The organism is Micromonospora sp. WMMD1128 (assembly GCF_027497235.1).
Classification (GTDB): domain Bacteria; phylum Actinomycetota; class Actinomycetes; order Mycobacteriales; family Micromonosporaceae; genus Micromonospora.
The window spans coordinates 2,614,007-2,670,201 of the sequence record NZ_CP114902.1; the positions used below are offsets into that span (position 1 = coordinate 2,614,007).

Sequence of the window (56,195 nt, forward strand, 5' to 3'; positions counted from 1 at the left end):
CCGACCGAAGCTACGCCGACCGGCTCGCCCTCGCCCTGGACCTGCTGGCCGACCCGGCGTTCGACGCGCTGCTCACCGGCCGGTCCCGCTTCACCGACCTGCCCGACGTGCTGGACCGGCTCGCCTCGGGCGAGCTGCCGGCGCTCTGCCATCTCATCACCTACGGCGAGGAGTGATCGTGTTCAGCGTGACCGTCCGGGACCACATGATGGTGGCCCACAGTTTCCGCGGCGAGGTCTTCGGCCCGGCCCAGAAGCTGCACGGCGCCACCTTCGTCGTCGACGCCACGTTCCGCCGGCCGGAGTTGGACGCCGACGGGGTCGTGGTCGACATCGGGCTGGCCACCGAGCAGCTCAAGGCGGTGCTCGGCGAGCTGACCTACCGAAACCTGGACGACGAGCCGGCCTTCGCCGGGGTGAACACCACCACCGAGGTGCTGGCCCGCACCGTCGCCGACCGGCTCGCCGACGCGACGCACGCCGGCCGGCTGGGGGAGGGGGCGCGGGGCCTGGCCGGGATCACCGTCACCCTGCACGAGTCGCACGTCGCGTGGGCGAGCTACGAGCGGTCGCTGTGACCGGATGACCGCCGTCCACGTGGTGCTGCCGGGCGACATCGACGACCCGGCGAACCCCAGCGGCGGCAACGCGTACGACCGGCACGTCTGCCGGGGGCTGGCCGCGCTCGGCTGGACGGTGCGCGAGCACCAGGTGCCGGGCGGCTGGCCGCACCCGGGCGAGCCGGAACGGGCCGCGCTGGCCGGGCTGCTCGGCGCGTTGCCCGACGGCGCGACGGTCCTGCTCGACGGCCTGGTCGCCTCGACCGTGCCGGACGTGCTCGCCCCGCACGCCGCCCGGCTGCGCCTGGCGGTGCTCGTGCACCTGCCGATCGAGGACGAGGCCGAGCGGCGGGCTCTCGCGGCGGCGACCGCGGTGGTCACCACGAGCGAGTGGACCCGCCGCCGGCTGCTGGCGCGCTATCCGCTCGCCCCCGACCGGGTGAGTGTCGCCCCGCCCGGGGTCGACCCGGCGCCGCTCGCCTCCGGCACGCCCGGCGGCGGCCGGTTGCTCTGCGTCGCGGCGGTCACCCCGATCAAGGGGCACGACCTGCTGGCCGCCGCGCTCGCCGAGATCGCCGACCTGGACTGGACCTGCGACTGGATCGGCCCGCTCGACCGGGACCCGGCGTTCGTGCACCGGCTGCGCCGGCGGCTCACCGCCACCGGACTGACCGGCCGGGTCCGGTTGGCCGGCCCGCGCGCCGGAGCGGACCTGGCCGACGCGTACGCCGCCGCCGATCTGCTGGTCCTGCCGTCCCGGCGGGAGACCTACGGCATGGTGGTGACCGAGGCCCTGGCCCGGGGCGTACCGGTGCTGGCAAGCGAGACCGGCGGCCTGCCGGCCACCCTCGGGCGCGCCCCCGGCGGCGACCGGCCCGGCCTGCTGGTGCCGCCGGACGACGCGGGCGCCGCCGCCGGCGCGCTGCGCCGTTGGCTCACCGACCCCGGCCTGCGGGACCGGCTGCGTCGCGCGGCCCGGCAGCGGCGGGACACCCTCACCGGCTGGCCGGTCACCGTGGACCGGCTGGCGACGGCGCTGAAGGAGGCGACCGCATGACCACCTCGCTCCCACCCGACTTCGCGGACTGGTTGCGGCTGCGTGAGCCGGCCGACGCCGACGCCCGTTCGGTCGAGCTGGTCGACGCGGTCCGCGACCGGCTGCCCGCCGACCGGCCGCTCGTCGTGCACGACCTGGGCAGCGGCACCGGTTCGATGGCCCGCTGGCTGGCTCCCCGGCTGCCCGGCCCGCAGCACTGGGTGCTGCACGAGCGCGACCGGGACCTGCTGGCGCTCGCCGGCGGCGGGCTCACCGCGGCCGACGGCGCCCCGGTCACGGTGACCACCCGGGGCTCGGACATCACCCGGCTGACCGCCGCCGACCTGGCCGACGCCCACCTGGTGACCGCGTCGGCGCTGCTGGACATGCTCACCGCCGACGAGGTCGACCGGATGGTGACGGCCTGCGCCGGCCACCCGACCCTGTTCGCGCTCAGCGTGTCCGGCCGGGCCGAGTTCACCCCGGCCGACCCGCTCGACGCCGACCTGGCCGACGCGTTCAACGCCCACCAGCGGCGCACCGTCGACGGGCGGGTCCTGCTCGGGCCGGACGCGGTGGACGCCACCGTGGCCGCGTTCGGCCGCCACGGCGTCGGGGTGGCGGTGCGGTCCACCCCGTGGCGGCTCGGCCCGGAGCGGGCCGCGCTGACCGCCGAGTGGCTGTCCGGCTGGGTCGACGCGGCCGTCGAGGAACGCCCGCATCTGGCCGGCCCCGCCGCGACGTATAGGAAGTGGCGGCTCGCCGAGGCCGCCGCCGGCCGGGTCGAGGTGGTGCTGCACCATGCCGACCTGCTCGCCGGGTGAACCGTACGGCCCGCCGACACGTGACATCCGGTGGGAACGAGGGAGGACCGTTTGTCACATGTCGCCATCGCCGCGCCCGTACCGGCCCGGCTCCGCCGGCTCCGGGCGCGACCGGCCTGGATGCGCACCGCCCGGGTACGCGGGGCCTGGGTCCGTCCGGCCGCCGGGCTGGCCGTGCTCGTCGCGCTCGTCGGGTACGTGGGCACCGGCCCGTTCCTGGCCGGGCTGCGGCTGATCGACGCCCCGGCGCTCGCCGCCGCGCTCGCCATCGGTGTGGTCACCACCGTGTGCTGCGCCTGGCGCTGGTCGCTGGTCGCCGGCGGGCTGGGCGTACGGCTGCCGATGCGGGCCGCCGTCGCGCACTGCTACCGGGCGATCTTCCTCAACTCCACCCTGCCCGGCGGTGTGCTCGGCGACGTGCACCGGGCGGTGCGGCACGGCCGGGACGCCGGTGACGTGGCCCGGGGAGTGCGGGCCGTGGTGTGGGAGCGCACCGCGGGACAGGTGGTGCAGGTGGTCATCGCGGTGACCGTGCTTGCCGCGTTCCCGTCGCCGGTCCGCCCCTACCTGCCGGTGCTGGCGGTTGTCCTGGCGGTGGTCGCCGTGGCGCTGGTGCTGGCCGCCCGCGCGGTGCCCCGGTCGGGGGCGTCCCGGTCCGCCCGGGCGGCCCGTACCGCGCTCGCCGACGTCCGCTCCGGGCTGCTGGCCCGGCGTACCTGGGCCGGTGTGGTGATCGCCTCGACCGTGGTGTTCGCCGGTCACCTGGCGACCTTCCTGGTGGCGGCCCGCACCGCCGGCGTCGACGCGCCGCTGTCCCGCCTGCTGCCGCTGACCCTGCTCGCCCTGCTGGCCATGGCGGTGCCGCTGAACGTGGGCGGTTTCGGGCCGCGGGAGGGCGTGGCCGCCTGGGCGTTCGCCGCGGCCGGCCTGACCGCCGCGCAGGGCGTCGCCACCGGCACCGTCTACGGCGCGCTGGTCCTGGTGGCCAGCCTGCCCGGCGCCGTGGTGCTGCTGGCCCGTCGGCGGCCGACCCGGGAGCCCGGCAACTGTCGGTGATCCCGCATACGGTGAGGGTGCGAGGTGTGCGTCGTCGGGCCCGCCCGGCGACCGAACGGAGGAGAACCATGGACGAGCCCCTGCCCAGCGCGACGATCCGGACCCGGGTCACGGTCCCGCTACGGTTCCCCGACGGCTATGTGACCACCGCGCGGGTGCACACCTTCCACGGTCTGGTGGACGGCCGGGAGCATCTGGCGTTCGGGCTGGGTGAGCCCGGTGGGTCCGCCCCGCCGCTGGTCCGCCCGCACAGCGAGTGCCTCACCGGTGACGTGTTCGGCAGCCAGCGCTGCGACTGCGGCCCGCAGTTGCGCGAGGCGGTCGAGCGGATCGCCGAGGCCGGCGGCTACCTGCTCTACCTGCGCCAGGAGGGGCGGGGGATCGGCCTGTACGCCAAGCTCGACGCGTACGCCCTCCAGGACGACGGCCTCGACACGTACGAGGCGAACCTGGCCCTGGGCCGGGGCGCGGACGAGCGGGACTACACCGTGGCCGCGCAGATGCTCGCCGCGCTGGGTGTGGACCGGGTGGCCCTGCTCAGCAACAACCCGGACAAGGCCGACCAGATCGAGCGGCTGGGCATCACCGTGGCCGACCGGGTCGCCACCGGCGTGCACCTGTCCCCGGCCAACGCCGGCTATCTGGCCGCCAAGGTCACCCGCGCCGACCATGCCCTCGACCTGCCGTTCGTGCCGTGACCACCCGCCCGTACGTGCTGCTCAGCTGCGCAATGTCGATCGACGGTTACATCGACGACGCGACCACCGAGCGGTTGCTGCTGTCCAACGACGACGACCTGGACCGGGTCGACGCGACGCGGGCCGCGTGCGACGCGATCATGGTGGGCGCGGCCACGGTCCGCCGCGACGATCCCCGGCTGCTGGTGCGCAGCGAGCGGCGGCGGGCCGAGCGGGTGGCCCGGGGCCTGCCGCCGTCGCCGGTGAAGGTGACGGTCACCGGCAGCGGTGACCTCGACCCGGGGGCCCGGTTCTTCACCACCGGCGACGGGCTCAAGCTCGTCTACTGCCCGAGCGGGGTGGTGGAGAAGGCCCGGGAGCAGGTGGGTGCCGTGGCCACCGTGGTCGACGCCGGTGCGCCGGCCACCCCGGACGCGGTGGTCGCCGACCTGGCCGGGCGGGGGATCGGCAGGTTGATGGTCGAGGGCGGCGGCATGATGCACCGCCAGTTCCTCACCGCCGGCCTCGCCGACGAGCTGCACCTGGTGGTCGCGCCGTTCTTCGTGGGGGACGGCCGGGCGCCCAGGTTCGTCGGGGAGGGCCACTTCCCGTGGCACCCGGGCCGCCGTGCCCGGGTGATCGAGGTACGCCAGATCGGCGACGTGGTGCTCACCCGCTACGCCTTGTCCGACCGCTGCCCGGCCTGACCAAAGGCCGCCTCCGGTTCGCTCTTGTGCAAGCTCACGGTCGAAGTTAGTTTGTTGACCATCCATACGAACATTCCACCGTGCATCCCTCCCGAAGGGGGACCGATGAGCGAGCACCACCCCGATCCGGGCTCCTCCCGTCGCCGCTTCCTCGGCCTGGTCGGCCTCGGCGTGGCCGCCACCACCACCGGCCCGCTGCTCGCCGGCTGCTCCGAGAAACCCGCCGGCTCCGGCGGCGCCCAGCAGCTCGACGCCGTCTCCGGCCTGCTGCCGACGCACAAGGACCTGACCGGCGCCATCAAACCCGACATCGTCGGCACCCGCCCGGTGGCCGACGGCTACACCAGCTATCCGGCCACCCTCGTCGACGCGATCACCGACAAGCCCGGCACCAGCGGCAAGCAGGTCACCGCGATGACGCCCGCGTGGGGGCCGGCGCCGACCGGCATCGCGCAGAGCGCCTACCTCCAGGCCGTCAACGCCGAGCTGGGCACGCCCGTCAACTTCACCATCCAGGACGGCATCACCTACGCCGACAAGCTCAACGCGATGCTCAGCGCCCGGGACGTGCCGGAGCTGCTCTGCGTGCCGAACTGGGAGGTGGAGAAGATCCCGCGCTTCGCCGAGGCGATCAAGGCGCTCTTCGAGGATCTCACCGACCACCTCAAGGGCGACGCCGTGTCCGCGTACCCGATGCTGGCGAGCTTCCCGACCGGGGCCTGGCGCCAGGCGGTGTGGAACGAGCGACTGGTGTCCGTGCCCAATCCCACCGACTCGCCGTTCCCGTGGGCGCTGTTCGCCCGCAAGGATGTGCTCGACGCGCGCGGCCTGTCGATACCGACAAACCTCGACGACCTGCTCACCATCGCCAAGCAGGTCACCGACCCGGCCCGCAAGGTGTGGGCGTTCGACGACGTCTTCGCCATGATCCAGATGTTCCACCGGGTGCCCGGCGCCAACCAGGGATGGCGGCTGCGCTCCGACGGGACGCCGGAGTTCAAGTACGAGACCCCGGAGTTCCGCCAGGCGCTTGAGGTGATGGCCAAGATCTACAAGGACGGCCTGGTCCACCCGGACATCGTGGCCAGCCGGGGCGCCGACGCCAAGCAGTTGTTCGCCAAGAACGGCGCGATCGTGTTCAAGCAGGACGGCATGGGCATGTGGCAGGGCGCCCAGGCCGAGCACCAGAAGACCAACCCGAAGTTGAACATCCAGCCGGTGCCGATCTTCTCCGCCACCGGCGGCGACCCGCTGGTCTGGGGCGAGGACAAGCCGATCTCGTACACCTTCGTCAAGAAGGGCCTCGGCAAGGACCGGGTCCAAGAGCTGCTGCGGATCATCAACTGGTGCTCCGCGCCGCTCGGCAGCCAGGAGGCCCAGCTCCGCGACTACGGCGTCGAGGGCAAGCACCACACCACGTCGCCGAACGGGCCGGTGAAGACCGACCTGGCGTTCAAGGAGATCGCGAATCAATACTTCTTCATCAGCGGTCGCAACCCCACCATCGGGCCGTACCCGGAAACCCCCCGCTACGTGCCGGACGTGCTGAACTACTCCAACCAGATGGTCAAGTTCCTGGAGAAGAACCCCTGGGCCGGGGTCAAGCTGGAGATGCCGGCCGCCTTCAAGGCCAACCAGGTGCCCACCGAGGACAAGTTCACCGACGTCCTGCGCGGCCGGCGCCCGCTCAGCGACGCGGACGCCATCGTCGCGGAGTGGAAGTCGAACGGCGGGGAGGAAGCCCGCAAGCTGCTCGCCGACTCGCTGCCCAAGGCGGCCAAGTGAGCGAGCCGGCCGTCGTGGTCGGGCCCGAGCGGGCCCGACCCGACGAGCCGGCCCCACCGGTACGCGCGCCCCGCCGTCGTCGGGTGCCGCTGGGCACCCGGCTGCGGCGCGACTGGCAACTGCTGGCCATGGTGGCGCCCGGCTTCGGGATCCTGCTGGTCTTCAGCTACCTGCCGATCGCCGGCAACGTCATCGCGTTCCAGGACTACAACCCCTACCTCGGCGACAACCCCTGGCAGGCGTTCACGCACAGCAACTGGATCGGGTTCGGCCAGTTCCAGCTCCTCTTCGACGACCCGGCGTTCTGGGACGCGTTCCGCAACACGCTCGCCATCACCGCGTTCCAACTCGTGTTCTTCTTCCCGCTGCCGATCCTGCTCGCGGTCATGCTGCACAACCTGCTCTCCAGCCGGCTGCGCGGCTTCGTCCAGACCGTCGTCTACCTGCCGCACTTCTTCAGCTGGGTGCTTGTGGTCACCTTCTTCGTCGCCATGCTCGGCGGCGCCGGGCTGCTGGCGCAGACCATGCGCGAAGCCGGCATGCAGCCGTGGCACGTGATGACCAACCCGGACACGTTCATCGTCCTGGTCACCGCGGAGGCGGTGTGGAAGGACGTCGGCTGGGGCACCATCGTCTTCCTGGCCGCGCTGTCCACCATCGACCAGAACCTCTACGAGGCAGCCGCCGCGGACGGCGCTGGGCGGTGGCGGCGGCTGTGGCACATCACGCTGCCCGGCCTGCGTCCGGTGATCGTCCTGCTGCTCATCCTGCGCCTGGGCGACGCGCTCTCGGTCGGCTTCGAGCAGTTCCTGCTGCAACGCGACGCGGTCGGCCGGCAGGCCGCCGAGGTGCTCGACACCTTCGTCTACCACTTCTCCATCGCCACCGGAAACTACGGCTACGGCGCGGCGGCCGGGCTGTTCAAAGCCGTCATCGGCCTCGTGCTGATCCTGGCCGCCAACCGGGTGGCGCACATGCTCGGCGAGCGAGGGGTCTACTCGAAGTCATGACCGTGCTCACCCGCCGGCCGTCCGGCGCCCGCGCCCGCCGCCCGATCTGGGAGGAGCCCCCGACCCCGGTCGGTCAGGGGCTCAAGGCCCTCGTGCTCACGCTGCTGGTGCTCGGGGTGCTCTTCCCGCTCTGGGTGGTGCTGGTGACAAGCCTCTCCTCCCGGCAGACCATCGCCGACGCCGGCGGCCTGGTGATCGTGCCGAAGGGCATCGACACCTCGGCCTACCAGACCATCCTCGCCGGCGGCGCGGTCACCCGGGCACTGTGGGTCAGCACGCTCGTCACCGTCTGCGGCACCGCGATCGCGCTCACCGTCACCGTGCTGGCCGCGTACGGGCTGTCCCGGCCGGGGTCGCTCGGGCACCGCTGGCTGCTCGCCTACTTCCTCCTCCCGTTCCTGGTCTACCCCCCGCTGGTGCCCCGCTATCTGGTGGTCACCGGGCTGGGGCTCAAGGACACCATCTGGGCGCTGGTCCTCCCGCCGGCGATCAGCGTGTTCAACCTCGTCGTGGTGCGCGGCTTCTTCCAGGGCATCCCGCAGGAGTTGCTGGACAGCGCCCGCATCGACGGGGCCAGCGACTTCCGTACCCTGGCCCGGATCGTGCTGCCGCTGTCCCGCGCGGTCATCGCCGTGGTCGGCCTCTTCTACGCGGTCAGCTACTGGAACGTCTGGTTCGACGCGTTGCTGTTCATCGACCGCAACGACATGTACCCGATCCAGCGGGTGCTCCAGAGCTACCTGCTGGCCGGGCAGGCGCCGCACACCGCGGGCGGCACCACCGGGGTGAACATGCCGCCGACCGAGGCGGTCAAGATGGCGGTGGTGGTGCTGACCGTCGCGCCGATCGTCGCGGTCTACCCGTTCGTCCAGCGGCACTTCATCAAGGGCGTGCTGATCGGCGCGGTCAAGGGCTGAGCCGCCCGCGCACCGGGCGGTCGGCCTCCCGGGGGCCCGGCCGGTAGGTTGCACGCATGTTCGCGATCGCGCTCACCGACGACGCCGAGCTGCGGCCACTCCAGCCGTGGCACGCCGACGAGTTCCTCGCCAACCTGGACCGCTGCCGGGAGCACATCGCCCCCTGGGTCGGCGCGTCCTTCGTGGCCACCGACGCCGACTCGGCCCGCCGGGTGCTCCAGAACTACGCCGACCGCTGGGCCCGCGACGACGGCGGCATCTGGGGCATCTGGCAGCGCGGCACGCTCGTCGGGGGAGTGCTGCTGGTGTCGCTGAGCACCGCGCGCGGGGTCTGCGAGGCCGGCTGCTGGCTGGAGGCGGAGGCCGAGGGGCAGGGCCTGGTCACCCGCGCCGCCCGGGTGGTCATCGACTGGGCGGTCGTCGAGCGCGGCATCCACCGCGTCGAGTGGGTGACCCGGGCCGGCAACGAACGCAGCATCGCGGTCGCCCGGCGGCTCGGCATGCGCCGCGACGGCGTGCTCCGGGGTGCCGCGCCGACGCCTGAGGGCCGGGCCGACATGGAGGTCTGGTCGGTGCTGGCGCCGGAGTGGACGGCCTGAGGCGAATTCTTGTCACACCCGGACGTCAACATGTGTCCATGGCTGTTCCCGCACTGGCCGACCGGTCCCCGCAGCCGCGCGCCCTGCCGCTGCGCGAGGTCCGCACCCGGCTCACCCAGCTCGTCTCCCTGGCCGAGCTGACCGACACCGTCACCCTCGTCACCCGCGACGGCGACCCCCGCCCGATCGCCGCGATCGTGCCCGCCCCGGCCGCCCGCACCAGCGCCCAGGCCCGGGCCGACACCGATCGGGTCGCCGCGGTCAGCGCCGATCGGGTCGCCGCGGTCAGCGCCGGCTGGGCCCGTCGCCTGGAGGAGCTGCACCGGCAGTCCAGCCGGCGGCACGCCGCCGAGCTGCGGGCGCTCACCGACGCGCTCGCCGAGGCGTGGGCCGAGCTGGAGCGACGCGCGCCGGCCGGCGATCCGGCGCTCAACCGGCTCCGCGCCGCCCACGCCGACCTGCTGCGCCCCTGACCCGGCCGTCCCCGGCCGCTTTCGGCCGGAGACGGCGGACGCGGGGTCAGCTCCGGCCGCGCTCGGCGCGGTAGCGGCGGATCAGCTCGGCGGTGGAGGTGTCCACCTCGGCGAGGTCCGGGTCGGTCCCGGTGAGCTTCGGCGCGAGCTGGTTGGCCATCACCTTGCCCAACTCCACGCCCCACTGGTCGAACGCGTTGATGTCCCAGACCGCGGCCTCGGTGAACACGATGTGCTCGTAGAGCGCGATGAGCTGCCCCAGCGTCGCCGGGGTGAGCTTCGGCGCCAGGATCGAGGTGGTCGGGTGGTTGCCCGCCATCACCCGGTGCGGCACCACGTCGGCCGCGGTGCCCTCGGCCTCCACCTGCTCCCGGGTCCGCCCGAAGGCCAACGCGGCGGTCTGGGCGAAGAAGTTCGACATGAACAGGTCGTGCATGTCGCCCAGGTCGTGGTTGGGGTGGCTGAACGCGATGAAGTCCGCCGGGATCAGCCGGGTGCCCTGGTGGATGAGCTGATAGAAGGCGTGCTGACCGTTGGTGCCGGGCTCACCCCAGAAGATCTCCCCGGTCGGGCACGTCACGGGTGAGCCGTCGACCCGCGCCGACTTGCCGTTGCTCTCCATCGTCAACTGCTGGAGGTACGCCGGGAACCGGTGCAGATACTGCGCGTACGGCAGCACGGCGTGGGTCTCCGCGCCGAGGAAATCCGTGTACCAGACGTTGAGCAGGCCGAGCAGCGCCGGCACGTTGCGCTCGACCGGGCTGGCGCGGAAGTGCTCGTCGACGGCGTGGTAGCCGGCGAGCATCTCGCGGAACCGGTCCGGGCCGACCGCCAGCATCACCGACAGCCCGACCGCCGACGGCAGCGAGTAACGCCCGCCCACCCAGTCCCAGAAGCCGAACATGTTCTCCGGGTCGATGCCGAAGTCGCGGACCCGCTGCTCGTTGGTGCTGACCGCGACGAAGTGCCGGGCGACGGCGTCGTCGTCGGCGTCCAGCCCGGCGAGCAGCCAGCGCCGCGCCTGGTCGGCGTTGGCGAGCGTCTCCTGCGTGGAGAAGGTCTTCGAGACCACCACGAACAGGGTGCTCGCCGGGTCCAGGTCGGCGGTCTTGTCGTGGATGTCGGTCGGGTCGATGTTGGACACGAACCGGCAGCTGATCCCGGCGTCCCGGTATGCCTTCAACGCCTCGTACGCCATCACCGGGCCGAGGTCGGAACCGCCGATGCCGATGTTGACCACGGTGGTGATCCGCTCGCCGGTGTGACCGCGCCACGCGCCGGAGCGGACCCGCTCGGCGAAGGCCGACATCCGGTCCAGCACGGCGTGCACGTCGGCGACGACGTCCTGGCCGTCCACGGTGAGCGAGGCGTCCCGGGGCAGGCGCAGCGCGGTGTGCAGCACGGCCCGGTCCTCGGTGACGTTGATGTGCCGGCCGGCGAACATCGCCGCGATCTTCCCGGTCAGGCCGACCCGCTCGGCGAGCGCGACGAGCAGCGCGACCGTCTCGTCGGTGACCAGATTCTTGCTGTAGTCCACGTGCAGGTCGGCGACCTCGCCGGTGAGCCGTTCGCCCCGCTGCCCGTCGGCGGCGAAGAGCTCACGCAGGTGGGTGCCGCGCATCGCCTCGGCGTGCTTGCGCAGCGCCTGCCATTCGTCGGTGGTGGTGACGTCCACAGCCATCGGGTCGATCTTCTCCTTCACGACGGGCGGTCGGCGGGCATCCGCCCACGACCCCACAAGCCTGCCACCCGGCGCCGGCCGCCGCGACGCGACCCGCGTCGCGGCGGCCGGCACGACACGGGCTTCGGACACCCGTTCGACACGCCGACTACTGGCTGACAGTCCAAGATTGCCGACAGTAAGATCCTGCTGCTCGACCACTCGCGGGAGGTGCCATGGCCGGGGTCGCCCACCCTCGTCCCCCGTCCGACCCGGCTGATCCGGTCGATCCGTCCGACCCGGCTGATCCGGGCGAGCCGGTCGGCGGGTCGGCGCTGCCGGAACTCGTCGATCCGCACTGGATGCACCGGGCCACCGAGCTGGCCCACACCGGCTTCTGGTCGGTGGCGCGGCGGTTGCCCGCGCTGGTGCGCGAGGCGACCAGCCTGGCCTGGTCGACCAGCCGGCGGGACACGGCGGCGTCGCTCGGCCTCAACATCGCCGCCGGGGTGCTCACCACGCTCGGCCTGCTCGCCACCACCGGCGTACTCCAGCAGCTCTTCGCGGCCGGACCGACCCCGGCGCGGATCCGGGCGGCGCTGCCCGCCCTGGCGGTGGCCGCGGCGGCCGTGACCGGGCGCGGCGCGCTCACCGTCGCGGCCGGGTGGGCGCAGGCCCGACTCATCCCGCAGATCAACTTCGCGGTGGAGCGGCGGCTGTTCGAGACCACCTCCGAGGTCGAGCTGGCGGCCTTCGACGACGCCGGCTTCGCCGAGGAGATGGACCGCGCCCGCGACCGCGGGCTGGTCGAGGCCGGGGCCCTGGTCAACGACACGGTCAACCTGGTCACCGGCGTGGTGGGCGTGGTCGCCACCGCCACCGCGGTGACCATCATCCACCCGTTGCTGCTGCCCTGCCTGCTGGTCGCCGCCGCGCCGGAGGCGGTGACGGCGGTGCGGATGGCCCGCCGCCAGCACGTCGACTGGCTGGCCCGGATCACCCGACGCCGCCGCAAGTGGATGCTCGGCGACCTGATGGCCAACCGGCACACCGCGGCCGAGATCCGCGCCTACCAGATGCGCGACTTCCTGCTCTCGGAATACCGCCTGATGACGCGCCTGGAGACGCGGGCCGAGCTGCGCCTGGCCCGCGCGCAGACGATCACCCGGGGGATCGGGCTGTCCGTCACCGGGATCGCCACGTTCGGGCTCTACCTGGTGCTCGGCGCGCTGCTGACCGGCGGCGTGGTCGCCCTCGCCGCCGCGGCCACCGCGCTGCTCGCCCTACAGTCCGCGCGCGGCAACCTGCGCACCGCGATCTTCGCCACCAACTCGCTCTACGAGGACGCCCTCTACTACCAGGACTACCGCGACTTCCTCGACCGGGCCGGGCGGCGGATCCCGTCCGGCGGCGACCGGCCGGTCGACGGGTTCGACCGGATGGACCTCGACCGGGTCAGCCTGCGCTACCCGGACACCGACGGCGCCGCCGTCGACGAGGTCAGCCTCAGCTTCCGGCGCGGCGAGGTGGTCGCGCTCGTGGGCGAGAACGGCTCCGGCAAGACCACGCTCGCGAAGCTGATCGCCGGCCTCTACCGGCCCACCGGCGGCACGATCCGGTGGGACGGGGTGGACGCCGCCGAGCTGGACCCGCGCCAGATCGCCGCCCAGGTCGCGGTGATGAGCCAGGACTGGTGGAAGTTCCCGTTCACCGCCCGGCAGAACATCCGCGTCGGCCGCCACGACCGGGCCGGCCGGCCCGGCCCCAGCGTGGAGGCCGCCGCCCGGGACGCCGCCGCGCACGACATGATCAGCGAGCTGCCGTTCGGGTACGACACGTTGCTGGACCGGCAGTTCAAGGACGGCCAGGACCTGTCCGGCGGGCAGTGGCAGCGGCTGGTGGCCGCCCGCGGCCTCTACCGCGACGCCCGGCTGCTGATCTGCGACGAGCCCTCCGCGGCACTTGACGCGCGCGCCGAGCACGCCCTCTTCCAGCACCTGCGCCGGCACCCGGACCGCGCCGTCGTGCTGATCACCCACCGGCTGGCCAACGTGCGGCACGCCGACCGGATCTTCGTGCTCGACCACGGCCGGCTGGTGCAGTCCGGGGACCACGACACGCTGATGACCCAGGACGGTCCCTACCGGGAGCTGTTCGAGTTGCAGGCGGCCGGCTACCTGGCCGGCGCCGGAGAGCCGGCCGCCGACCGTTGACCTCCAGCGCACTCGAACCCCTACCGTGACCGGACCGGCCGCCGCCCGGTCAGCGCGGCGTCACCCCTGGAGTTCCCATGCGCTACCGCGTCCTCGGCGGCACCGGCATCGAGGTCAGCGTCCACTGTCTCGGCACCATGATGTTCGGCGCGGTCGGCAACCCCGACCACGACGACTGCGTGCGGATCACGCACGCGGCGCTTGATCGCGGCGTCAACATGGTGGACACCGCCGACATGTACTCGGCGGGGGAGTCCGAGGTGATCGTCGGCAAGGCGCTGCGCGGCCGGCGTGACGACGTGGTGCTCGCCACCAAGGTGCACTTCCCGATGGGCGAGGGCCCCAACCGGGGCGGCAACTCGCGGCGCTGGATCGTCCACGAGGTCGAGCAGAGCCTGCGCCGGCTGGGCACCGACTGGATCGACCTCTACCAGGTCCACCGGCCCGACCACACCACCGACGTCGAGGAGACGCTCGGCGTGCTCACCGACCTGGTTCGCGCCGGCAAGATCCGCGCCTTCGGCTGCTCGACCTATCCGGCCGACGAGATCGTGGAGGCGCAGCACGTCGCCGAGCGGCGGGCGCTCGGCCGGTTCCGCACCGAGCAGCCGCCGTACTCCATCCTGGCGCGCGGGATCGAGACGTCGGTGCTGCCGGTCTGCCACCGTTACCGGATGGGCGTGCTGGTCTGGAGCCCGCTGGCCTCCGGCTTCCTGTCCGGGCGCTACCGGCGCGACCGGCCGGTCGACCTCACCACCGGTCGACCGGCGCTCACCCCGGCCCGGTTCGACCCCGCGCTGCCGGGCAACGCCGCCAAGTACGCCGCCGTCGAGCAACTGGCGGCGCTCGCCGACGAGGTCGGCTGCACGCTGCCGGAACTGGCCGTGGCGTTCACCGCGGCGCACCCGGCGGTCACCTCCACCATCATCGGACCCCGCACCATGGACCAGCTCGACGCGCTGCTCGCCGGCGCGACGCTGACGCTCGACGACGCGGTGCTCGACCGGATCGACGAGATCGTGCCGCCCGGCACGAACCTCTACCAGCCCGACGGAGCGTGGGCCCCGCCGTCGCTCACCGATCCCGCCCTGCGCCGCCGTCCGCGGTCCGAACGCGCCGCCGCCTGACGGCGCTCGCGTGCGGGAAAACGGGCAACCGGCCGCACGGTGGCCTGCTCTCCGGCCGGGTCTCGTGCGAGGAAGCGCGGGCGGTGATCGTTTGGCCATGATCAACACCAGTTCGGTGAAGTGGGGGCATCGCCGGTGGTCGGATACCGCCACATCACCGAACTGGCGTCCGGCCTACCGACGTCTCCCGAGCACCGCGGGCATCAAGACGGCCAAACGGGTGCAAGCTGGGTCTGTTTACCGGTCAGATCTACGCCAATCCTGTTGGGCGGAACGAGGATCGTGGAGTGTGAGAGCGCGCCGAGCTGTCCGGGCACCGCGGAACCAACCGCCGCCGGTGCCGCCCGTTGCACTCGCCGCCTGTCGTGGAACCCGGTCGACGCCGGCCGGCTGAGCGCCCAGACTGTCCGGATGGAACACCGTGACCTGGTGCGGGTGAGCAAGCGGATGTCGCTGGCGCTGCGCCACCGCCCCGACCGGTTCGGGCTGACGCTCGACCGGGCCGGCTGGGCGCCGGTCGCCGACCTGCTCGCCGCGCTGCGGATCAGCCGCACCGACCTGGACGCCGTGGTCGCCGGCAACGACAAGCAGCGGTTCGCCGTCGAGCCCGGCCCGGACGGGATCGACCGGGTCCGCGCCAACCAGGGGCATTCCGTTCCGGTCGACCTCGGTCTGACCCCGGCCGTGCCGCCGAGCCGGCTCTTCCACGGCACCGGAGAGGCTGTGCTGACCGCCATCCGGGCACAGGGGCTGCGCCGGGGCCGTCGACACCACGTACACCTGTCGCCGGATGTGGCGACGGCCCGGCGGGTCGGCGCGCGGCGCGCGGGCGCGGTGGTGGTGTTGTCGGTCGACGCCGCCGCGATGGCCGAGCACGGCCACCTGTTCTACCGGTCCGCGAACGGGGTGTGGCTGACCGACACCGTCCCGCCGGCCTACCTGGCGGTCAGCACATCGTGATGGGGTGGGCTGCCTCGCCCCCGGTGCTTCCCGGTGCGGCCGGAGGACACCGGCGTGGCGAGTGTTTTGAGCGGCGCCGGGTTCGAGGGCATCCCGGCCGGGGCCGGCGTGGGTCGGGTCAGGCCGGGCGCTGGCCGGCCAGGAAGTCGGCGAGCACCCGGGTGTGTGTGGAGAACGCCAGCTCGACCGGCTCGGTGAGCACCACCCACTCGGTCGCCTCGTCGGTCGGCGCGGACGGCGGCAGGTCACCCACCGGCCGCTCGGGCAGCACACCGAAGAGCATCATCGTGCCGCCGGCTGGCGCGCCGTACACCGCGAACAGCCGCGCCTCGCCGGCCTCGGCCCGCAGCCCGGTCTCCTCGCGCAGCTCGCGGACCAGCGCCTCGGACCACTCCTCGCCGTACTCGACGAAACCGCCGGGCAGCGCCAGCTCACCCCGTGCCGGCTCGATGTCGCGGCGCACGGCCACCACGCCGAGCCCCGTGGGTGTGCGGACCGGCAGCACCGCCACCGCGACCGGCAGCGGGTTGCGCCACACCGTCTCCCCGCAGGCCGGGCAGACACGCGGCCACCCGGCGTCCGCCGGATAGGCCGCGCCGCAGAACGAGCAGTGCGAGTGCGCCGTCACGCCGCAGCACGTTACCCGCCCCGCCGGGCCAGCGTGGCGCGCGCCTCCATCAGGGCGAAGCCGAGCAGGTTCGCGCCCCGCCAGGTCGCCGGGTCGGTGGCGCGGGGGTCACCGGCGGCCAGGCCGATGCCCCAGACCCGGTCCGTCGGGCTCGCCTCCACCAGCACCCGCTCCCCGGTGCCGAGCAGGAACCGCCGCAACGGCTCGTGCTGGCCGAACTTGGCGACGCTGCCGGCCACCACGATCTCCCAGCGGCGAGCCGTCCAGACGGCCTCGTCGAAGCCGCGCACCTGGCGGCCGAACGCCTTGGCCCGGTGCGGATGCGTGGCGGCGAGCACCTCTTCGGCGATCGCGTGGTCGCCGAAGAGGGTGGCCTTGTGCCACATCATCCAGTGCTCGGCGGTGGCGAAGTGCCGACCGTCCACGGTGAACGCCGCCGGCCACCACTGGCTCAGGCAGCCGGCGCCGACGCCGCCGTCGCGCTGCGGCCGGTGCCCCCAGAAGTGCAGGAACGTGACCGGCGCGCCGGAGTCGAGCGCGACGGTCAGCTCGGCGACGGATCGAATCAGCACACCGGCATTCTGCCCACCCCCACCGACATCCCCGCCACGCCTGGCGGCGTGGTGTTAAGCGGGGCCCCTTCCTCTACCGAATGCGTTAAGAAGGGGCCCCGCCTTACACCTCAGCGCCGGTGTAGAAGGCGGTGACCCGCTCGGCGGCGGCGCGCGCCTCGTCGACCGGGGTGCCGGCGTCCACGCTGGCTGCCGTCCACCGGTCACTGGATTCCGTGACGAATCGGCGGCCCTCGTCGGAGCCCATCCACTCGGCCGCCGCGGCCGGGTCCACGCCGGTGCCGGCCGCGACGTGTGCGGCGCCGACGTGCGAGGCGAGGCCGAGGAGCGCGAGGTCCCAGCCGATGCCGACCGCGCCCGGACCGTACTCGGCCCACCGGTTGTCGTCGACGTGCGCGACGTGTTCCAGCTCGAACCGGGTGCGGTCGGGGCCGGCGTCGCTCAGGCGCACCTCGATCCAGCTGATCTCGCCGCCGAACTCCCAGGTGGCGGCGAAACCGTGCGGCGGGTCGCAGCGTTCGACCGTGCCCTCGGCGTTGCCCTCCAGCCGGTACCGGCCGCCGACGCTCAGGTCGCCGGAGACCGGCAGGAACCAGCGTGGGATCCGCGCCGGATCGGTGCAGGCGTCGAAGACGTCGGCCACTGGCGCGTCATACGTCTGACTGATGGTCAGCACCCGCGCCTGGCCGGCGGGGAGGGTACGGTCGCCGATCCGGCGTTCGACGGCGCTGATCTGCCCGGTCACGTCGATCATGGGTTGGTCTTCCTCTCGTCGGTGTCGTCCTCGCGCAGTCGCCGTTCGCGGCGGCCCCGGGCCAGCTCGGTGGCGAGCGCGGCCAGCGGCGGGGCCCAGAAGCGACGGAACCCGGCCAGCCAGGCGTCGATCTCGCGCAGCGGGCCGGGGTCGACCGCGTAGAGCCGGCGGGTGCCCTCGGCGCGCACGGTGGTGAAGCCGTGCTCGCGCAGCACCTTGAGGTGCTGGGAGACGGCCGGCTGACTGATGCCGAACTCGCGCCGCACGGTGTCGCCGAGCGCGCCGGCCGACTGCTCGCCGTCGGCGAGCAGCTCCAGGATCCGGCGGCGGACCGGATCGCCGAGGACGTCGAAAGCGTGCACGACCTGTTTCTATCAGACTCGGCTTATATAAGCGAGCGCTATAATCTCATCGAACTCTCATCGAACTGTGCTCTGCTGGCCCTGATGCGTACGACGGTCCTGGTGGTTGACGACGAGCCGAACATCGTCGACATGGTGGCGACGGTGCTGCGGTTCCACGACTTCGAGGTGGTCACCGCCGGCACCGCGCGCGAGGCGGAGCGGCTGTCCGGCGAGAAGCCGCCGCACCTCGTGGTGCTGGACGTGCTGCTGCCCGACGGAGACGGGTTCGCGCTCTGCCGCCGCCTGCGCGCCGCGGGGCACCGGTTCGGCATCGTCTTCCTCACCGCGCGGGACGCGCCCCGAGACAAGATCGCCGGGCTCACCTGGGGCGGCGACGACTACGTGACCAAGCCGTTCTCGGTCGACGAGCTGGTCGCCCGGGTGCGGGCCGTGCTGCGCCGGATCGGCCCGGACGCCGACACCGGCGCCGGCCTGCTCCGCTACGCCGACGTGGAGCTGGACGAGGAGACCTGCCAGGCCCGCCGCGCCGGGCAGCTGCTCGCGCTCTCGCCCACGGAGTTCAAACTGCTGCGCTACCTGATGCTCAACCCCGGCCGGGTGCTCAGCCGCACCCAGATCCTCGAGGCGGTGTGGAGCTACGACTTCGGCGGCGCGTCGAACGTGGTCGACACCTACATCGGCTACCTGCGCCGCAAGCTCGACCCGCTCGGGCCACCCCTGATCGTCACCCAACGCGGGTTCGGATACGCGCTCCGGGCCGGCGGATGACCCGGCTCCCGCTGCGGCGCAGCCTGCTCACCGGCATGGTGGCGCTGACCGCCGTGGCGCTGCTGGTGGCCGGCGTGGTCAGCGTCACGGCGCTGCGGTCGTACCTGCTGGACCGGACCGACGACCAGCTCCGCGCCGGCGCGACGCTCGCCACCCAACGGGTCGGGGTGTTGCAGCGCGAGCCCGGCGGGGTGGCCCGCGCGATCGTCGCGCCGTCGGACTACCTGGTGGAGATCCGACACCCGGACGGCACGCTGACCCGGCTCGGCGGGTCACCGCCGGCCGTACCGTTGCTCGACCGGGCCCCCGCGCCGCCCGCCGGCGGCGCTCCGGGCCCGGCCACCACGCTCGGCGACGGGGACTGGCGGGCGGTCACCGTGCGGGCCGGCGCGACGGTCGTGCTCATCGCGCTTCCACTGGCACCGGTACGCGAGACGGTGCGCCGCCTGGTCCTGGTGCAGGTGGCCGGCGGCGTGACCGTGCTGGTGCTGCTCGCCGCGTTCGCCCGGGTGCTGCTGGTGCGCGGGCTGCGCCCGCTGGACCGGATCACCGACACGGCGACCGCGATCGCCGGAGGCGACCTGGACCGCCGGGTGCCGGTCGAGGGCGGTGACCGGACCGAGGTGGGACGGTTGACCCGCGCGGTCGACGGCATGCTCGCCCGGCTCCAGTCGGCGATCACCGCCCGGGTCCGGTCCGAGGAACGGCTGCGCACCTTCGTGGCCGACGCCTCGCACGAGCTGCGTACGCCGCTGACCTCCATCCGCGGCTACCTCCACCTGCTGCGCCGGGACATGGTCGAGCCCGCGCGCCGGCCGGAGGTGCTGCGCCGGGGCGACGAGGAGGCGACCCGGATGAGCCGGATCCTCGACGACCTGCTCTACCTGGCCCGCCTGGACGCCGAGCCCCGGCTCGACCGCAGCGACGTCGACCTGGCCGAGGTGGCCCGGGAGTCGGTGGCCGACGCGCTCGCCGTGCAGCCGGGCCGCCCGTTGCGGGTCGACGCACCCGACGCGGCCCCGGTACGCGGCGACGCCGACGCGCTGCGTCAGGTGCTGGCGAACCTGCTCGCCAACGTCCGCGCGCACACCCCGGCGGGCACCCCGACCGTCGTCGAGGTGCGCCGTCGCGGCGACCGGGTCGAGATGACGGTCCGCGACACCGGCCCCGGGATGCCGCCCGAGTTGGCCGCTCGGGCGTTCGACAGGTTCAGCCACGGCGGCGCCGGCGGCAGCGGGCTCGGGCTGGCCATCGTCGCCGAGATCGTCGCCGCGCACGGCGGCGAGCTGGGCCTGGACACCGTCGAGGGGACCGGCACGGCGGTCCGGGTCCGCCTGCCCGGGGCCGACTCTTGACGTTCTCTCATCCGGCTCCGGTCGGACGCCCAGCCGGCGCTGGTGTGCTCGGGACATGCGGAAATTCACCCGCCGCCGGCTGCTGGCCGGAACGGCGGTCCTGTTCCTCGTCGTGGCGGCGGTGGTCGCCGACCGGGTGGCGGCCCGGCTCGTCGCCGGGCGGCTCGCCGACCGGCTCGCCTGTGCGGCCGGGGTGCCCCGGCCCTCGGTGGAGCTGTCCGGTTTCCCGGTGCTGCCGCAGGTGCTCGGCGGCCGGCTGGACCGGCTCCGGGTCGGCGTGACCGACGCCCGGGCCGGTGGGCTGCGGGTCGCCCGTGCCGACGCCGACCTGCGGAACGTCCGGTCCGGTGACGGGCCGGCGCGGATCGGCGCCGCGGCGGTGGAGGTGCTCGTCGGCTACGCGGCGCTGCCCACCGAGGCGGCGGGACGGACGTTGCGTTACCGCTACGCCGACGGGCTGCTCGGCGTCGAGACGCAGATGTCGACAGTGCCGGTCACGTTGCTGGTCCGACCGACGTTGACCGGTGGGCGGCTCACCTTCACCCCGAGCGAGGTGGAGGTGTTCGGGATCCGACGTCCGGCCGGCAAACTGCTCGACCGGCTCGGCGGGGGCCCCGACCTGGGGCGCGACCTGCCGGCCCTGCCAACCGGCCTGTCCTACCGGTCGGTGACGGCGACCGCCGACGGGCTTCTCGTCCGGGTCGATGGACACGATCTCACCCTGCCGGCGGCCGGTGGCCGCACCGGCGCACGCTGCGGAGGAGCATGATGCGGGTCGACGACGGAAACCTGGTGCACCGCGCCCTGGGCGGGCTGGGCCGGTTCTGTGCCCGCCGCCCCCGCACGGTGCTGGCGGGATGGCTGCTCCTCGCGGTCGCGCTCGTCGGCGCCGCGGCGGTGCTCGGCCGGCCGGTCGACAACGACGTGGCGCTGCCCGGCAGCGACGCCCAGCAGGCCCGGGACCTGCTCGGCCGGGCCGGGTCGGGCGACGGCACGGACGGCCAGCTCGTGCTGTACGCCGACGGCGGCCGGCTCGACGACCCGGCCCGGCAGGACGCGCTCGCGCGGGCAATCCGGGAGATCGCCGGGGTGCCCCACGTGACAGACGTGGACGGGGTGGACGCCGCCGCGGGCACGCTCAGCCCCGACGGGCGCACCGGCTGGCTGACCGTACGGCTCGACGTGTCGCCGCGGCAGGTGGACAAGGCGCTCGCGCGCGCGGTCACGGACGCGGCGGCGCCCGCCGGGGCGGCCGGCATCGAGGTCACCCCCGGTGGGGTGCTCGCCTCGGCGGCCGAACGCGGCGGCTCCCGGGACAGCGAGCTGCTCGGCCTGGCGGTCGCCGCGCTGGTGCTGCTGCTCGCCTTCGGTGGCCTGGTCGCCGCGGCGGTGCCACTTGTCACCGCGCTCGTCACGCTCGCGTGCGCGGTCAGCGCGGTGGGGTTGGCCGGGCACCTGGCGGCGGTGCCGTCGGTGGCCGGGACGCTCGCCACCATGGTCGGTCTCGGCGTCGGCATCGACTACGCGCTGTTCCTGGTCACCCGGCACCGCCGGTTGCTGGCCGAGGGGGTGCCGGTGCCCGAGGCGGTGGCCCGCAGCGTCGCCGGCTCGGGCAGCGCGGTCGTGTTCGCCGGCGGGACCGTGGTGGTCGCCCTCGGTGGGCTGGCCGTGGCCGGCGTACCGATCCTGGGCACGCTCGGCTGGACCACCGGCCTGGTGGTGGTCGTCGCGGTGGCCGGCGCGGTGACCCTGTTGCCGTCGTTGCTGACCCTGCTCGGGCACCGGCTCGACCGGCTGCGGATCCGCCGCCGACGCCCGGCCCCGGCATCACCCGCCGCGCCCGGCCCCGCCACGGCGAGCGGCAGCGGTGTCGCTACGGCGAGCGGCGGCGGTGCCGCCACGGCGAGCGGCAGCGGGACCGGGGAGCGGCGGCTGACCGGCTGGGCCCGGCAGGCGGACCGGGTCACCCGCCGGCCGTGGCGCTGGGCGATCCTCGCGCTGCTGCTGCTCGGCGTGCTCGCCGCGCCCGCCCTCGACCTGCGGCTGGGTCAGGTCGACCCGGGGGACAGCCCGGTCGGCACGGCCGGCCGGACCAGCTACGACCGCCTCGCGGCCGGGTTCGGGCCGGGCGTGAACGGACCGCTGACCGTGGTCGCCGAACTGGAGCCGCCGGCCGCATCGGGCGCCGACGCCCGGGTGGGCGAGCTGTCCGCCCGGGTGGCCGGCACGGCCGGCGTCGCCCGGGTCGCCCCGGTCCGGCTCGCCGACGGCGGGCGGGTCGCGGTGCTCACCGCGTACCCCCGGACCGCGCCGGGCGACCCGGCGACCGCCGGGCTGGTGCGGACGCTGCGGACCGTCGGCCCGCCCGGGGTGGCCGTGCACGTGGGTGGCGCGACCGCCACCCGGGTCGACCTCGCCGACCGGGTGGGGGAGCGGATGCCCTGGGTCATCGCGGTGGTGGTCGGGTTGGCCACGGTGCTGCTGTACGCGGCGTTCCGGGCGCCGGTCGTCGCGGTCAAGGCGGCGGTGATGAATCTGGTGTCGATCGGGGCCGCGTACGGCGTGCTGACCGCGGTCTTCGCCTGGGGCTGGGGCGCCGGGCTGACCGGACTGTCCGGCCCGGTGCCGGTGGAGAGCTACCTGCCGATGATGTTGTTCGCGTTGCTCTTCGGGCTCTCCATGGACTACGAGGTGTTCCTGTTGACGGCCGTACAGGAGTCCTGGCGGGCCACCGGCGACAACCGGGTGGCGGTCCGTGAGGGGCTGGCCGGCACCGGCCAGGTGATCACCTCGGCCGCGCTCATCATGGTGACCGTCTTCGCCGGCTTCGTGCTCCAGGATGATCCGGTGATCAAGATGTTCGGCCTCGGCATGGCGGTCGCGGTCGCGGTCGACGCCACAGTGGTCCGCGGGCTGCTGGTGCCGGCCACCATGGCACTGCTCGGCCGGGCGAACTGGTGGCGGCCCGCCCGACGGCGCCGGGCGGCCGAGCGGACGCCGCCGGTGCCGGTCGGCTGACGGCGCGTACGCGGGACGCTGGGTGCGCCGGTTCCGTGGTGTTAAGCGGGGCCCCTTCCTCTACCGAATGCGTTAAGCGGGGGCCCCGCCTTACACCTCAACCGAGGCGGGTGGCGACCGTCCGGCGAAGCTCGGGCAGCCGGTCGTGCAGCAGGCCCGGGCACTGCGTCGAGGCGAAGTCGCGATGGCCGTAGATCTCGGTGGGCGCGATGCCGTACTGCTGGCAGGTGAACGCGCAGAACCAGACCAGGCTGTCCCAGAGCGCCTGCGGCGGCTGCACGTCGACGTAGATGCCGTCGTTCTCGATGCCGATGGCCTGGCTGTTCTGCCCGACGCAGTGCGCGCCCTGCACCATCGACTGCCCGTGCAGCAGCCCGTAGAGGCTGCCGTGCCGGCCTTCGGTCAGGTGGCCGCCCCGGCTGTTGGTGAAGTGCTGGCCGGAGTCGAGCCACCCGTTGGAGTCCATGTGCAGGTCCTGGATGTCGCGGGAGTTCCGGTACGCCTGGGCGAGGCTGTAGTCGGGCGTGTTGGGGAACGCCGTGTGGTGAATGATGATCTTGTTGGGGCGGCTGGACACCACGCTCACCGGCGACGACGGCGGGCGGGCGCCCCAGGTCGCGCAGTTGGCGATGGTCGGCTGGTCGACCCGGGCCGCGGCGGCCCGCGCCGCGCCGCCGGCCTGGGTGAGCGCGCCGGCGCCGAGCAGGACCGCGCCGCGCAGCACGGCCCGCCGGGGGAGTGGAACGGACATCGGGGCCTCCTCGTGGGTACGGACACGACGGCGGGACGGGCGGTCACGGCCCGCCCCGCCGGGGTGGGTCAGCAGGCGCCGTTGCAGGCCAGCACCCGGAGCCGGTCCAGGCTGCCGTTCCAGACGTTCTGGTCGCCGGGGAAGGTGCCGGCGGAGGACCACTGCCAGAAGGAGTACGTGCCCCAGCCGGCCGGCAGCGTGCCGACGCCGCTGGCGTAGCGGGCGATCCACAGCGGATTGTTCGCCGCGAACTGCGACGTGTTGCCGGTGCAGGTGCTCCACCAGTCGGTGGTGGTGTAGATGGTGGCCCACCGGCCGGTGCGGGCGTGGTACTGGTTGACGAACGAGGCGATCCAGCTCCGCATGGACGCCTGGCTGAGCCCGTAGCAGGTGGCGCCGTACGGGTTGTACTCGATGTCCAGCGCGCCGGGCAGCGTCCTGCCGTCCTTGGACCAGCCGCCGCCGTGGTCGACGAAGTAGTTGGCCTGGGTGGCGCCGGTGGTGGTGTCGGGGCGGGCGAAGTGGTAGGCCCCGCGGATCATCCCGACGTTGTAGGAGCCGTTGTACTGCTGGGCGAAGTACGGGTTGGTGTAGTAGGTGCCCTCGGTCGCCTTGACGTACGCGAACCGGGCGCCGTTGGCCCACGCGGCGGACCAGTTCACGTTGCCCTGGTAGCTGGAGACGTCCATGCCTGGTAGTCCGGCCGGCGCGGCGTGGGCGGGGGCCGCGCCGGTGAGGGCCGCCGCGGCGGCGGTGACGGTGGCGAGCACGGCGGCGCCGGTGGTGCGCAACGCCGATCGCAGGAGACGGTGCATCTTTCCTCCCGGGGGGTTGCCGCCTGCTGGCGGCGGGAGTATGACGAAAGGATCTGTCGACATTAGGACACAGGACGGAGAAACTTTTCAATAGACGTATCGAAGATTCTCTCTGAATTTCGGGGCTCAGCCGAGTGCGGCGAGCACCTCGGCGGCGGCGCGCTCGCCGGCCGTCACCGCGCCCTCCAGATAGCCGCTCCACCGGGTCGCGGTCTCCGTCCCGGCCCAGTGCACCCGGCCCACCGGCGCCCGCAGCTCCGGCCCGAAGTCGCGCCACGAGCCGGGCGTCAGGACGCCGCCGAAGCAGCCCCGGGTCCACGGATCGGCCGACCAGTCGTACTCGATCAGGTTCTCGGGGTCGGCGGCGGCCGGGCCGAGGAGCGCGCCGAGCGCGTCCCGCAGCGCGGACCGGCGCGCGGCGTCCGGCAGCCGGCGCAACGCCCGGGCCTGCGCGCCGTAGCTGAACGCGGTGAGCACCCCGCCGGGCAGTCCGGGCAGCGAGTTGTCCACCGTCTCGGTGAGCGGCCCGGTGTCCGTGGTGGCCACCCCGGAGCGGCCGGCGGCGCGCCAGAACGGCTCCAGGTAGAGCGCGTGCACCTTCAGCGCGGCGCCCATCGGCATCCGCTGGGTCAGGCCGTCGCGCAGCGCCGGCAGCGGCGGGTCGTACCGGATCCGGCCGGCCAGGGCCGGCGCCAGCGCGACCACCACCGCGTCGCCCCGGTGCGTCTCGTCGCCGGCCCGGACCCGCACGCCGTCGCGGTCCTGCGCCACGGCGTCGACCGGGGCGTCGAGGCGTAGCCGCGCGGGCGGCAGCGCGTCGGCCATCCGCTGCGCCAGCGCGGCCGGTCCGCCGACGATCCGGTCCTGCTGGGCGCCGCCGGCCATGCCGAGCAGCGCGTCGGCGCCGCCGCCGCTGCGCAGGTAGAACAGCAGATGCAGCAGCGACACCTCGGCCGGCGAGACGGCCAGCAGCCCACCGGCGAGCAGGCGCCCGGCGTAGCGGGCGGTGACCGGGTCGGGCGCGGTGGCGGCGAGCCAGCCGCCGAGCGTGGTCCCGTCCCACTCCGCCGCCCCGGCGGCCCGCCACGGCGCGGCCGGGTCGAGCCCGGCCGCCAGCTCGTCGAGCGTGCCGAGCAGCCCGGCCAGGCCGGCCGGCGGCGCGGTGACCCGCCGCCCGTCCAGGAGCAGCGTCGGCGCGCCGTGCGCCGCCGATGGAAAGGTCGCCAGGCCGTACGCGGCGACGAGCGCGTACATCCGGTCCTGGGTGGGGCCGATCCACTGCGCGCCGAGGTCGAGCCAGCCGCCGTCGGGCAGCGGGCGGCTCAGCGTCCGGCCGCCCACCCGGTCCCGGGCCTCCACGAGCAGCACGTCGACGTCGGCGGCGTGCAGCGCGAGCGCGCAGGCGAGCCCGGAGAACCCCGCCCCCACCACGATCACCCGGCCACCGCGCACGGCCCGGCATACCCCGATCCCCACCGAAATCCCGTACGCCCGGCGTGTCGAAACCGGCGTCCGCCGTTCGTGTGAAGGTGGAGGGCGGCGCCGGGGGCGCCGGCGGCGACGAGGAGGAACCCGTGAAGCAGTACCTGATCAGCATGTACCAGCCCACCGGCGTGGACCGGCCGGACCCGGAGTTCCTGGCCGGGGTGATGCGCGAGGTCGAGGCCATCGGGCGGGACCTGCGGGAGGCCGGCTGCTGGGTGTTCGGCGACGGGCTGCACGCGCCGGACACCGCCACCGTGCTGCGCCCGGCCGGCGACGAGGTGCTCGTCACCGACGGGCCGTTCGTCGAGGGCAAGGAATACCTGGGCGGCGTCACCGTCATCCGCGCCCCGGACCTGGACGCGGCGCTGGACTGGGGCCGCCGGTACGCCCGCGCCACCACGTTGCCGATCGAGGTGCGCCCGTTTCAGGGCGAGGGATGACCGAGGTCGAACGGGTCTTCCGGGCCGAGTACGGCCGGGTGGTCGCCACCCTGGTCCGCCTCCTCGGCGACATCGACCTCGCCGAGGAGGCGGTCCAGGAGGCGTTCGCGGTCGCGGCGCGGCGGTGGGCCGTCGACGGTCCACCGCCCAGCCCGGCCGGCTGGATCGTCACCACCGCGCGGAACCGGGCGATCGACCGGCTGCGCCGCGAGTCCACCCGGGCCGCGCGGCACGCCGAGGCCGCCCGGCTGTACGCCGCCGACCCACCCGCCGAGGAGGGACCCGTGCCCGACGAGCGGCTGCGCCTGATCTTCACCTGCTGCCACCCGGCGCTCGGGGCCAACGCCCGGGTGGCGTTGACGCTGCGGCTGCTCGGCGGCCTGAGCACCGCCGAGATCGCCCGGGCCTTCCTGGTGCCGGAGCGGACCATGGCGCAGCGCCTGGTCCGGGCCAAGGCGAAGATCCGGGACGCCGGGATCCCGTACCGGGTGCCCCGCGACGCCGACCTGCCGGACCGGCTGCGCGGGGTGCTGGCCGTGGTGTATCTGATCTTCAACGAGGGGCACACGGCGAGCGCGGGGGAGCGGTTGGGTCGGGTCGAGCTGGGCGCCGAGGCGATCCGGCTGGGTCGGCTGCTGGTGGCGTTGATGCCGGACGAGCCGGAGGCGCTCGGGCTGCTCGCGCTGATGCTGCTCACCGAGTCGCGACGGGCCGCCCGGACCGGGCCGGACCAGGTGGCGGTGTCGCTGTCCGAGCAGGACCGCGGCCGGTGGGACCGGGCGCTCGTCGTCGAGGGGCAGGACCTCGTGCGGCGCTGCCTGCGGCGCAACCGGCCCGGCCCGTACCAGATCCAGGCCGCGATCAACGCGGTGCACGTCGACGCGGCCACCGCCGTCGCCACCGACTGGGCCCAGATCCTCGCCCTCTACGACCAACTGCTGGTCTGCGCGCCGGGCCCGGTGGTGGCGTTGAACCGGGCGGTCGCGCTGGCCGAGGTACGCGGACCGGCCGCCGCGCTGGTCGAGGTGGACCGGCTGGACCTGCGCGGATACCACCCGTGGCACGCGGTCCGGGCCGACCTGCTGCGCCGCCTGGACCGGCCGGTCGAGGCGCGGGCGGCGTACGACGCGGCGATCGCCGGCACCGGCAACGAGGCGGAGCGGGAGTTCCTGCGCCGCCGGCGCGACCGATCGAGGGAGACCACGTGAACACACCGGAACTGCTCGTCGACGGCCTGGCGTTCGGGGAGTCGCCCCGCTGGCTCGACGGCCGGCTCTGGCTGGCCGACTGGGGCGCCGGTGAGGTGCTGGCCGTGGACGCCGAGGGGCGGACCGAGGTGGTCGTCCGGGTCGACGGCCTGCCGATCTGCTTCGACCGGCTGCCCGACGGGCGGCTGCTGGTGGTCGCCGGCCGGGACGGGCGGCTGCTGCGCCGGGAACCGGACGGCGCCCTGACCGTCCACGCCGACCTGGCCGCGCTCGACCCGCACCCGTGGAACGAGGTGGTGGTCGACGCGCGGGGCAGCGCGTACGTCAACACGATCGGTTTCGACTTCCCGGGCGGGACGTTCGCGCCCGGCTCGGTGGCCCTGGTCACGCCGGACGGCGCAGTCCGGCTGGTCGCCGGCGACCTGGCCTTCCCGAACGGCATGGCGCTCACCCCGGACGGGCGGACGCTGATCGTCGCCGAGTCGTACGCGGGGCAGCTCACCGCGTTCGACGTCGCCGCCGACGGGACGCTCGGCGGGCGGCGGGTCTGGGCGGCGGTGGCCGACTCCGCGCCGGACGGCATCTGCCTCGACGCCGCCGGCGCGGTCTGGTACGGCGACGTGCCGAACCAGTGCGCCGTGCGGGTGGCCGAGGGCGGCGAGGTGCTCGACCGGATCGAGCTGGACCGGGGCTGCTTCGCCTGTGCCCTCGGCGGTCCGGACGGGCGCACGCTGCACCTGGTCACCATGCGGTGGGACCCGGGCGCGCTGGCCGGCGGGCCGCGGACCGGCACCGTGCTGACCGTCCGGGTGCCGGTCCCGGGCGTCGCCTGAGCGCCTAACCGTCGCGCAGCCGGCGCAGGATCCGGGACAGTTCCGCCTGGTCGCTCGCGTCGAGGGCGGCGAAGAACCGTTCCGCCTCGGTGGCCCGGGCGGCCTGGATGGCGGCGCCGACCCGGTCGCCCTCGGCGGTGGGGGCGACGAGCGTGGCCCGCCGGTCGCCGAGGTCGGGCCGCCGCTCGACCAGGCCGCGTTCCTGGAGGCCGTCGACCACCTCGGTGGCCGAGCGGGGCGCGATGCGCAGGTGCTCGGCGAGCGCGCCGGGCCGCAACGCGCCGTGCCGCATGAGCACGCCGAGCGCCCGCGCCTGCCCGGGGCTGATCTCCCACGGCTCCAGCGCGCGCTTGGCCTGGTGGCGCAGCCGCCGGGTCACCGCCCAGAACGTCTCGGCCAGGCTCTCCTCGTCGCTGCCGGTCACGGGAATACGGTAGCAGCAGGTCCTGTTGTTCCCTCATGATGAGGTAACCTCAGCATTACCCGACAGAGGAGAACCCCGTTGGATCACACCCCCGACGGCCGCGGTGGCGGCCGAACCGTGTCCCCCGCCGAGAAGGCCCAGGCCCGCGACGTGTCGCTGCGCCGCATCGGCGGCCTCTTCACCGCACACCGACGCCCGCTCGCCGCCGTGGTGGCGATCATCGTGGCGTCCTCGATCATCGCGATGGCCTCGCCGTTCCTTCTGCGTACCGTGATCGACCGGGCCCTGCCCGAGCGTGACCTGACGCTGCTGGCCTGGCTGGTCGCGGCCATGATCGCGGTGGCCGCCGTGACCGCCGTGCTCGGCGTCGCCCAGACCTGGATCTCCACCCGGGTCGGCCAGGAGGTCATGCACCGCCTGCGCACCGACGTCTTCGCCCACCTCCAGCGGCAGTCGATCGGCTTCTTCGTGCGCACCCGCACCGGCGAGGTGCAGTCGCGCATCACCAACGACATCGGCGGCATGCAGTCGGTGGTCACCTCCACCGCCACCTCGATCGCCGCGAACCTCACCACGGTCGTCGCCACCACCGTCGCCATGCTGGCGCTGAGCTGGCGACTCACGCTCGTCTCGCTCGTCGTGCTGCCGCCCGCGCTCTGGCTCACCCGCCGCGTCGCCCGGCTCCGCCGGGAGATCACCGCGCGCCGCCAGCGGGAACTGGCCGACCTCACCGTCACCATCGAGGAAGGGCTGTCGGTCAGCGGCGTACGCCTGGCCAAGACGCTCGGCACCGGCGCGGCGCTCGTCGACCGGTTCACCGCCTCCTCGGCCCGCCTGGTCGACCTGGAGCTGCGCTCCGAGCTGGCCGGCCGCTGGCGGATGGCCGCCATGACGATCGTCTTCGCCGCCATCCCCGCGGTGATCTACCTGGGCGCCGGCCTGCCCGGCACCGCCGGCACCCTCACCATCGGCACGCTCGTCGCCTTCACCGCGCTCCAGGCCAACCTGTTCCGCCCGCTGATGGGCCTGCTCAACGTGGGCGTCACGCTGACCGCCTCGCTCGCGCTGTTCGCCCGCATCTTCGAATACCTCGACCTGCCGGTGGAGGTCGCCGAACCGGCCCGCCCGGCGGCGCTCGACCCGGCCACGGTCCGCGGCCACCTGCGCGTCGAGGACGTCACCTTCAGCTACCCGGGCAGCGACACCGCCGCGCTGGCCGGCGTCAGCCTGGACGTCCCCGCCGGCACCAGCCTCGCCCTGGTCGGCGAGACCGGCTCCGGGAAGAGCACCCTCGCCGCCCTGATCAGCCGGCTGCACGACCCGGACGCCGGCCGGATCACCGTCGACGGCGTCGACCTGCGCGACATGCGCCTGGCCGACCTGGCCGCCGTCGTGGGCGTGGTCAGCCAGGAGACCTACCTGCTGCACGCCACCGTGCGCGACAACCTGCGGTACGCCCGCCCCGACGCCACCGACGCCGACATCGAGGCCGCCGCCCGCGCCGCCCGCATCCACGACCTGATCGCCGCGCTGCCCGACGGGTACGACACCATGGTCGGCTCCCGCGGCCACCGCTTCTCCGGTGGCGAGCAGCAACGCCTGGCCATCGCCCGGACGCTGCTACGCGACCCGCGGATCCTGGTGCTGGACGAGGCGACGAGCGCGCTCGACACGGAGACCGAACGCGCGGTGCAGCGGGCGCTCGACGAGCTGGCCCGGGGCCGCACCGTGGTGACCATCGCGCACCGCCTCTCCACGGTCCGCGACGCCGACCGGATCGCCGTCCTCGACCACGGCCGAATCGTCGAGTCCGGCACCCACGATTCGCTGCTGGACCACCAGGGCCGCTACGCCACCCTGCTCGGCTGACCGCCCCCCACCCCACCGCCCCCGCCTCCCGATGCCGTGATGGGGTGTACGGGGCGTCGTGCGCGACGATCCGCGCTCCAACCTCACAACGGAAGCCACCCGGCGCGGCCGGCCGATCGGACGACGTGTCGCGTAGTCCGATCGGTGGGACTCGGTGGCGGGTCTGTTAACGTTCTCATGCGGTCGGTCCCGTGCACGGGACCGACCGTCCAAACCGGAACGCCATCGGACGGTGATGTCTTGATTCCGCTAGGTCGCGCTTCGTAGCGTGAGGCTCCGCAACCCCTCGGCCGGTGGGGCGCCGCCAGCGGCTGCGGTCGTCACTGTGGGGTGTGCATGCTGATCGCCGGAGCCGTACCGGTCACGAGCGTCATGGCGGAGCTGCGCGCCGAGCGGTCCCTGTTCCACTCCGAGGCCGACTTCCAACACGCGTTCGCCTGGACCGTGCGCCGCCTCGACGCGGGCCTCCGCGTCCGCCTGGAGGTGCGGCAGGAGGCGCGGCAGGAGCAGGACGAACACCTGGACCTGCTCTGCCACGGCCCGGCCGGCCGGACGGCGATCGAGTTCAAGTACTTCACCGCCCGGTTCAACGGCGTCGACCCGCACACCGACGAGGCGTACGCCCTGCGCAGCCACGCCGCCGCCGACGTGGCCCGACGCAACTTCGTCTTCGACATCGAACGGCTGGAACGCTTCGTCCGCGTCGGCCCGGCGCGGACCAACGGCCTCGCCCTCCTGCTCACGAACGCCCACGGGCTGTGGCAGGCCCCCGCCGTCGACCGGCCGACCCGGGACCGCGAGTTCCGGCTCCACGAGGGCCGCCGCCTCGCCGGCATCCTCAAGTGGGGCGTCGACGGACGCTACTTCCAGCCGAACCGGCGCCACCTCACCGGCGACTACCGGCTCGGCTGGCAGGATTTCACCGAACTGCCGGGGCGCAACGGCCGGTTCCGGTGGCTCGCCGTACCGGTGAATGCCGCCGACCCCCCGACGCCCGCCGGGCCGGGCGTGGGAAGGGACTGACCGCATGGGCGTGGACGCTCGCCAGGCCGCCGACCGGACCCTCGAGTTCCTGAAGTCCCTCGCCGAGCGGCGGTACGACCGGGTGTGGACTCCGGACTTCCTGAGCCACGCCCCGGACGTGCGGGGCTTCGTCATCTTCCACGGCGGCGCGCTCGTGCTCGTCCACAGCGGGGTGGCGCCGGGGGAACCGACCCGCTGGCTGTTCCGGATGGCCTGCGCTCCAGGCGCGGACGTGACCGACACGGCCGAGGCGATGGAGTGGGCGAACATCAGGAACCGGCTCGCCGAGGGCGGGCGCTACTACTGCGTCGTCACCGCCGACCGGAGCGCCTGCCATGTGGTGTTCGCGCTCGACGTCTGGAGCCCGCTGCTGGCGGACGTGACGGCGCCCGACGCGCAGACCGCCCGCGACCTGCTCGACGGCGCGCTCACGGTGTGCGTCCACAACGCCATCGCCGACTTCCGGGACCTGTCCGCCTACCTTCCGGCCCGACGGTTGGATCCCACCGAGGAGGACGCCTCGACGCTGTTCGCCTGCACGCGGCACTGAGCCGTACGCCGGGGGTACGCCGGCGCCGCCGCGGGACGCAGCCCGGCGAGCTGGACGAAGACCTCCCGCTTGGCGGTGGCGAGGCCACGACGGTCGACGACGTAGCCGGTCAGCCAGAGCCAGCCGAGGTGGGTCAGCTCGGGGCCGACCGACACGACCCGGAACGTCAGGGCGCGGTCGCCGCCGAACTGCACCGAGGCGCGGCCGTCGATCCGCAGCAGGTCACCCGGTTGTGGGAGCACCGCTACCAGTGGCCCTGGTTCGGTGGGCGGCACTCGCGGGCGTGCATGGCCTGCCAGTCGCGCAGCGCCCGCTTCAGCCGCTCGTTCTCCACGTCAACCGGCGGATCTGCCGGTGCAGGTCGGTCAGCTCGTCGGCGACCTCGGTCTGGAACGCGCGTACCTGCTCGGGGTCGACGCCACGACGACGCGGATCGAACGCGCGGGTCCGCGCCTCGCGCGGCGTCATCCGGGCCGGCAGGCCGGTTCCGTAGAGCTGGCCGGAGCGAAACACCTCGGTCACGTCGGTCCTTTCGCGGTTGCGTCCGCGCCTTTGGGTGCACTTGTGGTTGCCAGGGCAACAACAAGCGCACCCAAAGGGCAGCGGCGATCGGAGACAGAGCGTTCCGGTGGGCCGGGACGGGCACGCGCACCCGCCCCGACCGGGGGAATGAGCCGAACTCGTTGCCACGCGAGGAGCGGCTCCGGTCCAACATATCTAGACATGTCAGATGAGTCAACGCTGCTTGTTAGGCGCGTCGCGGTGTGATCGAATCGGATCGCCACGCGAGGAGTGCTATGCGAGAAGTGCCGGATTACTGGCGCATCGCCGATGACGTGATCGCCGATGTCAGGTCGAACAAGCTGAAGCCGGGGGACAAGCTGCCCTCGATCGTTGAGCTGCGCGAGAACTACCGCGTCAGCCACGGAACGGTCCAGATGGCCTATGCCCGGCTGGAAGCGCTGCGCGTGATCCGGCGTCAGCAGGGCAAGGGCGTCTTCGTCACCGACCCGAAGACGTGGATGCGCGAGCCGTAGACAGCGGCGTCAGTCCAGCAGGGCACTCGTCCACTTGTCGGTGTGGCGCTCGGTGTAGTCGGCGTCGGCGCGCCACGTGTCGCCGTGCCCGGTCCGCCAGTGCGTCGCCCACGGCTCGACCCCGAGCGCGGCCTGATCGCGCAGGAAGTCGTGCATCGCCCGGGTCCGGACGGTCAGCAACGGCACCAGGTCGCGGCGCTGCCGTTCGTCCAACCCGTACGCGTCCACGAAGGCGCGCAGACGCTGCCCCGCGTCCGCCCGCTGCCAGTCATGATGCGCCGACAGCGGGACGAAGCCGTGCGCCGCGTAGGCGAGATCCCACAGCCGTGACCCGGGCCCGGCGTTGTCCCAGTCGATGACGACCCAGCGGTCCCCGATCACCAGGTTCCACGGCGCGAGGTCGTGGTGGACGATCATCTCGTCCCGGTCGGCCGGGATCAGGGCGTTCCATCGCGCGTCGGGCGGCGGCGTGAACGTCGCGAGCGCGTCGTGCAGCTCCCGCGCCAGCCGGCCCACCCGGGCGAGCTGGTCCAGCGGTGCGAGCAGGTCGAACCGGTGCGGCCAGGGCACCTCACCCGCCGCGTAGGTGAGCACCTCCCGCCCTTTCTCGTCGACACCGAGCGGCCGGGGCGCGCCCCGGAAACCGACCGACCGCAGGTGGCCGAGCAGCGCGTGCACCGCCGGGGTCCACGGACCGGCCTGCCGGCGTACGGTGTCCCCGACCCGCACCACGCCCGCCGTCACGTTCCCACCGGCGAGCGGGACCTCCTCCACGCTCATCCGCCCACGGTCCCGTCCGCGCGGAAGGCCCGCCGGAACGCGGAGGGCGAGGTGGTCGTCGCCCGTGCGACGTGCTGGCGACAGGTCACGGTCTCTCGACCCGCACCGAGGGGAGGTGGGCCGGCACTGCCACCATCCGGCCGGCGTTGTCCCGCATGGGTACCACGGTCATGGCGCGACCGTAGCGGATGACCTACTGCCGGGGGCCGGCCTTGCGGCCGGAGACGAGATCGCCACACTGTAGCGGTGAACATGGGCAGGTATCTCAGGACGACGACGGCCCGCTTCGACGAGGTGACCGCGACCTTGTGGGACCCGGCCGAGGAGGAGGAACGCACGGAGGCCGGCGAGCGCCGCAAGGTCATCCTGGAGCAGTACAAGACATATGTCGAGATGGCCGACCGGGTGAGTGCCCGGCGCGGTCTCACCAACACGTTCTTCCTGAGTTTGAACACGCTGATCGCGACCGCCGCCGGGGTGGTCTGGCGCAGTCGCGGCGGCGTCGAGCCCAGCTATCTGACCGTCCCGGTGGCGGCGCTGCTGTTGCAGTGTGCGGCCTGGTTCTGGCTGCTGCGTTCCTACCGCCAGCTCAACTCCGCCAAGTACGTCGTGATCGGCGCGCTGGAGGAGCGGCTGCCGGCCTCGCCGTACTGGCGGGCGGAGTGGAAGGCGCTCGGCGAGGGCCGTGATCCGTCGCGGTACTGGCCGTTGACCCACCTCGAACAGTGGATACCCGTGTCGTTCGCCGTCGTCTACGTAACCGGATTCGCCCTGGCGATACTTGCCTGAGCAGCGGCTTCGTCGAACTGTCGGCAAACGGACAATTGCTGCCTCCTCGGTCCTTGGTTCAGACTGTCTCCTCGGCGTCGGCGAGGGTGTGCAGGGGATGTCATTTCTTTTCTTTCTCAGCTATAGCGGCGTTGACGGGAACGGCGTCTACGTCGGCGAGTTCTTCAAGGATCTGTCCGAGGAGATCCGGCGTAGCACCGACCTGGAGGAAAGCCGCATCGGGTTCGCGTACGGGGGGATGCGTGACGGGACACAGTGGCGCCCGACCGTCGCGAAGGCGCTCGCCACCTGCCGCGTGTTCGTGCCGCTCTACTCGCCGCGATATTTCCGGGCGCGCTTCTGCGGTCAGGAGTGGGGAATCTTCGCCGAGCGGCTGCGGGCGTACGAGCAGGAGCACGGGACCACGCCGGATCTGATCGTGCCGGTGCTGTGGGAAGACGTGTTCGACGACGGGCAACTCCAGATTCCGAGGCTCGCCGAGGACATCTGGGCCCGAAGCGGGACGCTCGGCGACGCCCAGAAACCGACCGGCGTGCGCAGGTTGGTGCAGCAGAAGGCCAGATACCGCGACGAGTATCACGACGTGGTGTACCAGTTGGTCGCGCGGATCCGCGCCGTCGCCGCGGAACACGACCTCCCGGCGTACGATGCGGCAATCGATTTTGACACCGCGGCGGACGTCTTCCGGCCTGCGGGCGACGGCGACGAGTGCCTGGTCCCCCGGCCGCGGCCGGGGGAACCGGGCACGAGCGGTCCGCGCCACGTGCACCTCGTGGTGGCGGCGCCAACCGCGACCGAAGCCGCGGAGAAGCGCACCGACGTGCACCGCTACGGGACACGCTCCGAGGACTGGATGCCCTACCTGCCGGAGGCGGTCAAACCCGTGGTGCGCTACGCGATGACGGTGGCCGACGAGCAGGACCTCACCTCGCACCCGGTCGGTGCCGCCGAGAAACTGCCCGACCTGCTCGCCGACGCGGAGTCGGCGAACGAGTTGGTCGTCCTGCTTGTGGACGCCTGGGCCACACTCATACCCGCCTACGTGGAGGCGCTGGCGCCCTACGACGATGGGTTCTACGGCAACTGCGCCGTGCTGGTGCCGTGGAACCCGGCGGACGAGGAGTCGACGTCGAACGTGGCGGTGTTGAAGGAATCGGTGACGACGTTGTTCGCGAAGAACATCCGCGTGCCGCACCCGACCTTCCACCATTCGCTCCGCAATGTGGACGAGTTCACCGACGCCTTGCGGCAGGTCCTCATCCGGACCCAGAAGTTCGTCTTCGAGAAGCACCCGGTGCCGGACTTCGCGGATGCCGCCCCGATCGTCGCCCGCCCGATCCTCGACGGGCCGGGTGCCGGCTGATGGGTGCCGACGTGACCGAGGGACGCATCGTCACCTTCTACTCGTACAAGGGCGGGACCGGCCGCTCGATGGCGCTGGCCAACATGGCCTGGATCCTGGCCAGCAACGGCCACCGCGTGCTCGTGGTGGACTGGGACCTGGAAGCGCCCGGCCTGCACCGGTATTTCCACCCGTTCCTTCCGGACACGGAGTTGACCTCCACGACCGGCCTGATGGACATGTTCTGGAACTACGCGGCAGGCATGGTCGATCCGTCGCTCGACAACCGCGAGGAATGGCGGGAGAAGCACGCCGACGTGTTGGAATACGCGGTGTCGCTGCGCCATCGTTTCGCCTTGGGCGGGTTCATCGACCTGTTGTCCGCCGGCCGGCAGGACCGGTCCTACGCGAGTCGTGCCATGTCGTTCGACTGGGACAACTTCTACGACCGGCTGCACGGTGGCTCCTTCATCGACGAGATGAGGGACAGCATGCGCCGGCACTACGACTACGTCCTGATCGACAGTCGAACCGGGCTGAACGACACCTCGGGCATCTGCACGGTGCAGCTTCCCGACATTCTCGTCATCTGCTTCACGCTCAACAACCAGAGCGTCACCGGAGCACTCGCCGTCGCGGACTCGGTCCGCCGGCAGCGCGCCGATCGTGAACTGCGCATCCTTCCGGTGCCGTCGCGGGTGGAGGACGGCGAGAAGGCCCGGCTGGAGACGGCCCGCAGCTATGTGCGCCACGGCTTCCGGCGTTTCCTCGACAATCAGAGTCGGGAGGAGCGGGACCGCTACTGGGGTGACGTCGAGATCCCCTACAAGATTTTCTACGCGTACGAGGAAATCCTGGCGTCGGTCGGCGACCGCCCCCACCAGGAGGGCACGTTGCTGGCCGCCTACGAGCGACTGACCGCACACGTGACGAACGGCCGGGTGACCGAGGCCGCGCCGCTGGGCGAGGTGGAGCGGGAGGCGCTGGTCCGACGCTTCTGGCGGCAGACCGTCGGAGTCAGCCTGTACGACTTCTTCCTCAGCCATCATCCCGCGGACCGGAAATGGGCCGAGTGGATCGCCGCCGAACTGGAAGAGGCGGGATATCGGGTCTCGGTCGGGTCGCGCGACCTTCGCCCCGGCGCCCGCTGGTCGGAGGAGATCGAGAAGATCATCCTGTCCAGCGACGTGACGCTCGCGCTGCTGTCCCCCGCGGCGCTCCGATCGCCGGACGTCGCGCGGGAACGGCAACTCGCCCACGACATCGATCCGGGCGGCGAGGCCGCACGCCTGGTCCCCGTGCAGGTCGTCGAATGCAGGATGCCGGCCGGGCTCGGAGATCTGAACGGCATCCGGCTGGTCGGCATCGACGAGAAGACCGCGCACCAGCGGCTGCTCTCGGCGATCCGGCTGGTGCAGCCCCGGTCCAGCGGCCACCATCCCCGCCGCGAACCTGCGACGTTCCGCGACTTCCCCGGGCGGTTGCCGAAGATATTCAACGCGCCGCCGCGGCCGAAGGGCCTGGTGGGGCGGGAGGACGAGATCTTCGAGCTGTGGTCCGGTTTCGAGGGGCTCCGCGGCGGGGCGCAGGTGGTCTGCGGACCCGCCGGGGTTGGCAAGACGGCACTCGCCCTTGAGTTCGTCTACCGGTTCGCGCCCACGTACGACGCCGTCTGGTGGATCTCCGTTGGTTCCCGCGACGACATCGTTCTCGATATCTCGGAGCTTGCCGTGGCCCTCGGCGGCGCAAAGGGGCACGACCTGCACGAGCCGCTCCGGGAGCTGATGTACCTGCTCGACGGCCGGCGGTGTCTGATGATCCTCGACAACGTCGAGGACGTCCGCAGCCGGTTCGCGGTCGCCCCGCCGCCCGGAGTGGACGTTCTCATCACCTCTCGGCTTCAGGCGTGGGGCTCGGACGTCGTCCGACACGAGCTGCCGGTCCTGTCCCCAGCGGAGTCCGTCGAGTTGCTCCGCCGCATCGAGCCCGACCTGAGCGAGGGATCCGCGCGGGAGGTCGCCGGTCTGTTGGGTGGCCTGCCGCTGGCGCTGCGGATGGTGGCCACCGATTCCACGTTGGCGGCCCAGCTTCGGGACGACTCCCAGCAGCGGTCGTTCGGCAACATCCTCGCGCCGGCCTGGAAATGGACGCGGCAGCGGCTGTGGGCCGACGAACCGGCCGCCGTCGAACTGCTGCGTGTCGTGGCGTTCTTCGCGCCCGAGCCGATCCCGGTCAGCCTTTTCGTCGACACCCCGGCCGCGGCGGACCACCCGGGCCTGCGGTACGCGATGACGCGGGGCTCGAACTTCGAGGAGTTGCTGGCCCGGCTGCACGACTACAGCATGGTGGAGCGGGACGAGGACTGGTTCCGTGTGCATCCACTGGTACAGGCGACCGTGCGGGAGGAGTTGACCGCCGTCGCCCAGGAGTCGTACCGACGCCAGGGGGAGCGTCTACTCGTCTCCGCCCGTCTCGGCGACCCGGTCGACGCGCGTAGCTGGCCCCGCTACCGGCGGCTGCTCCCGCATGTGGTGGCCGCGGACTGGGCCCAGGGACAGTCGCTGCGGGCACTGGTGCTGCTCCTGTGCGGCTACCTCGCCGCCGCCGGTGAGATCGACCGGGCGAGGAGCCTGAGCGCGGAAGTGGTGGAACGCTTCACCGTGCTGCTCGGCGCGAACCACCGGGACACGGTCGCGGCGCTGCACACCCTCGCCGCCGTGACCTGGCAGGCCGGTGACGGGGGTACGGCTCTCGATCTGGCCGGACAGGTCTGGACGCAGCGAGGCGACCTGCTCGGCCCGGAACACGGCGACACCCTCGCCGCTTTGAACAACTTCGCGGTGATGTTGTGGAGCCAGGGCCGGCACCACGAGGCGTTGAACCAGAACGAGGAACTCTTGACCCGGCGGCGGGAGACGCTCGGGCCTGACCATCCCGACACGCTTGTGGCCCTGGGCAACCGGGCGACGATGCTGTTCGGGGTGGGCCGGTTGCCGGAGGCGTTCGACTGCGAGCGGATCGTGCACGACATGCGGCTGAGACGACTCGGCGCGCACCATCCGCTCACCCTGGCGTCCCTGGAGAACATCGCCTCGATCAAGCTCGAACTGGGGGAGAAACACGACGCCGCGGAGACCTACGAGTTGTTGGTCGAACGCTACGGCGCACTGCTGGGTTCCGATCACCCGGATGCCTTACGCGCGATGTTCCTCTCGGCGCGGGCGAGACAGCGACTCGGCGAGGTGACCGCCGCACAACGCCTGCTCGCCGAGGCGTTGAGTCGGCAACAGCGGGTCCTGCCCGCAGAACATCCACAGCTTGCGGCGACCAGAGAACTGTTGCACGAGATTCAGGCGGCGATGAGCGACCAGGAACGGACGGGCACCTGATGGATCCGGTGGTGATGTCGCTGGCCCGGCAGGCCGGTCAGGCGGTCGTGGCCGCGATGGCCTCCGAGATGTGGCCGATCCTGCGTGACCGGCTGACCCGGCTCTACGCCCGGACGAGCGAGGGCCGGGCCACGGAGGTCGCGGACGCGCTGGAGGATTCCCGCCGGGCCGTGCTGGGCGGGAACTCTTCACCTGACATCGTGGCCACTCGCTGGCAGGGCCGGTTCGAGGCCATGTTGGAGGTGTACCCGGATCAACTCGAGCCGCTGCGCGAGGTTGTCGTCGGGGCGAGCACCGAGGCGGAAACCGATCCGGGCCAGGTGTTCCGGGTCGGCAGCGGCACGTTGCTCGGCCACGGCCAGATCGTCGCTCACAACACCGGCGGCGGCATGATCTGGCCCTGAGGCGCGACGGTTCCCGCCCAACCGGCGCACCGGCCCGTCCGCATCCGCCATCGCGTGTTCACCGGGGGTTCGGGGCGCGGTCGCCGGGTGAGGGCTGTACGCCGGGCAGGATCCTCGGCAGACTGAGCGCCGGCCATCCAACGACGATGGTCAATGTCATGTCCGGTTCGCTCAAGGAGGATCCCTTGACCCCGTTCCGCGTCGCCGCCACCCGCGTACGCCGCGCCCTGGCCGCGTCCGCCCTGGTCACCGCCCTGGCCGCCGTCGCGCTCGTCGCACCGGCCACCGTCTCCACCCGACTCGCCGAGCCCGCCCGGGCCGCCGTCTACAGCTCCTGCACGCTGTCCCGCTGCGCGGACGCGCGCACCGCCCGATCCGGGTGGTCGGCGAAGAGCTTCCCGACCAGCCGCGGCTGGTACTCGTGGAGCGGCGGCACGTGCAACTTCGCCGGCGGGCAGTTCTACAACCGCGAGGGTCAACTGCCCGCCAACGCCACCTACTACGAGTACGACGTCTACCCGCGCGCCTGCAACGCCTCCCGCGACGCGTACCGGATCGTGGTGAACAAGAGCACCGGGACGACCTGGTTCTCACCCGACCACTACGCCAACTTCTACCGGCTCTGAGTCGTACCGGCTCTGAGCTTGTGCCGGTACCGGCACTGACGCACGTCGACGCCGGCCGGGCGCCCGCTCCGGCCGGCGCCGACCGGAAAGGACGGATCGATGGGCGCAGCGTCCCCGCAGCCGCCGGCCTGGCTCACGCTCGACCCCGACTCCGCGCCCGAGCCGGCAGGCGTGCCGGTCCCCGGTGCGGCCACCCGCACCCGGGCGGCCCTGCACGACACGCTCGCCGTGGCGATGTCCCTGCCCGACTGGTACGGCCGCAACTGGGACGCCCTCGCCGACGCCCTGGCCGACGTCCTCACCGACCGGATCGGGCCGGACCCGTTGACCCTCGTCGTGCGGGACGCGGCGAACCTGCTCGCCGACGAGCCGCCCGCCCAGCTCGGCACGTTCCTCGACGTGCTCGGCGCGGCAGCCGCCGGTGGTCATGCCAGCCTGCGGCTGGTGCTGCGCGACACCCCCGAGCGGCTGTCCGCCCTGCGCGACCGCATCGCCGCAGCCCTGGGCGGTCACGTCGGCGCCCCCGAAGCCACCTGACCACGCCCCCCGTCGCCTCCCCGCCGCTCGCGTGCCCGCTCGCCGTCCGCCAGCTCGGGGAAGTGGCGTGCTCGGGTGGTCGTGGATGCCGCCACTTCGGCGAAGTGGCGCCAGTTCGGGGCCGTGGTGTGGCTGCTCGGCCGGATTCTCGCCGGCTCGGGCGGCCCGACAAAACCCCTTGATCACGCCGAGGAGACGCCCCGGTGGGCGGGCGACCTCGGTGATCATGAAGTTAGCGTGGTCCGGGAGCGCTCTCCGGGCAGCCAACTTCATGATCAACGGGGTGAGGGCGGGGGTGGTGGGGTCGGGGTGGGTGGGTCAGGTTGGGGGGTCGAGGATGGCGCTGAAGCGCTCCTCGGCCAGGTCCAGCTGGGCGAAGATGTGCTGCTTGACCGGCGCCGACAAGGGGGTGTCCGGGCGGGCGACCAGCTCGCGGAAGACCGGCACCAGCGGGCGGTACTTGGCGGCCAACCGGGCTACCTTCGGTCCGACGGTGTGGATCACGCCCACGCCGTTGTCGGTGAAGTCCGACACCTTGATCACCCGGGCCCAGGGTTCCCGGTCGAGGCTTGCCGCCACGTGTTCCCGGTACTGCGTGTGCCGGTCCCGGCCCGGGTCGTACGCCGGGTTGGTGACCGCCGCGACGAGCCGGGCCACCCGCGGGCCGAAGCGGTCGGCGAGCGTGGCCAGCGCCGCCCCGGTCACGTCGTCGCCGGCGTCCGCCGCGGACGCCGGCACGCCGGCCAGCTCGGCGGGGTGGTCCTCCACCGCGTCGTGCAGCAGCCCCGCGACGATCACGTCGACGTCCCGGACCTGGTAGTGGTGCATCATCCGGATCGCCACCCGGAGCAGGTGGTTCAGGTACGGCTCGCGGACCCGCCGGTCGTCGCGGTGCAGGTCGGCGGCGAGGTCCAGCGCCTCGGTCAGCCGGGCACGCGCGGCGTCGTCGAACGCGGCGATCTCCAGCCGGAAGCGGGCCAGCAGGCCGGGCTCGCCGTGGATCTCGGTGATCGCGTGCATCGGCATGGTGGCGAGGTACGCGGGGAAGTCCATGGCTCCCTTATAGCTGATCTTCGCTGGAGGCCGCCGTCGACTTCCCGACGCCGGGACCCTCGGCCACGCCGTGACCCTTTGCGACGCCGTGACCCTCGGCGACGCCGTGATCCTTGGCGCCGCCGTAACCGATGAGCCGCTTGGCCAGGCGTACGCAGGTGCCGTCCGGGGTGCCGACGATTGTCGCCTCGTCCATCACCCGGGCCATGATCAGCCGCCCGCGACCGCGGTCGCTGCCGTCGCCGCCGTCGGTCGGCCGCCAGCCACCCTGGTCGCGTACCTCGATCTCCAGCCGGTCGTCGCGCAGCTCGACCTGGACCGTGGTGATCCCCTCGGGGGCGAAGCGGTAGCCGTGTTCGATGGCGTTGGCGCACGCCTCCCCGGTGGCGATGAGCACGGTCTCGACGTCCCACTCGTCGACGCCGTGCGCGTGCAGCCAGCCGCGCAGCCGCTCCCGGGTGGGCGCCAGCAGGCCGGGGTCGGCCGGCAGGTCGATGGTGAGGACCCGGCCGGTTGTCCCACCCGTCACGTCCGGTCCTCCGTCCCGTGCCCGTCCCCGGGCGTGGGCGCCACTCGCGCTGTCACCGACTGTTCTCACCCTCCTGTCCCCGATGGCCACTGTTTCATGCCATCGGCGACCGGGATCGTCAAAGGTGATCATCGCGCATCGCGGCCGGCGTGTCAGCCGACACCCCCGGGCGGGCCGCCGGCAACAGCCCGACGGGACGCCGCCGACATCCGGACGGGAGCCGCCGACCCCCCGACGGGAGCCGCCGACCCCCCGACGGGAGCCGCCGACCCCCCGACGGGTGGGTGCCGCCGGCGTCCCGGGCGGGGGACGCCGGCGGCGTGGGCGCGACCGGTCAGAGCGGCAGCCGGCCCGCCCCGGCCCAGGCGTCGACGACCGGCGGGACCAGCGGCGTCGGCAGCGGCGGGGTGGCCCGCAGGGTGGGCGTCCAGCCGGCGTCGCCGCCGAGGTCCGGGTCGTGCGCGGCGTTGTACGCGGCCCGCAGGTCCACCGGCCGGGGGAGGTGGCGGCCCTGCTTCACCCAGCTTCCGCGCTCGGTCAGCGCGGTGCCGCCCCAGTCGTGGATGAGGTCCGCCGGGTCGACGTCGTCGGTGAGGGTGAAGAAGTTGTTCTGCGCGTAGATGGCGGACTGCACGCCGACGCCGAGGGCGTACTCGAAGCCGGCGCCGCCGAGCCGGTAGTGGTTCTCGTGCACGTCCACCTGGCCGAACCGCACCCGGGGCAGCCGTTGGAGGTCGCCGTCGAAGAGGTTGTGGTGCACGCTGACCTTGAGCCGGCCGACGTCCGGGCCGACCGTGTTGGAGGAGCCGATCAGCATCAGCTTGTCCCGGCCGGTGAACCGGTTCCAGGAGGCGGTGACCAGGCTGGCGGTGTGCGTGACGTCGAGGGAGCCGTCGTGCACCTGCCAGGGCCGGCCGAAGTAGATCGGCTGGGCGCTGTCCGGGTTGTCGCCGTCGGTGAACGTGTTGTGGTCGACCCACACGTGCTCGCTGCGGCGTACCGAGATCTGGTCGTACTGGGAGTTCCAGTTGCCGGTGTCGCCGTCGTCGGGGGACCAGGCCGGGAAGCAGTCCCGGGCGTCGTCGAACGTCAGGTTGCGCACGATCACGTTGGCCACCCGGTCGATCATCAGGGTGAGGCCGGTGAGCCGGGCGCCGCGCAGCCCGACGATCGTGGTGTTGGACCCGACGTTGATCTGCGTCTGCCGGGTCTGGTTGGCCACGGACCGGACCCGGGCCGCCTCCAACGGGCCGCTCGGGTCCACCCGCCCCCAGACCGCCGGGTCGTACGCGGCCAGGTAGGCCGGCAGCGTGTACTCCGGGTCGGCCAGGTCGGCGCAGTCGAGCGGCGTGTCGTCGGCGCCTTCGAAGCCGTCGATCGTGCCGGCGACGTACACGATCTTCGGGGTGGCGTCGGTGGCGTTCGTGGCGTTGTCGCCGCCGAGCGCGGCGACCAGCTCGGCCCGGGTACGCACGACGCGGGTCCGGTCGGCGGTGGCCGCGCCGCCGCCGGTGGTGCCGGCGCCCTCGGCGGCCCAGCCATCGTTTGCGGGTAGGGCCTGGCGGCCGATCAGCTCGGCCGCCCGGGACGGCTTGGCGGGTGCGGCCGGCGCGGGCGCGGCGACGGTGAGGGTGAGCGTGGCGGCGAGGGCCGCGACGCCGACTGTTCGGGTACGCATGGCTCGGTTCCGTCCTGTCAGGTGGTGGGAAGGTGCACGTCGTGGGGTCGGACCGCCCAGGGCACCCCGGCCTCGGACGGCAGTACGCCGGTCTCCGCCGCCGCGCGCAGCACCGCGTTGACGCCCCGGATCACCCGCACCCGTTGCGGGCCGTCGCCGACGGCGCGCACCGGGTCGCCGTCGAGCAGCGTCGGTTCCGGCGCGTCCCGCAGCGCGTCGAGCACCGCGGTGAACGGCTCGGTACGCGCCAGCGGCGCGATCAGCGGCATGCCCGTGGCGCGGTGGTCGAGCAGGTTCGCCAGCAGTCCCTGCCGGCCGGGCACGGTGCGCGGGTGGGCGTCGCCGGGCAGGCGCAGCCGGTCGGTCGGGTATTCCAACACCGCCCGCCCCCGCTCGCCGGTGACCAGCACGTCGCCGGCGACGTGCTCCTCGGCGGCCAGGGTCAACGCGGCCAGCACCGGCGGGCCGGCGTGCGGGGTGAGCCGCAGGATCGTGGTGTCGTCCACCTCGATCGGGCGGACCCGGTAGCGCTCCACCTCGATCCGGGTCGGCCGCACCGGCGCGCCGGTCACCGACTCGGCCACCGCCAGGCACTGCATGACGGCGTGCGCGAGCGGGTTGGCGAGCGCCCCGTCGACCGCCGGCCGGCCGTCCACCGACCGGCGGCCGGCCCAGGGGGAGCGGGCGTAGTAGGCGTCCGGACGCTGCCAGGCGGCGACCGTCGCGATGCCGGTGACCGGGCCGAGCCGCCCGGCGGTCAGCGCGCCGGTGAGCGCGGTCAGCGCCGCCGAGCCGAGCGCCTGGAAGTTGACCTGCACGGCCCGGCCGGCGGCGGCGGACGCGGCCCGCAACGCGCGGTGTTCGGCCAGGTCGAGCACCGGCGGTTTCTCCAGCAGCAGATCCGCGCCGGCGGCGAGGACGTCCCGCGCGATCGGCAGGTGGGTGTGCGGCGGCGTGCACACCACCACCGCGTCGGGGCGGGACGTGGCGAGCATCGCCAGGTGGTCGGTGAAGATCCGCGTCCCGGGTGGTGTCGGTGCGTCCGGCTCGTCCTCCGGCGGTCGTACGTCGACGAGGGCGACCAGGCGCAGCCGGCCGGCGGCGTGCAGCGCGGCGATCACCCGCCGGTGCCAGCGGCCGTGCCCGTTCACCCCGACGAGCGCCACCCGCGGGGGCCCGCTGCCGCTCACCGGGCCACCCCCGGCGGGCCGCCGCCGGCCGGACCAGCGCCGCCGGATCGACGCGGGAACCCGCCCGTCACCGGGCACCGGCCAGGGTGGCGCGGACGCCGTGTCGTTCCAGCGCGGTCAGCCAGCCGGTCACGGCCGCGCGGAATTCGTCGTCGGCGGCCAGGTCGGCGGGGATGACCTCGCGGACCGCGAAGATCGCGTCCACCACACCGGCCGGGGTGTGTCGGCCGTCGGCGAGCGCCGCGCGCAGCCGGTCGGCGAGCGGGTCGTCGAGCGGCAGCGGGCGGCCGTCGTCGGTGTGGCCGAGCAGGAACCGCAGCCAGGCCGCGACCACGAGCGCGCTCCACCGCGCGGACCGGCCGGCGGCCCGTAGGTCGGCCGCCGTGTGCAGCACCCGCTGCGGCAGCTTCTGCGAACCGTCCGAGGCGACCTGCGCGGTGCGGTAGCGGATCGCCGGGTTGCCGAACCGGGCGAGCACCTGCTCCCCGTAGTCGGGCACGGAGACGCCGGGCGGCGGGGTGAAACTCGGCGCGATCTCCTCGGCGACCAGCCGGCGCAGCACCGCGTCCAGGTGCGGCAGCGCCAGCGCGTCGACCACCGTCTCCGCGCCGGCCAGCGCGCCGAGGTACGCGGTGGCCGAGTGCACGCCGTTGAGCGCGCGCAGCTTCAGCCGTTCCCACGGGCCGGCGTCGTCGGTGAGGACCGCGCCGGCCCGTTCCCAGGCGGGTCGGCCGCCGGGGAAGTCGTCCTCGATCACCCACTGCGACCACGGCTCGGCGGCGACCGCCGCCAGGTCGGTGACGCCGAGCGCCAGGCGTGCGGTGTCCCGGGTCTCGTCGGTGCTGGCCGGCACGATCCGGTCGACCATGGTGCCGGGGCAGGTGAGCTGCGCGGCCACCCGGTCGAGCGTGGCGTCGGGCACCCGGGCCAGGGTCAGGCACTGGTCGACGAGCGAGCGCAGCCGGCGGCCGTTGGCGGGCAGGTTGTCGCAGCTCACCAGCGCGATCGGCCCGGCGTCGGCGGCGGCGCGGGCGAGCAGCCCGCGCACCAGCAGCCCGGGCACGGTGCGCGGCGGCCGGTCGGTGGTGAGGTCGGCGGTCAACTCCGGGTCGGCGGCAAGCGCGCCGGTCACCGGGTCGAGCTGGTATGCCTTCTCCGTCACGGTGAGCGTGACCACCCGGATCGCCGGGTCGGCGAGCAGGCGCACCACCGCGTCCGGGTCGCTCGCCGCGTGGCGTACCCCGGCCAGCGCGCCGATCACCCGGGTCGACGCGCCGTCGGCGGCGAGCGTGGTGACGCTGAACAGCGCGTCCTGGGCGGCGAGCGCCTCCACCACGTCGGTGCTGCGCGGCGCGACGCCGATGATGCCCCAGTCGCCGCCGGCCGCGCCGATCGCCGCCTCGGTGTGTACGGCCTGGTGGGCGCGGTGGAACGCGCCGAGCCCCAGGTGCACGATGCCGGCCGGCACGGTGCCGGGGCGCACCAGCGGCCGGCTCGCCTCGGGCAGCCGGCGCAGCGTGGCCAGGCCGAGCCGGCCGGTGTCGACGGTCACCGCCATGCCGGCCCCTCGGGGAAGCGGAACTCCGCGATCGACTCCGGCCGCATGGTGGCGCTGTAGCCCGGCGCGGTGGGCAGCAGGTAGCGCCCGCCCCGGGTGCGGACCGGGTCGACGAAGTGCTCGTGCAGGTGGTCCACGTACTCGACCATCCGGCCGTCCAGGCCGGTGCTCACCCGCAGGTGGTCGAAGACGGCGAGGTGCTGCACGTATTCACAGAGCCCGACGCCGCCGGCGTGCGGGCAGACCGGCACCCCGAACTTCGCCGCCAGCAGCAGCTCGGCGAGCACCTCGTCGACGCCGCCGACCCGGCACGCGTCGACCTGCATCACGCCGATCGCCTCGGCCTGGAGCAACTGTTTGAAGATGACCCGGTTGGCGGCGACCTCGCCGGTGGCGACCCGGCACCGGCCGCCGGACAGCTCGGTCACCGCGCGGGCGATCCGGGCGTGGCCGAGCACATCGTCGGCGTGCGTGGGCTCCTCGATCCAGTACGGGTCGACCTCGACCAGCACCGCCATCGCGGCGATCGCCTCGTCGACGTCCCAGACCTGGTTGGCGTCCATCATCAGCAGCGCGTCCGGGCCGATCTCGGCCCGGATGATCCGGGCCCGTCGCAGGTCGTCGTCGAGCCGTCCGCCGACCTTCATCTTCATCGCGCGCCACCCCTGGGCGTACGCGTCGCGGGTCAGCGCCCGCACCTGCTCGTCCGGGTAGCCGAGCCAGCCCACCGACGTGGTGTACGAGGGGAAGCCGTCGCGTTCGAGCGCGGCCGACCGGTCGGTGAGGCCGTCGCGTCCCTTGTCGAGGAGGGCGGCTGCCTCGTCCGGGGTGAGCGCGTCGGTGATGTGGTGGAAGTCGACGGTGGCCACCAGCTCGTCGGTGGGCATCTCGGCGAGGTACCGCCACATCGGCTTGCCGGCGAGCTTGGCGCGCAGGTCCCAGACCGCGTTGACAAGCGCGCCGGTGGCCATGTGGATGACGCCCTTCTCCGGGCCGAGCCAGCGCAGCTGCACGTCGGCGCTGAGCGAGCGCCAGAACGCCACCGGCTCGGCGGCGATCTCGGCGACGGTGCGCCCGCGCACGTGGTGGGCGAGGGCCCGCACCGCGGCGCAGGTGATCTCGTTGCCCCGGCCGTTGGTGAAGGTGAACCCGGCGCCGGTCGGCCCGCCATCCGTGGTCAGCTCCACGTACGTGGCGGAGTAGTCGCCCCGGTTGATGGCGTCCGACCCGTCGCCGCTGGCGGCGGTCGGGAAGCGCACGTCGTGCACCGTGACGTCGACGATCCTGGTCACGCGCGGTCACCTCCGAACTTGAAGACCTGCTTGGGCAGCCGGTAGGCCAGGTCGACGATCGTCTCGGCGGCCTCGTCCGCGCCGAGGCGGTGCTCGGCGACCAGGCGGGCCAGGAAACCGGCGTCGACCCGGCGGGCCACGTCGTGGCGTACCGGGATGGAGCAGAACGCGCGGGTGTCGTCGACGAACCCGGCCGTGTTGTAGAAACCGGCGCTCTCGGTGACCGCCTCCCGGAACCGGCGCAGCACCTCCGGCGAGTCGAGGAACCACCAGGGCGCGCCGAGGCGCAGCGCGGCGTAGCCGCCGGCCAGGGGCGCCAGCTCCCGGGTGAAGGTGTCCTCGTCGAGCGTGTAGAGCACCACGGTCAGCCGCGGGTCGTTGCCGTGCGCGTCCAGCAGCGGCGCCAGGCCGTGCACGTAGTCGGTGGCCTGCGGCACGTCGCCGCCGACGTCGCGGCCGTGCCGGGCGTACAGCCAGCGGTTGTGGTTGCGCACCGCGCCGGGGTGCAGCTGCATCACCAGGCCGTCGTCGAGCGACATCCGGGCGAACTCCAGCAGCATGTGCGCCCGGAACGCCTCCGCGTCGCCCGGGTCGGCCAGGCCGCGCCGGCCCTTGTCGTAGAGCGCCGCGGCCTCCGCCGGGTCGAGATCGAGGGTACGGGCGGTGGGGTGCCCGTGGTCGGAGGAGGTGGCCCCGGCGGCGGCGAACGCGGCCCGGCGCTGCCGCAGCGCGGCCAGGTAGCCGGCGTACGTGCCGGTGTCCTCGCCGGAGACGTCGGCGAGCCGGTCCACGTTCGCCGCCCAGCCGTCGAACTCCATGTCCACCACGTCGTCCGGGCGGAACGTGGTGACCACCCGGCCACCCGGCCCACCCCAGCCGTCGGCGGCGAGCTTGGCGTGCCGGCCCAGGTCGTCCAGGGGCGACTCGGTGGTGGCGAGCACCTCGATGCCGAAGCGGGTGAACAGCTCCCGGGGCCGGAACGCCGGCTCGGCGAGGCGGGCGGCGAGCGCGTCGTAGACGGCGTCGGCGGTGGCCGGGCCCAGCGGGGTGTCCACGCCGAACACGTTGCGGAACGTCTGTTCCAGCCACAGCCGCGACGGGGTGCCCCGGAACAGGTGCCAGTGCGCGGCGAACCGCCGCCAGATGGTGCGCCCGTCGGTCTCGACCGGGCTGCCGTCGACGCTCGGCACGCCCAGGTCGGCCGGCGGCACGCCCTGGCTGAGCAGCATCCGGGTCAGGTAGTGGTCGGGCACGATCAGCAACCGGGCCGGGTCGGGGAACGGGCGGTCCTCGGCCAGCAGCGCCGGGTCGACGTGCCCGTGCGGGGAGATGATCGGCTGCTCGGCGGCCAGGGCGTACAGCTCGCGCGCCAGGGCGCGCTGGCCGGGCTCGGCGGGCAGCAGCAGATCGCTGGGGGAGATGATCGGCACGGGTGCGGGCTCCTCGGTCAGGGCAGGGTGAGCAGGTCGGCGACCCGGACGGGCGCGCCGGTCTCCAGCGAGCGGTTGGCGGCCAGGCCGGTGAGCAGGGCGAGCGCGCCGTCGTACGCGGTGGCGGCCCGGCCGAGCGGGTCGGCCTCGCCGCCGAGCAGCACCCGGGTCATCCGGGTGTCCGCGCCGCCGTGCCCGCCCCGGGTCCAGCCGTCCACCGGGATCTGGACCGGCGGCTCCCAGAACGGTCGCAGGGTGAGCCGGGCCTCACCGCGCTCCACGGCGGCCTCGTCGCCGTGCAGCGCCGCGCCCTTGAGCGCGGACGCGTCGCCGGGGCTGACGTGGTCACTCTCGGTCACCTCCAGTTCGAGGCGGCCCCGGCTGCCGTTGACCATCACCCGGTAGCCCTCCCAGGGGGCGTACGCGGTGAGGTGGTAGGTCATGGTGGCGCCGGTGGAGTAGCGGGCCAGTACGGCGAGGTCGTCCTCGATGGTCACGCCGGGGGCGAAGACGTTGCGGTCGCGGTGGTAGCCGTCCTCGGCCTCGGCGTCGAGGTAGAGCTCGCGCAGCCGGGGGTGCTCGGCCAGCCGCAGCGCGAACGGGTCGTCGGCGGCGGCCGGGGCGCCGTGCGCCCGGTCGTAGTCGCGGGCGTAGCCGTGCCGGCGGCCGGTCTCGCCGTAGAAGAACAGCCGCCCGGCCGCGTGCACCTCGACCGGGCGCGCGTCCAGCCACCAGTTGACCAGGTCGAAGTGGTGGCTGGCCTTGTGCACGAGCAGACCGCCGGAGGTGGCTTTGTCCCGGTGCCAGCGGCGGAAGTAGTCGGCGCCGTGGCGCACGTCGAGCAGCCACTCGAAGTGCACCGACCCGATCTCGCCCACCGCGCCGTCGGCGAGCAGCCGCCGGAGCTGTTCGTGCAACGGGTTGTAGCGGTAGTTGAACGCGACGGTGACCTGCCGGCCGGTCTCCGCGACCGCGTCCAGGATGCGCCGGCAGCGGGGTGCGTCGACGGTCATAGGCTTCTCGGTGATGACGTCGCAGCCGGCCCGCAGGGCCGCCACCACGTACTCGTCGTGGGTGACGTCGACGCTCGTCACCAGCACCACGTCGACGCGCTCCTTCGCCAGCATGGTGGTGAAGTCGGCGGCGGCGTACGTGGGCACCGGCGGCTGGCCGAGTTCGGCGAGCCAGCGGTTGTGCGCGTCCATCCGGGTCTGGTTGACGTCGGCCAGGGCGACCAGCTCGGTGGCGTCGGCGTGGTCGAGCGCGAGCGCGCGGACGAACATCTCGGCGCGCGCTCCGGCGCCGACCAGGGCGTGGCGGACCCGTCTCCGGGCCGGTGATGACATGACGTCGGCCTCCCGCGGTGCTGCAAAGGTTTGCAGCCGAAGAAACCATGCCGGGCGACGCGTCGTCAATGGTCGATGGCTTTCCCGTACCATGAATCCTGATCCGTGTGGTTATATCCGCCCACCGGGCGTGCGGTCGAAATCGATCCGTAACAATGAGGCGTTGACACCGGAGCAACCGTTTGCATTAATTGGCGGCACCCGTGACCCCCACCACATCGGACCAGGGAGCCGCCGTGCCAGCCACCATCCGGGACGTCGCCCGGGCCTCCGGCGTGCACATCTCCACCGTCTCCCGCACGTTCTCGGCCCCGCACCTGGTCAACCCGGAGACCCGGGGCCGGGTGCTGGCCTGCGCGGAGGACCTCGGCTACCGCCCCAACCGGGCCGCCCGCGCCCTGATCACCGGTCGGACGCACAACATCGGCCTGATCGTCGCCGACATCGCCAACCCGTTCTTCCCGCCGCTGATCAAGGCGGCGGAGGGGCAGGCCCGGCACCGCGACTACCACGTGTTCGTGGCCGACACCAACGAGGACGTGATCGCCGAGGAGGACCTCGTCCACGCCCTGGCCAAGCAGGTCGACGGCGTGCTGCTGTGCAGCCCGCGGATGAGCAACAGCCTGATCGAGCAGGTCAGCCGCGAGGTCCCGGTGGTGGTGATCAACCGCCAGGTCGCCGGCCTGCCCTGCGTGATGATGGACGTCGGGCAGGGCGCCCGGTCCGCGATCGAGCACCTGCTCGGCCTCGGCCACCGGCGGATCGCGCTGCTCGGCGGCCCGCGCGGCTCGTGGACCGCGCGGGAGATGCGCCGGGCCGCCTCGGCCGCCGCCCGCAGCGGCGGCGGCGAGCTGACCCTGCTCGGACCCAACCAGCCCACCGAGACCGGCGGCGGCGCGCTCGCCGAACCGGTACGCCGCAGCGGCGTCACCGCCGTGCTCGCCTACAACGACCTGATGGCGCTCGGCCTGATCGAAGGGCTCGACGCGCTGGGGCTACGGGTGCCGCAGGACGTCAGCGTGGTCGGCGTCGACGACATCGCGCTGAGCCGACTCACCCGCCCCAAGTTGACGACGGTGGCCACGCCGACCGCGGCCGCCGGCCGGACGGCCGTCGACATGCTGCTGCAACTCGACTCCGACGCGCCGCGCGGCGCCCGGGGCCGGGGCGCGGCGGCCGGCGACCGTCGCACCACCGCACAGGTAATGCTCCAGACCGTACTTGTCGTCCGCGACTCGACCGGGCCCGTGCCCGAGCCCGGTCGGGACGGCGCCGGGACCTGACCGGGTGGCCCGGGCCCGCATAGCGGTGCGGACCCGGGCGGCCCGTGGACGGCCACCGGTGACGTCGTCGCCTCCCACAGCCGAGGAGTGAGCGCAGATGCACCCCGCAACGTCCCCCACCGCCGGCGCACCCGCCGGGCGGAATCACCGTACCCCCCTGTCCCGACGTCGATTCGTCCGCGGCCTCGCCGCCGTCGCGCTGGCCGCGCCGCTCGCCCTGGGCGCCGCCGCCTGCGGCGACGACGACGGCGGCGGTGACGGCGGCCAGGTCAAGCTCTCCATCTTCTGGTGGGGCGGCGAGGCCCGGGCCAAACTCACCGAGGACGCCCTGGCCCTCTACACCAAGAAGCACCCCGAGGTGACCTTCGAGAAGACCTGGCAGGCCAACCAGGGCTACTTCGACAAGCTCGCCACGCTCACCGCCGGCGGCAACCCGCCCGACCTGTTCCAGATCGACGACAACTACCTGGCCGAGTACGCCGGCCGCAGCACCACGCTCGACCTGGGCAGCTACCGCGACTCCGGCAAGCTCGACGTGTCGAAGTTCCCCAAGAGCCTGCTGGAGTACGGCGTGGTCGACGGCAAGCTCGCCGGGGTGGCCGCCGGGGAGAACACCCAGGGCCTGGTCTACAACAAGACGCTGCTGGTGGAGAACGGGCTGCCCGAGCCGACCACCGGGATGAGCTGGGAGGAGCACATCGCCTGGGCCGAACAGGTGGCGAAGAAGACGAAGGTCCCGGGCACCCAGGACCCCAGCGCCGACTACAAGGCGCTCTGGGTCTGGCTGCGCCAGCAGGGCAAGGACCTCTACCAGGGCAAGGAGCTCGGCTTCACGGCCGAGGACGTGACGAAGTGGTTCGAGCTGTGGAAGGGCGCGCGGGACTCCGGCGCCACCCCGACCGCGGACGTCATCCACGTGGGCAACGCCACCGACATCACCAAGCAGCTCGTGGTCACCGGCAAGGCGGCCACCTCCTGGGTCTGGGCCAACCAGATGCCGGACCTGAAGAAGAACACCAAGAACGAGCTGGGCGTGGTGGCGTACCCGGGTGACCCGAGCGGCCAGTGGGCCCGCGCCTCGATGTACTGGTCGGTGTTCAAGGGCAGCAAGCACCGCGACGCCGCGGTCGACGTGATCAACTTCCTGAACAACGACCCGGAGGCGGTCGCGCTGCTCGGCACCGACCGGGGCCTGCCGTCCAACATGGACCTTAGGGCCAAGGTCAGCGAGACCGCCACCGACCCGGCCATGAAGCAGTCCATCCAGGTCGAGTCCGACCTGGCGCAGAAGTTCGGCCCGTCCCCGCAGGTCCCGATCAAGGGACACAGCAAGGTCAAGGCCGAGCTGACCAAGGCCGCCGAGAACGCCCAGTACGGCCGGGCCACTCCGGCCCAGGCCGCGGAGCAGTTCGTCACCGCCTGCAAAGCCGCGATCGCCTGACACCCCGCCGCCGAGAAGAAAGGAACCGGCCCGTGGCCCTCACCACGGCGCCCGGCCGGACCCCACGAACCGGACCGGCCGGCCCCCGCCCCACGCGGCGCGGGGCCGGCCGGGCCCGGCTCGGTGAGGGCCTGGCAGGGTACGTCTTCCTCTCGCCCTGGCTCATCGGACTGATGGGCATCACGGCGATCCCGATGCTGCTCTCGCTCTGGCTGAGCTTCACCGACTACGACATCCTCACCCCGCTGTCCGAGGTGCGCTGGGTCGGGCTGGACAACTACGAACGGATGTTCACCGCCGACCCGTCGTACTGGCACGCGGTGCGGGTCACGCTGACGTTCGCGCTGGTCGCCGTACCGCTGAAGCTGGCCGCCGCGCTCGGCGTGGCGCTGCTGCTCAACCGCGCCTGGCGCGGCGTCGGGCTGTTCCGCGGCCTGTTCTACCTGCCGTCGCTGCTCGGCGGCAGCGTGGCGCTCGCCATCGTCTGGGTCAACATGTTCAACCGGGACGGCGCGTTCAACTCGTTCCTCGCGCTGTTCGGCATCGAGGGGCTGCCCTGGGTCGCCGACCCGGACTGGGCCCTGCAGACGCTCATGGTGCTGGCCATCTGGCAGTTCGGCGCGCCCATGGTGATCTTCCTGGCCGGGCTCAAGCAGGTCCCCACCGAGCTGTACGAGGCGGCGGCCGTGGACGGCGCCGGGGTGTGGCGGCGCTTCCGCGCGGTCACCCTGCCGATGCTCTCCCCGGTGATCTTCTTCAACCTGGTGCTGGAGACCATCCACGGGTTCCAGGGCTTCACCGCCGCGTTCGTGCTCAGCAACGGCACCGGCGGCCCGGTCGACTCCACCCTGATGTACACGCTGAAGCTCTACATCTCCGGCTTCACCGACCTGGAGATGGGCTACGCCTCGGCGATGGCCTGGGTGTTCCTGCTGGCCATCGCGCTCATCACGGCCGTGTTCTTCAGCACCGGCCGGTTCTGGGTGCACTACTCGGACGGAGGGGACGACTCATGACCGCGGTGACCGCCGTCGCCGGCCGCCGTCGCCCGCGCAACCGGCAGACGCTGCGCCTGCTGGTGCTCGTGGCGATCGTGGCGGTGGTGCTCTACCCGCTGATCTGGATGCTCGGCACCTCGGTCAAGTCGCAGGCCGAGATCGTCAACAACATCGGCCTGCTGCCGGAGACGTTCACCCCCGGCAACTACGTCGACGGCTGGACCAACTTCGACGTCAGCTTCGGCCGGTTCTTCCTGAACAGCGCCATGGTCAGCCTGCTTACCGTGGTCGGCAACGCGCTGTCCTGCCTGCTCGCCGCGTACGCCCTCGGGCGGCTGCGGTTCCGGCTGCGCAAGATGTGGTTCGCCGTCATGATCGGCACCCTGCTGCTGCCCGGGCACGTGCTGATCGTCCCGCAGTACATCCTGTTCCGCAGCCTCGGCCTGGTCGGCGGCGACTGGCCGTACCTGCCGCTGCTCATCCCGCACTTCCTGGCCACCGAGGCGTTCTTCGTCTTCCTCATGGTTCAGTTCATGCGCGGCATCCCGCGCGAGCTGGACGAGGCCGCCAAGATCGACGGCGCCACGCCGTACGGCGTGTTCCGGCACGTGATCCTGCCGCTGAGCCGGCCCGCGCTGGTCACCACCGCGATCTTCTCGTTCATCTGGACCTGGAACGACTTCTTCCGCCAACTGGTCTTCCTGTCCACCCTGGAGGACTACACCGTTCCGGTGGCGCTGACCCTGTTCATCGACTCGACGAGCCAGAGCGCGGTCGGCCCGATGTTCGCCATGTCCGTGCTGTCCCTGCTGCCGGTGTTCCTGTTCTTCCTCGCCTTCCAGCGGATGCTCGTCGAGGGCATCAACACCAGCGGGTTGAAGGGATGAGCGCCGACCGCCCCCGCCGGGACTGGCGGGACACCCTCGCCGAGGCGACCGACCTGGCGCTGCTCGGCTTCGCCGTGGCGCTCGCCGCGCTGCCGGTGCTCACGCTCGCCCCGGCGATCGCCACCGCCAGTGCCGCGCTGCACGA

At 73.2% G+C, this 56,195-nt stretch carries 57 protein-coding genes (2 of these 57 running past the window's edge); 37 read left to right on the forward strand and 20 right to left on the reverse strand.

The features are described from left to right. The 12 genes from O7602_RS11895 to O7602_RS11950 all read left to right on the forward strand — a co-directional run. Positions 1-176, forward strand: the end of a protein-coding gene (locus tag O7602_RS11895) for a dehydrogenase (protein WP_281588752.1). The gene continues 802 nt to the left of window position 1, outside the view; the window shows 176 of its 978 coding nt (coding positions 803-978); its start codon lies off the left edge, out of view; its stop codon occupies positions 174-176. 2 nt (positions 177-178) lie between these two features. Continuing rightward, positions 179-577 carry a 6-carboxytetrahydropterin synthase gene (locus O7602_RS11900; protein ID WP_281588754.1) on the forward strand — a complete coding sequence of 133 codons (399 nt, stop codon included), beginning with the start codon at positions 179-181 and terminating at the stop codon, positions 575-577. Positions 578-581: 4 nt separating this feature from the next. Further along, on the forward strand, positions 582-1,616 hold the full coding sequence (locus O7602_RS11905) for a glycosyltransferase family 4 protein (protein WP_281588757.1): 1,035 nt from the start codon (positions 582-584) through the stop codon (positions 1,614-1,616). Next, complete coding sequence (locus O7602_RS11910; RefSeq protein WP_281588759.1) at positions 1,613-2,419, forward strand: SAM-dependent methyltransferase; 807 nt, start codon at positions 1,613-1,615, stop codon at positions 2,417-2,419. The genes O7602_RS11905 and O7602_RS11910 overlap by 4 nt, the downstream gene beginning before the upstream one ends. A gap of 120 nt (positions 2,420-2,539) precedes the next feature. Beyond that, positions 2,540-3,475, forward strand: a complete 936-nt coding sequence (locus O7602_RS11915; RefSeq protein WP_281590266.1) for a lysylphosphatidylglycerol synthase domain-containing protein — start codon at positions 2,540-2,542, stop codon at positions 3,473-3,475. Between the two features lie 68 nt (positions 3,476-3,543). Continuing rightward, entirely contained in the window at positions 3,544-4,173 is a 630-nt protein-coding gene (gene ribA, locus O7602_RS11920) for a GTP cyclohydrolase II (RefSeq protein ID WP_281588761.1), read from the forward strand. Further along, on the forward strand, positions 4,170-4,859 hold the full coding sequence (locus O7602_RS11925; RefSeq protein ID WP_281588762.1) for a dihydrofolate reductase family protein: 690 nt from the start codon (positions 4,170-4,172) through the stop codon (positions 4,857-4,859). The genes ribA and O7602_RS11925 overlap by 4 nt, the downstream gene beginning before the upstream one ends. Positions 4,860-4,964: 105 nt before the next feature. Next, the gene (locus O7602_RS11930) at positions 4,965-6,644 is read left to right on the forward strand and encodes an extracellular solute-binding protein (protein ID WP_281588765.1); all 1,680 of its coding nucleotides are present in this window, start codon (positions 4,965-4,967) and stop codon (positions 6,642-6,644) included. Continuing rightward, positions 6,641-7,654, forward strand: coding sequence for an ABC transporter permease subunit (locus tag O7602_RS11935; RefSeq protein ID WP_281588767.1), 1,014 nt, complete (start codon positions 6,641-6,643; stop codon positions 7,652-7,654). The genes O7602_RS11930 and O7602_RS11935 overlap by 4 nt, the downstream gene beginning before the upstream one ends. Next, entirely contained in the window at positions 7,651-8,571 is a 921-nt protein-coding gene (locus O7602_RS11940; protein ID WP_281588769.1) for a carbohydrate ABC transporter permease, read from the forward strand. The genes O7602_RS11935 and O7602_RS11940 overlap by 4 nt, the downstream gene beginning before the upstream one ends. A 56-nt stretch (positions 8,572-8,627) precedes the next feature. Further along, complete coding sequence (locus tag O7602_RS11945; protein WP_281588771.1) at positions 8,628-9,170, forward strand: GNAT family protein; 543 nt, start codon at positions 8,628-8,630, stop codon at positions 9,168-9,170. Between the two features lie 38 nt (positions 9,171-9,208). Beyond that, the gene (locus tag O7602_RS11950; protein WP_281588773.1) at positions 9,209-9,643 is read left to right on the forward strand and encodes a type II toxin-antitoxin system Phd/YefM family antitoxin; all 435 of its coding nucleotides are present in this window, start codon (positions 9,209-9,211) and stop codon (positions 9,641-9,643) included. A 46-nt stretch (positions 9,644-9,689) separates the two neighbouring features. Here the strand turns inward: O7602_RS11950 and pgi are convergent, their stop codons facing one another. Further along, complete coding sequence (pgi, locus tag O7602_RS11955; protein WP_281588775.1) at positions 9,690-11,324, reverse strand: glucose-6-phosphate isomerase; 1,635 nt, start codon at positions 11,322-11,324, stop codon at positions 9,690-9,692. Between the two features lie 215 nt (positions 11,325-11,539). Between pgi and O7602_RS11960 the strand changes: the two genes are divergently transcribed. The 3 genes from O7602_RS11960 (at position 11,540) to O7602_RS11970 (ending at position 15,603) form a co-directional block, all read left to right on the forward strand. Continuing rightward, a complete protein-coding gene (locus O7602_RS11960) occupies positions 11,540-13,516 on the forward strand; it encodes an ABC transporter ATP-binding protein (protein ID WP_281588777.1) in 1,977 nt (658 codons plus the stop codon). Between the two features lie 77 nt (positions 13,517-13,593). Then, complete coding sequence (locus tag O7602_RS11965) at positions 13,594-14,643, forward strand: aldo/keto reductase (protein ID WP_281588779.1); 1,050 nt, start codon at positions 13,594-13,596, stop codon at positions 14,641-14,643. A 411-nt stretch (positions 14,644-15,054) separates the two neighbouring features. Continuing rightward, on the forward strand, positions 15,055-15,603 hold the full coding sequence (locus O7602_RS11970; RefSeq protein ID WP_281588781.1) for an RNA 2'-phosphotransferase: 549 nt from the start codon (positions 15,055-15,057) through the stop codon (positions 15,601-15,603). 118 nt (positions 15,604-15,721) lie between these two features. On the opposite strand, the gene O7602_RS11975 is transcribed toward O7602_RS11970, so the two are convergent. The 4 genes from O7602_RS11975 to O7602_RS11990 all read right to left on the reverse strand — a co-directional run bounded on the left by O7602_RS11975 (position 15,722) and on the right by O7602_RS11990 (position 17,919). After that, positions 15,722-16,231, reverse strand: a complete 510-nt coding sequence (locus O7602_RS11975; RefSeq protein WP_281588783.1) for an NUDIX domain-containing protein — start codon at positions 16,229-16,231, stop codon at positions 15,722-15,724. Positions 16,232-16,242: 11 nt separating this feature from the next. After that, positions 16,243-16,803 carry an NADAR family protein gene (locus O7602_RS11980; protein WP_281588785.1) on the reverse strand — a complete coding sequence of 187 codons (561 nt, stop codon included), beginning with the start codon at positions 16,801-16,803 and terminating at the stop codon, positions 16,243-16,245. Between the two features lie 103 nt (positions 16,804-16,906). Continuing rightward, positions 16,907-17,557, reverse strand: coding sequence for an SRPBCC family protein (locus O7602_RS11985; protein ID WP_281588786.1), 651 nt, complete (start codon positions 17,555-17,557; stop codon positions 16,907-16,909). Further along, positions 17,554-17,919: a metalloregulator ArsR/SmtB family transcription factor gene (locus O7602_RS11990; RefSeq protein ID WP_281588788.1), complete on the reverse strand. Its 366-nt coding sequence runs from the start codon at positions 17,917-17,919 to the stop codon at positions 17,554-17,556. The genes O7602_RS11985 and O7602_RS11990 overlap by 4 nt, the downstream gene beginning before the upstream one ends. An 84-nt stretch (positions 17,920-18,003) precedes the next feature. On the opposite strand from O7602_RS11990, the gene O7602_RS11995 reads away from it, so the two are divergent. The 4 genes from O7602_RS11995 to O7602_RS12010 are packed head-to-tail and all read left to right on the forward strand — an operon-like array spanning position 18,004 to position 23,063. After that, positions 18,004-18,690, forward strand: a complete 687-nt coding sequence (locus O7602_RS11995) for a response regulator transcription factor (RefSeq protein ID WP_281588790.1) — start codon at positions 18,004-18,006, stop codon at positions 18,688-18,690. Further along, positions 18,687-20,045 carry a HAMP domain-containing sensor histidine kinase gene (locus O7602_RS12000; protein WP_281588792.1) on the forward strand — a complete coding sequence of 453 codons (1,359 nt, stop codon included), beginning with the start codon at positions 18,687-18,689 and terminating at the stop codon, positions 20,043-20,045. Before O7602_RS11995 ends, O7602_RS12000 begins: the two co-directional genes overlap by 4 nt. Before the next feature lie 55 nt (positions 20,046-20,100). Further along, a complete protein-coding gene (locus tag O7602_RS12005) occupies positions 20,101-20,814 on the forward strand; it encodes a DUF2993 domain-containing protein (protein WP_281588794.1) in 714 nt (237 codons plus the stop codon). Next, positions 20,811-23,063 carry an MMPL family transporter gene (locus O7602_RS12010; RefSeq protein WP_281588797.1) on the forward strand — a complete coding sequence of 751 codons (2,253 nt, stop codon included), beginning with the start codon at positions 20,811-20,813 and terminating at the stop codon, positions 23,061-23,063. Before O7602_RS12005 ends, O7602_RS12010 begins: the two co-directional genes overlap by 4 nt. Before the next feature lie 97 nt (positions 23,064-23,160). Here O7602_RS12010 and O7602_RS12015 read toward each other — a convergent pair whose 3' ends face one another. The 3 genes from O7602_RS12015 to O7602_RS12025 form a co-directional block, all read right to left on the reverse strand. Then, on the reverse strand, positions 23,161-23,814 hold the full coding sequence (locus tag O7602_RS12015) for a peptidoglycan recognition family protein (RefSeq protein WP_281588798.1): 654 nt from the start codon (positions 23,812-23,814) through the stop codon (positions 23,161-23,163). A gap of 68 nt (positions 23,815-23,882) precedes the next feature. Continuing rightward, a complete protein-coding gene (locus tag O7602_RS12020) occupies positions 23,883-24,629 on the reverse strand; it encodes a lysozyme (RefSeq protein ID WP_281588800.1) in 747 nt (248 codons plus the stop codon). 126 nt (positions 24,630-24,755) lie between these two features. Next, positions 24,756-26,105: an FAD-dependent oxidoreductase gene (locus O7602_RS12025; protein WP_281588802.1), complete on the reverse strand. Its 1,350-nt coding sequence runs from the start codon at positions 26,103-26,105 to the stop codon at positions 24,756-24,758. A gap of 98 nt (positions 26,106-26,203) precedes the next feature. On the opposite strand from O7602_RS12025, the gene O7602_RS12030 reads away from it, so the two are divergent. The 3 genes from O7602_RS12030 to O7602_RS12040 are packed head-to-tail and all read left to right on the forward strand — an operon-like array spanning position 26,204 to position 28,595. Then, positions 26,204-26,554 (forward strand): YciI family protein, encoded by a 351-nt coding sequence (locus tag O7602_RS12030; protein ID WP_281588804.1) that lies wholly within the window; start codon positions 26,204-26,206, stop codon positions 26,552-26,554. Next, positions 26,551-27,762 (forward strand): sigma-70 family RNA polymerase sigma factor, encoded by a 1,212-nt coding sequence (locus O7602_RS12035; protein WP_281588806.1) that lies wholly within the window; start codon positions 26,551-26,553, stop codon positions 27,760-27,762. The genes O7602_RS12030 and O7602_RS12035 overlap by 4 nt, the downstream gene beginning before the upstream one ends. Continuing rightward, positions 27,759-28,595, forward strand: a complete 837-nt coding sequence (locus tag O7602_RS12040) for an SMP-30/gluconolactonase/LRE family protein (protein WP_281588809.1) — start codon at positions 27,759-27,761, stop codon at positions 28,593-28,595. The genes O7602_RS12035 and O7602_RS12040 overlap by 4 nt, the downstream gene beginning before the upstream one ends. Positions 28,596-28,599: 4 nt before the next feature. Here the strand turns inward: O7602_RS12040 and O7602_RS12045 are convergent, their stop codons facing one another. Continuing rightward, positions 28,600-29,019 (reverse strand): MarR family transcriptional regulator, encoded by a 420-nt coding sequence (locus tag O7602_RS12045; protein ID WP_281588811.1) that lies wholly within the window; start codon positions 29,017-29,019, stop codon positions 28,600-28,602. Positions 29,020-29,097: 78 nt separating this feature from the next. On the opposite strand from O7602_RS12045, the gene O7602_RS12050 reads away from it, so the two are divergent. The 3 genes from O7602_RS12050 to O7602_RS12060 all read left to right on the forward strand — a co-directional run bounded on the left by O7602_RS12050 (position 29,098) and on the right by O7602_RS12060 (position 32,461). Continuing rightward, positions 29,098-30,888 (forward strand): ABC transporter ATP-binding protein, encoded by a 1,791-nt coding sequence (locus O7602_RS12050; protein ID WP_281588813.1) that lies wholly within the window; start codon positions 29,098-29,100, stop codon positions 30,886-30,888. A 336-nt stretch (positions 30,889-31,224) separates the two neighbouring features. Then, positions 31,225-31,911 (forward strand): hypothetical protein, encoded by a 687-nt coding sequence (locus O7602_RS12055; RefSeq protein ID WP_281588815.1) that lies wholly within the window; start codon positions 31,225-31,227, stop codon positions 31,909-31,911. Between the two features lie 4 nt (positions 31,912-31,915). Further along, the gene (locus O7602_RS12060; protein WP_281588817.1) at positions 31,916-32,461 is read left to right on the forward strand and encodes a hypothetical protein; all 546 of its coding nucleotides are present in this window, start codon (positions 31,916-31,918) and stop codon (positions 32,459-32,461) included. On the opposite strand, the gene O7602_RS12065 is transcribed toward O7602_RS12060, so the two are convergent. Next, positions 32,389-32,703, reverse strand: a complete 315-nt coding sequence (locus tag O7602_RS12065; protein ID WP_281588819.1) for a hypothetical protein — start codon at positions 32,701-32,703, stop codon at positions 32,389-32,391. The two genes, O7602_RS12060 and O7602_RS12065, sit on opposite strands and share 73 nt — an antisense overlap. Before the next feature lie 73 nt (positions 32,704-32,776). Further along, a complete protein-coding gene (locus O7602_RS12070) occupies positions 32,777-32,983 on the reverse strand; it encodes a DivIVA domain-containing protein (RefSeq protein WP_281588821.1) in 207 nt (68 codons plus the stop codon). Between the two features lie 275 nt (positions 32,984-33,258). Here O7602_RS12070 and O7602_RS12075 point away from each other — a divergent pair, with 275 nt between their 5' ends. Continuing rightward, positions 33,259-33,498: a winged helix-turn-helix domain-containing protein gene (locus tag O7602_RS12075; RefSeq protein ID WP_281588822.1), complete on the forward strand. Its 240-nt coding sequence runs from the start codon at positions 33,259-33,261 to the stop codon at positions 33,496-33,498. A gap of 9 nt (positions 33,499-33,507) precedes the next feature. Here O7602_RS12075 and O7602_RS12080 read toward each other — a convergent pair whose 3' ends face one another. Beyond that, positions 33,508-34,278 (reverse strand): phosphotransferase, encoded by a 771-nt coding sequence (locus O7602_RS12080; RefSeq protein ID WP_281588823.1) that lies wholly within the window; start codon positions 34,276-34,278, stop codon positions 33,508-33,510. A gap of 246 nt (positions 34,279-34,524) precedes the next feature. Between O7602_RS12080 and O7602_RS12085 the strand changes: the two genes are divergently transcribed. The 6 genes from O7602_RS12085 to O7602_RS12110 all read left to right on the forward strand — a co-directional run bounded on the left by O7602_RS12085 (position 34,525) and on the right by O7602_RS12110 (position 41,365). Next, entirely contained in the window at positions 34,525-35,067 is a 543-nt protein-coding gene (locus O7602_RS12085) for a hypothetical protein (RefSeq protein WP_281588825.1), read from the forward strand. Then, a complete protein-coding gene (locus O7602_RS12090) occupies positions 35,060-36,430 on the forward strand; it encodes a TIR-like protein FxsC (RefSeq protein WP_281588826.1) in 1,371 nt (456 codons plus the stop codon). The genes O7602_RS12085 and O7602_RS12090 overlap by 8 nt, the downstream gene beginning before the upstream one ends. After that, entirely contained in the window at positions 36,430-39,798 is a 3,369-nt protein-coding gene (gene fxsT, locus O7602_RS12095; RefSeq protein ID WP_281588828.1) for an FxSxx-COOH system tetratricopeptide repeat protein, read from the forward strand. Before O7602_RS12090 ends, fxsT begins: the two co-directional genes overlap by 1 nt. Beyond that, positions 39,798-40,202, forward strand: coding sequence for a hypothetical protein (locus O7602_RS12100; protein ID WP_281588830.1), 405 nt, complete (start codon positions 39,798-39,800; stop codon positions 40,200-40,202). Before fxsT ends, O7602_RS12100 begins: the two co-directional genes overlap by 1 nt. Positions 40,203-40,387: 185 nt before the next feature. After that, a complete protein-coding gene (locus O7602_RS12105; RefSeq protein WP_281588832.1) occupies positions 40,388-40,828 on the forward strand; it encodes a ribonuclease domain-containing protein in 441 nt (146 codons plus the stop codon). A 99-nt stretch (positions 40,829-40,927) separates the two neighbouring features. Continuing rightward, positions 40,928-41,365, forward strand: coding sequence for a barstar family protein (locus O7602_RS12110; protein ID WP_281588834.1), 438 nt, complete (start codon positions 40,928-40,930; stop codon positions 41,363-41,365). A gap of 318 nt (positions 41,366-41,683) precedes the next feature. Here O7602_RS12110 and O7602_RS12115 read toward each other — a convergent pair whose 3' ends face one another. From O7602_RS12115 to O7602_RS12150, 8 genes are all read right to left on the reverse strand, one after another. Next, on the reverse strand, positions 41,684-42,418 hold the full coding sequence (locus O7602_RS12115) for an HD domain-containing protein (protein ID WP_281588836.1): 735 nt from the start codon (positions 42,416-42,418) through the stop codon (positions 41,684-41,686). A gap of 7 nt (positions 42,419-42,425) precedes the next feature. After that, entirely contained in the window at positions 42,426-42,947 is a 522-nt protein-coding gene (locus O7602_RS12120; protein ID WP_281588837.1) for an ATP-binding protein, read from the reverse strand. Positions 42,948-43,281: 334 nt separating this feature from the next. Then, positions 43,282-44,625: a polysaccharide lyase family 1 protein gene (locus tag O7602_RS12125; protein ID WP_281588839.1), complete on the reverse strand. Its 1,344-nt coding sequence runs from the start codon at positions 44,623-44,625 to the stop codon at positions 43,282-43,284. Between the two features lie 17 nt (positions 44,626-44,642). Continuing rightward, entirely contained in the window at positions 44,643-45,815 is a 1,173-nt protein-coding gene (locus tag O7602_RS12130) for a Gfo/Idh/MocA family oxidoreductase (protein ID WP_281588841.1), read from the reverse strand. Between the two features lie 67 nt (positions 45,816-45,882). Next, on the reverse strand, positions 45,883-47,373 hold the full coding sequence (locus tag O7602_RS12135) for a mannitol dehydrogenase family protein (protein ID WP_281588843.1): 1,491 nt from the start codon (positions 47,371-47,373) through the stop codon (positions 45,883-45,885). Then, entirely contained in the window at positions 47,364-48,665 is a 1,302-nt protein-coding gene (locus tag O7602_RS12140) for an enolase C-terminal domain-like protein (RefSeq protein WP_281588845.1), read from the reverse strand. Before O7602_RS12140 ends, O7602_RS12135 begins: the two co-directional genes overlap by 10 nt. Beyond that, on the reverse strand, positions 48,662-50,095 hold the full coding sequence (gene uxaC / locus O7602_RS12145; RefSeq protein ID WP_281588847.1) for a glucuronate isomerase: 1,434 nt from the start codon (positions 50,093-50,095) through the stop codon (positions 48,662-48,664). Before uxaC ends, O7602_RS12140 begins: the two co-directional genes overlap by 4 nt. Before the next feature lie 17 nt (positions 50,096-50,112). Next, a complete protein-coding gene (locus O7602_RS12150) occupies positions 50,113-51,441 on the reverse strand; it encodes a Gfo/Idh/MocA family oxidoreductase (RefSeq protein WP_281588849.1) in 1,329 nt (442 codons plus the stop codon). A 236-nt stretch (positions 51,442-51,677) separates the two neighbouring features. Here O7602_RS12150 and O7602_RS12155 point away from each other — a divergent pair, with 236 nt between their 5' ends. From O7602_RS12155 to O7602_RS12175, 5 genes are all read left to right on the forward strand, one after another. After that, positions 51,678-52,724, forward strand: coding sequence for a LacI family DNA-binding transcriptional regulator (locus O7602_RS12155; protein ID WP_281588850.1), 1,047 nt, complete (start codon positions 51,678-51,680; stop codon positions 52,722-52,724). A 97-nt stretch (positions 52,725-52,821) separates the two neighbouring features. Beyond that, entirely contained in the window at positions 52,822-54,165 is a 1,344-nt protein-coding gene (locus O7602_RS12160; protein ID WP_281588852.1) for an extracellular solute-binding protein, read from the forward strand. A gap of 32 nt (positions 54,166-54,197) precedes the next feature. Continuing rightward, entirely contained in the window at positions 54,198-55,181 is a 984-nt protein-coding gene (locus O7602_RS12165) for a sugar ABC transporter permease (RefSeq protein WP_281588854.1), read from the forward strand. Further along, complete coding sequence (locus O7602_RS12170; RefSeq protein WP_281588856.1) at positions 55,178-56,050, forward strand: carbohydrate ABC transporter permease; 873 nt, start codon at positions 55,178-55,180, stop codon at positions 56,048-56,050. The genes O7602_RS12165 and O7602_RS12170 overlap by 4 nt, the downstream gene beginning before the upstream one ends. Beyond that, positions 56,047-56,195, forward strand: partial view of a hypothetical protein gene (locus O7602_RS12175; RefSeq protein WP_281588857.1) — the start only. The gene runs 535 nt beyond the window's last position; 149 of the gene's 684 nt are visible here — the first part of the coding sequence; it begins with the start codon at positions 56,047-56,049; its stop codon lies off the right edge, out of view. The genes O7602_RS12170 and O7602_RS12175 overlap by 4 nt, the downstream gene beginning before the upstream one ends.

What these genes read in the sequence shown, in the direction of transcription:
- O7602_RS11905 (WP_281588757.1), top strand. Translation starts at nt 582, where the DNA reads ATGACCGCCGTCCACGTGGTGCTGCCGGGCGACATCGACGACCCGGCG.
- O7602_RS11910 (WP_281588759.1), top strand. Translation starts at nt 1,613, where the DNA reads ATGACCACCTCGCTCCCACCCGACTTCGCGGACTGGTTGCGGCTGCGT.
- O7602_RS11915 (WP_281590266.1), top strand. Translation starts at nt 2,540, where the DNA reads ATGCGCACCGCCCGGGTACGCGGGGCCTGGGTCCGTCCGGCCGCCGGG.
- ribA (WP_281588761.1), top strand. Translation starts at nt 3,544, where the DNA reads ATGGACGAGCCCCTGCCCAGCGCGACGATCCGGACCCGGGTCACGGTC.
- O7602_RS11930 (WP_281588765.1), top strand. Translation starts at nt 4,965, where the DNA reads ATGAGCGAGCACCACCCCGATCCGGGCTCCTCCCGTCGCCGCTTCCTC.
- O7602_RS11940 (WP_281588769.1), top strand. Translation starts at nt 7,651, where the DNA reads ATGACCGTGCTCACCCGCCGGCCGTCCGGCGCCCGCGCCCGCCGCCCG.
- O7602_RS11945 (WP_281588771.1), top strand. Translation starts at nt 8,628, where the DNA reads ATGTTCGCGATCGCGCTCACCGACGACGCCGAGCTGCGGCCACTCCAG.
- O7602_RS11950 (WP_281588773.1), top strand. Translation starts at nt 9,209, where the DNA reads ATGGCTGTTCCCGCACTGGCCGACCGGTCCCCGCAGCCGCGCGCCCTG.
- pgi (WP_281588775.1), bottom strand. Translation starts at nt 11,324, where the DNA reads ATGGCTGTGGACGTCACCACCACCGACGAATGGCAGGCGCTGCGCAAG.
- O7602_RS11960 (WP_281588777.1), top strand. Translation starts at nt 11,540, where the DNA reads ATGGCCGGGGTCGCCCACCCTCGTCCCCCGTCCGACCCGGCTGATCCG.
- O7602_RS11965 (WP_281588779.1), top strand. Translation starts at nt 13,594, where the DNA reads ATGCGCTACCGCGTCCTCGGCGGCACCGGCATCGAGGTCAGCGTCCAC.
- O7602_RS11970 (WP_281588781.1), top strand. Translation starts at nt 15,055, where the DNA reads ATGGAACACCGTGACCTGGTGCGGGTGAGCAAGCGGATGTCGCTGGCG.
- O7602_RS11985 (WP_281588786.1), bottom strand. Translation starts at nt 17,557, where the DNA reads ATGATCGACGTGACCGGGCAGATCAGCGCCGTCGAACGCCGGATCGGC.
- O7602_RS11995 (WP_281588790.1), top strand. Translation starts at nt 18,004, where the DNA reads ATGCGTACGACGGTCCTGGTGGTTGACGACGAGCCGAACATCGTCGAC.
- O7602_RS12000 (WP_281588792.1), top strand. Translation starts at nt 18,687, where the DNA reads ATGACCCGGCTCCCGCTGCGGCGCAGCCTGCTCACCGGCATGGTGGCG.
- O7602_RS12005 (WP_281588794.1), top strand. Translation starts at nt 20,101, where the DNA reads ATGCGGAAATTCACCCGCCGCCGGCTGCTGGCCGGAACGGCGGTCCTG.
- O7602_RS12010 (WP_281588797.1), top strand. Translation starts at nt 20,811, where the DNA reads ATGATGCGGGTCGACGACGGAAACCTGGTGCACCGCGCCCTGGGCGGG.
- O7602_RS12015 (WP_281588798.1), bottom strand. Translation starts at nt 23,814, where the DNA reads ATGTCCGTTCCACTCCCCCGGCGGGCCGTGCTGCGCGGCGCGGTCCTG.
- O7602_RS12020 (WP_281588800.1), bottom strand. Translation starts at nt 24,629, where the DNA reads ATGCACCGTCTCCTGCGATCGGCGTTGCGCACCACCGGCGCCGCCGTG.
- O7602_RS12035 (WP_281588806.1), top strand. Translation starts at nt 26,551, where the DNA reads ATGACCGAGGTCGAACGGGTCTTCCGGGCCGAGTACGGCCGGGTGGTC.
- O7602_RS12055 (WP_281588815.1), top strand. Translation starts at nt 31,225, where the DNA reads ATGCTGATCGCCGGAGCCGTACCGGTCACGAGCGTCATGGCGGAGCTG.
- O7602_RS12060 (WP_281588817.1), top strand. Translation starts at nt 31,916, where the DNA reads ATGGGCGTGGACGCTCGCCAGGCCGCCGACCGGACCCTCGAGTTCCTG.
- O7602_RS12075 (WP_281588822.1), top strand. Translation starts at nt 33,259, where the DNA reads ATGCGAGAAGTGCCGGATTACTGGCGCATCGCCGATGACGTGATCGCC.
- O7602_RS12080 (WP_281588823.1), bottom strand. Translation starts at nt 34,278, where the DNA reads ATGAGCGTGGAGGAGGTCCCGCTCGCCGGTGGGAACGTGACGGCGGGC.
- fxsT (WP_281588828.1), top strand. Translation starts at nt 36,430, where the DNA reads ATGGGTGCCGACGTGACCGAGGGACGCATCGTCACCTTCTACTCGTAC.
- O7602_RS12100 (WP_281588830.1), top strand. Translation starts at nt 39,798, where the DNA reads ATGGATCCGGTGGTGATGTCGCTGGCCCGGCAGGCCGGTCAGGCGGTC.
- O7602_RS12110 (WP_281588834.1), top strand. Translation starts at nt 40,928, where the DNA reads ATGGGCGCAGCGTCCCCGCAGCCGCCGGCCTGGCTCACGCTCGACCCC.
- O7602_RS12115 (WP_281588836.1), bottom strand. Translation starts at nt 42,418, where the DNA reads ATGGACTTCCCCGCGTACCTCGCCACCATGCCGATGCACGCGATCACC.
- O7602_RS12125 (WP_281588839.1), bottom strand. Translation starts at nt 44,625, where the DNA reads ATGCGTACCCGAACAGTCGGCGTCGCGGCCCTCGCCGCCACGCTCACC.
- O7602_RS12135 (WP_281588843.1), bottom strand. Translation starts at nt 47,373, where the DNA reads ATGGCGGTGACCGTCGACACCGGCCGGCTCGGCCTGGCCACGCTGCGC.
- O7602_RS12150 (WP_281588849.1), bottom strand. Translation starts at nt 51,441, where the DNA reads ATGTCATCACCGGCCCGGAGACGGGTCCGCCACGCCCTGGTCGGCGCC.
- O7602_RS12160 (WP_281588852.1), top strand. Translation starts at nt 52,822, where the DNA reads ATGCACCCCGCAACGTCCCCCACCGCCGGCGCACCCGCCGGGCGGAAT.
- O7602_RS12170 (WP_281588856.1), top strand. Translation starts at nt 55,178, where the DNA reads ATGACCGCGGTGACCGCCGTCGCCGGCCGCCGTCGCCCGCGCAACCGG.